This window comes from Methylomonas sp. LWB (assembly GCF_001856095.1).
In the GTDB taxonomy this organism is placed as follows: Bacteria; Pseudomonadota; Gammaproteobacteria; order Methylococcales; family Methylomonadaceae; genus Methylomonas; species Methylomonas koyamae_A.
Genome location: NZ_MKMC01000024.1, coordinates 1 through 43,711 on the forward strand (window position 1 = coordinate 1; position 43,711 = coordinate 43,711).

At 56.9% G+C, this 43,711-nt stretch carries 42 protein-coding genes and 2 pseudogenes; 26 read left to right on the forward strand and 18 right to left on the reverse strand.

Going from position 1 to position 43,711, the window contains the following annotated elements:
• Window positions 1-129: 129 nt before the first annotated feature.
• Both tnpB and BJL95_RS12655 read right to left on the reverse strand, forming a co-directional pair.
• The gene (gene tnpB / locus BJL95_RS12650) at window positions 130-480 is read right to left on the reverse strand and encodes an IS66 family insertion sequence element accessory protein TnpB (protein ID WP_064031840.1); all 351 of its coding nucleotides are present in this window, start codon (window positions 478-480) and stop codon (window positions 130-132) included.
• Window positions 456-863, reverse strand: a complete 408-nt coding sequence (locus BJL95_RS12655; RefSeq protein ID WP_254786668.1) for a transposase — start codon at window positions 861-863, stop codon at window positions 456-458. The genes tnpB and BJL95_RS12655 overlap by 25 nt, the downstream gene beginning before the upstream one ends.
• 1,153 nt (window positions 864-2,016) lie before the next feature.
• Between BJL95_RS12655 and BJL95_RS12665 the strand changes: the two genes are divergently transcribed.
• On the forward strand, window positions 2,017-2,637 hold the full coding sequence (locus BJL95_RS12665; RefSeq protein ID WP_064024640.1) for a hypothetical protein: 621 nt from the start codon (window positions 2,017-2,019) through the stop codon (window positions 2,635-2,637).
• A 69-nt stretch (window positions 2,638-2,706) separates the two neighbouring features.
• Window positions 2,707-2,856 (forward strand): annotated as a pseudogene (locus BJL95_RS25745) (transposase); the annotation flags it as partial.
• Window positions 2,857-2,987: 131 nt separating this feature from the next.
• On the opposite strand, the gene BJL95_RS12675 reads toward BJL95_RS25745, so the two are convergent.
• The 9 genes from BJL95_RS12675 to BJL95_RS12695 form a co-directional block, all read right to left on the reverse strand.
• Complete coding sequence (locus tag BJL95_RS12675; protein WP_139306252.1) at window positions 2,988-3,434, reverse strand: abscisic acid-deficient protein Aba4 family protein; 447 nt, start codon at window positions 3,432-3,434, stop codon at window positions 2,988-2,990.
• Between the two features lie 123 nt (window positions 3,435-3,557).
• Entirely contained in the window at window positions 3,558-3,998 is a 441-nt protein-coding gene (locus BJL95_RS23950; protein ID WP_082885316.1) for an SRPBCC domain-containing protein, read from the reverse strand.
• A gap of 148 nt (window positions 3,999-4,146) precedes the next feature.
• A complete protein-coding gene (locus BJL95_RS24655; RefSeq protein WP_139306253.1) occupies window positions 4,147-4,455 on the reverse strand; it encodes a hypothetical protein in 309 nt (102 codons plus the stop codon).
• A gap of 162 nt (window positions 4,456-4,617) precedes the next feature.
• The gene (locus tag BJL95_RS24660; RefSeq protein ID WP_139306254.1) at window positions 4,618-5,262 is read right to left on the reverse strand and encodes a hypothetical protein; all 645 of its coding nucleotides are present in this window, start codon (window positions 5,260-5,262) and stop codon (window positions 4,618-4,620) included.
• Window positions 5,259-5,588 carry a hypothetical protein gene (locus BJL95_RS24665; protein WP_139306255.1) on the reverse strand — a complete coding sequence of 110 codons (330 nt, stop codon included), beginning with the start codon at window positions 5,586-5,588 and terminating at the stop codon, window positions 5,259-5,261. The genes BJL95_RS24660 and BJL95_RS24665 overlap by 4 nt, the downstream gene beginning before the upstream one ends.
• A gap of 503 nt (window positions 5,589-6,091) precedes the next feature.
• Window positions 6,092-6,520, reverse strand: a complete 429-nt coding sequence (locus tag BJL95_RS12685; RefSeq protein WP_368086604.1) for a TfoX/Sxy family protein — start codon at window positions 6,518-6,520, stop codon at window positions 6,092-6,094.
• A gap of 29 nt (window positions 6,521-6,549) precedes the next feature.
• Window positions 6,550-7,329 (reverse strand): hypothetical protein, encoded by a 780-nt coding sequence (locus BJL95_RS24675; protein ID WP_139306256.1) that lies wholly within the window; start codon window positions 7,327-7,329, stop codon window positions 6,550-6,552.
• Window positions 7,330-7,538: 209 nt separating this feature from the next.
• Window positions 7,539-7,841, reverse strand: coding sequence for a hypothetical protein (locus BJL95_RS24680; protein ID WP_139306257.1), 303 nt, complete (start codon window positions 7,839-7,841; stop codon window positions 7,539-7,541).
• A gap of 410 nt (window positions 7,842-8,251) precedes the next feature.
• On the reverse strand, window positions 8,252-9,016 hold the full coding sequence (locus BJL95_RS12695) for a TIR domain-containing protein (protein WP_071158479.1): 765 nt from the start codon (window positions 9,014-9,016) through the stop codon (window positions 8,252-8,254).
• Window positions 9,017-9,166: 150 nt separating this feature from the next.
• Between BJL95_RS12695 and BJL95_RS12700 the strand changes: the two genes are divergently transcribed.
• A complete protein-coding gene (locus BJL95_RS12700; RefSeq protein ID WP_071158481.1) occupies window positions 9,167-10,180 on the forward strand; it encodes an integron integrase in 1,014 nt (337 codons plus the stop codon).
• Window positions 10,181-10,509: 329 nt separating this feature from the next.
• Here BJL95_RS12700 and BJL95_RS12705 read toward each other — a convergent pair whose 3' ends face one another.
• Window positions 10,510-11,100 (reverse strand): Uma2 family endonuclease, encoded by a 591-nt coding sequence (locus tag BJL95_RS12705; RefSeq protein WP_071158483.1) that lies wholly within the window; start codon window positions 11,098-11,100, stop codon window positions 10,510-10,512.
• 230 nt (window positions 11,101-11,330) lie between these two features.
• On the opposite strand from BJL95_RS12705, the gene rep reads away from it, so the two are divergent.
• The 3 genes from rep (at window position 11,331) to BJL95_RS12720 (ending at window position 13,937) form a co-directional block, all read left to right on the forward strand.
• Window positions 11,331-13,382 (forward strand): DNA helicase Rep, encoded by a 2,052-nt coding sequence (gene rep / locus BJL95_RS12710; RefSeq protein WP_071158485.1) that lies wholly within the window; start codon window positions 11,331-11,333, stop codon window positions 13,380-13,382.
• Window positions 13,383-13,452: 70 nt separating this feature from the next.
• Window positions 13,453-13,671 (forward strand): ribbon-helix-helix protein, CopG family, encoded by a 219-nt coding sequence (locus BJL95_RS12715; RefSeq protein WP_064024659.1) that lies wholly within the window; start codon window positions 13,453-13,455, stop codon window positions 13,669-13,671.
• Complete coding sequence (locus tag BJL95_RS12720; RefSeq protein WP_082885312.1) at window positions 13,671-13,937, forward strand: hypothetical protein; 267 nt, start codon at window positions 13,671-13,673, stop codon at window positions 13,935-13,937. The genes BJL95_RS12715 and BJL95_RS12720 overlap by 1 nt, the downstream gene beginning before the upstream one ends.
• Before the next feature lie 46 nt (window positions 13,938-13,983).
• On the opposite strand, the gene BJL95_RS12725 is transcribed toward BJL95_RS12720, so the two are convergent.
• On the reverse strand, window positions 13,984-15,330 hold the full coding sequence (locus BJL95_RS12725) for a DegQ family serine endoprotease (RefSeq protein WP_064024691.1): 1,347 nt from the start codon (window positions 15,328-15,330) through the stop codon (window positions 13,984-13,986).
• 146 nt (window positions 15,331-15,476) lie between these two features.
• Here BJL95_RS12725 and BJL95_RS12730 point away from each other — a divergent pair, with 146 nt between their 5' ends.
• The gene (locus BJL95_RS12730) at window positions 15,477-16,826 is read left to right on the forward strand and encodes a cyclic nucleotide-binding domain-containing protein (RefSeq protein WP_071158487.1); all 1,350 of its coding nucleotides are present in this window, start codon (window positions 15,477-15,479) and stop codon (window positions 16,824-16,826) included.
• A 51-nt stretch (window positions 16,827-16,877) separates the two neighbouring features.
• On the opposite strand, the gene rpmG is transcribed toward BJL95_RS12730, so the two are convergent.
• Complete coding sequence (rpmG, locus tag BJL95_RS12735) at window positions 16,878-17,033, reverse strand: 50S ribosomal protein L33 (protein WP_064024665.1); 156 nt, start codon at window positions 17,031-17,033, stop codon at window positions 16,878-16,880.
• A gap of 11 nt (window positions 17,034-17,044) precedes the next feature.
• A complete protein-coding gene (gene rpmB, locus BJL95_RS12740; RefSeq protein WP_064024667.1) occupies window positions 17,045-17,281 on the reverse strand; it encodes a 50S ribosomal protein L28 in 237 nt (78 codons plus the stop codon).
• Window positions 17,282-17,420: 139 nt separating this feature from the next.
• On the opposite strand from rpmB, the gene gshB reads away from it, so the two are divergent.
• The 18 genes from gshB to BJL95_RS12830 all read left to right on the forward strand — a co-directional run bounded on the left by gshB (window position 17,421) and on the right by BJL95_RS12830 (window position 40,700).
• The gene (gene gshB, locus BJL95_RS12745) at window positions 17,421-18,371 is read left to right on the forward strand and encodes a glutathione synthase (RefSeq protein ID WP_064024669.1); all 951 of its coding nucleotides are present in this window, start codon (window positions 17,421-17,423) and stop codon (window positions 18,369-18,371) included.
• A 1-nt stretch (window position 18,372) separates the two neighbouring features.
• The gene (locus BJL95_RS12750) at window positions 18,373-19,266 is read left to right on the forward strand and encodes an energy transducer TonB (protein WP_064024670.1); all 894 of its coding nucleotides are present in this window, start codon (window positions 18,373-18,375) and stop codon (window positions 19,264-19,266) included.
• 15 nt (window positions 19,267-19,281) lie between these two features.
• On the forward strand, window positions 19,282-19,848 hold the full coding sequence (locus BJL95_RS12755; protein ID WP_064024672.1) for a YqgE/AlgH family protein: 567 nt from the start codon (window positions 19,282-19,284) through the stop codon (window positions 19,846-19,848).
• Window positions 19,841-20,287, forward strand: a complete 447-nt coding sequence (gene ruvX, locus BJL95_RS12760) for a Holliday junction resolvase RuvX (RefSeq protein WP_071158489.1) — start codon at window positions 19,841-19,843, stop codon at window positions 20,285-20,287. Before BJL95_RS12755 ends, ruvX begins: the two co-directional genes overlap by 8 nt.
• A 73-nt stretch (window positions 20,288-20,360) precedes the next feature.
• Window positions 20,361-20,882: a bifunctional pyr operon transcriptional regulator/uracil phosphoribosyltransferase PyrR gene (pyrR, locus tag BJL95_RS12765; protein WP_064024676.1), complete on the forward strand. Its 522-nt coding sequence runs from the start codon at window positions 20,361-20,363 to the stop codon at window positions 20,880-20,882.
• Window positions 20,879-21,844 carry an aspartate carbamoyltransferase catalytic subunit gene (locus BJL95_RS12770; protein ID WP_071158491.1) on the forward strand — a complete coding sequence of 322 codons (966 nt, stop codon included), beginning with the start codon at window positions 20,879-20,881 and terminating at the stop codon, window positions 21,842-21,844. Before pyrR ends, BJL95_RS12770 begins: the two co-directional genes overlap by 4 nt.
• Window positions 21,841-23,121, forward strand: a complete 1,281-nt coding sequence (locus BJL95_RS12775) for a dihydroorotase (protein WP_071158493.1) — start codon at window positions 21,841-21,843, stop codon at window positions 23,119-23,121. The genes BJL95_RS12770 and BJL95_RS12775 overlap by 4 nt, the downstream gene beginning before the upstream one ends.
• A gap of 62 nt (window positions 23,122-23,183) precedes the next feature.
• Window positions 23,184-23,876, forward strand: a complete 693-nt coding sequence (locus tag BJL95_RS12780; RefSeq protein WP_071158495.1) for a TIGR00730 family Rossman fold protein — start codon at window positions 23,184-23,186, stop codon at window positions 23,874-23,876.
• 55 nt (window positions 23,877-23,931) lie between these two features.
• Complete coding sequence (locus BJL95_RS12785; RefSeq protein ID WP_071158497.1) at window positions 23,932-24,918, forward strand: MoxR family ATPase; 987 nt, start codon at window positions 23,932-23,934, stop codon at window positions 24,916-24,918.
• On the forward strand, window positions 24,918-25,841 hold the full coding sequence (locus BJL95_RS12790) for a DUF58 domain-containing protein (RefSeq protein ID WP_071158499.1): 924 nt from the start codon (window positions 24,918-24,920) through the stop codon (window positions 25,839-25,841). The genes BJL95_RS12785 and BJL95_RS12790 overlap by 1 nt, the downstream gene beginning before the upstream one ends.
• Complete coding sequence (locus BJL95_RS12795) at window positions 25,838-29,989, forward strand: EAL domain-containing protein (protein ID WP_071158501.1); 4,152 nt, start codon at window positions 25,838-25,840, stop codon at window positions 29,987-29,989. Before BJL95_RS12790 ends, BJL95_RS12795 begins: the two co-directional genes overlap by 4 nt.
• 2 nt (window positions 29,990-29,991) lie before the next feature.
• Window positions 29,992-30,456 (forward strand): DUF4381 domain-containing protein, encoded by a 465-nt coding sequence (locus BJL95_RS12800; RefSeq protein WP_083386002.1) that lies wholly within the window; start codon window positions 29,992-29,994, stop codon window positions 30,454-30,456.
• The gene (locus BJL95_RS12805; protein WP_071158502.1) at window positions 30,453-31,439 is read left to right on the forward strand and encodes a VWA domain-containing protein; all 987 of its coding nucleotides are present in this window, start codon (window positions 30,453-30,455) and stop codon (window positions 31,437-31,439) included. The genes BJL95_RS12800 and BJL95_RS12805 overlap by 4 nt, the downstream gene beginning before the upstream one ends.
• Window positions 31,440-31,453: 14 nt before the next feature.
• Complete coding sequence (locus BJL95_RS12810; RefSeq protein ID WP_254786792.1) at window positions 31,454-33,289, forward strand: VWA domain-containing protein; 1,836 nt, start codon at window positions 31,454-31,456, stop codon at window positions 33,287-33,289.
• Window positions 33,290-33,344: 55 nt separating this feature from the next.
• A complete protein-coding gene (locus tag BJL95_RS12815) occupies window positions 33,345-34,637 on the forward strand; it encodes a hemolysin family protein (protein WP_071158504.1) in 1,293 nt (430 codons plus the stop codon).
• A 98-nt stretch (window positions 34,638-34,735) separates the two neighbouring features.
• A complete protein-coding gene (locus BJL95_RS12820) occupies window positions 34,736-35,869 on the forward strand; it encodes an efflux RND transporter periplasmic adaptor subunit (RefSeq protein ID WP_071158506.1) in 1,134 nt (377 codons plus the stop codon).
• Between the two features lie 3 nt (window positions 35,870-35,872).
• Window positions 35,873-38,998, forward strand: coding sequence for an efflux RND transporter permease subunit (locus BJL95_RS12825; RefSeq protein WP_071158508.1), 3,126 nt, complete (start codon window positions 35,873-35,875; stop codon window positions 38,996-38,998).
• 16 nt (window positions 38,999-39,014) lie between these two features.
• Window positions 39,015-40,700: a BatD family protein gene (locus tag BJL95_RS12830; protein WP_071158510.1), complete on the forward strand. Its 1,686-nt coding sequence runs from the start codon at window positions 39,015-39,017 to the stop codon at window positions 40,698-40,700.
• Window positions 40,701-40,714: 14 nt separating this feature from the next.
• On the opposite strand, the gene nudE is transcribed toward BJL95_RS12830, so the two are convergent.
• A complete protein-coding gene (gene nudE / locus BJL95_RS12835; RefSeq protein ID WP_071158511.1) occupies window positions 40,715-41,269 on the reverse strand; it encodes an ADP compounds hydrolase NudE in 555 nt (184 codons plus the stop codon).
• Window positions 41,270-41,333: 64 nt separating this feature from the next.
• Window positions 41,334-42,653, reverse strand: a complete 1,320-nt coding sequence (locus tag BJL95_RS12840) for a type VI secretion system contractile sheath large subunit (RefSeq protein WP_071158513.1) — start codon at window positions 42,651-42,653, stop codon at window positions 41,334-41,336.
• A 189-nt stretch (window positions 42,654-42,842) separates the two neighbouring features.
• Here BJL95_RS12840 and yrfG point away from each other — a divergent pair, with 189 nt between their 5' ends.
• Window positions 42,843-43,502: a GMP/IMP nucleotidase gene (gene yrfG / locus BJL95_RS12845; protein WP_064025454.1), complete on the forward strand. Its 660-nt coding sequence runs from the start codon at window positions 42,843-42,845 to the stop codon at window positions 43,500-43,502.
• Here yrfG and BJL95_RS12850 read toward each other — a convergent pair.
• Window positions 43,447-43,711 (reverse strand): annotated as a pseudogene (locus BJL95_RS12850) (RNA helicase); the annotation flags it as partial. The gene yrfG and the pseudogene BJL95_RS12850 overlap by 56 nt on opposite strands.

Here is a 43,711-nt window from a genome sequence, read left to right on the forward strand (position 1 = left end):
CGCTCGACCGTCACCAACCGCAGTTGACTCGCCAGCCGTTGCTGCTCGGCCAGCAAGGCTTGGTAGTCTTCGGTGGACAGCGTGATGGTGGGCGTCATGCCGTTATTTTACCGGCTTTACATCCGCGTTTCAGCCTACTTGGGTATAGGTTCGTGCCGGATGCGGCCGCATCGCGGCCAAGTCAATACCGGCTAACAACCAGTGGAGTTGCTCGACCGTCAACGTCACAACTGCTGCCTCTTTCGGCCAGTGAAAACGGTCGGCTTCCAGCCGCTTGAGCATCAACCAAAAACCGGTGCGGTCCCACAACAGCAGTTTGATCCGATCCCGCCGGCGATTGCTGAACACGTAGATGGCCGGCTCGAACGGATTCAAGCCTAATGCCTGCTCAACCAGCAGCGCTAAACCATTGATGGCCTTGCGGCCGTCGACCGGCTCGCGGTGCAGGTAGACCTTCAATCCTGCGTCGAAACGAAACATGGCAGCTCGGCCAACGCCTTCAAAATCACCGGCAGGTCGCTCAGCTCGACAGGCTGTAACGCGAGTTTAACGCCGTTGGGCAACTCCGCACTGAGCGCTGACTCAGCCGGTTTCTCTGCGCTCAGCGACTGAACGGGCACAAAAGCCGGCAACGTTAATGGACTGTTCGGATTCGGATGTCCTGTTTCTCGGTAATGCCCCATCCACTTGCGCAGCAGATTGGCATTGATACCGTATTGCAGAGCGATCTTGGCAACCGATGTGCCCGAATGCAAGCAAACTTTCACTAGCTCCCGCTTGGCTTCCGGATCATAAAGGCAACGGCCGTCTCGCCCGTGCCCCACGATTAATGGCCGCGATAATCGCGTGTTATGCTCCTTCATAGGTGTCCACCTGATTATAAGTGGACACTATCTTCGTTCCTTTCGAGCTGTTTATACAGATGCTGTTAAAGGACCGCTTACGATCAAGGCATGTTGCCAATCGAAGTTTTCGACCATAGTGAAAGGCAAACCGCGTTCCTGGATATTTCGGGCGTTCTTGGCGGGATCAAAAGTCAATCTCATCAGGTTATTGTATAGACAAAATCATGATAAGCCCATCATGACTCATCCCACTTTCATGAATTTACGATGCTGACCTTAGAAAGGCTAACAACAAGATGCCATCGATACTCTGGGCAAGTTTTTTTCTCTGGCTCGTGACAGACAAAATGCCATGGAGGTATACGCCGAAGCGTTGCAAGTCCAAGGTCTACTCGCTCTGAACGTATTAGACGACAGGCATGATGCGTCACACATTAGAGTGGTATTGAAACTGGGATTAGGACGGCCAGTTTTAGCCAAGACGGATAGGATCGGTGTACTTTCCCATCTCCCATCATTTGGCTCAAAATTGGTTCTATCTGGCAAGCTTGAGCGCAAACAACGGCGCCAAGTGCCATATATAAAATAAGCGATTGTAATAAAAGGTGTTTTCTTGTGGCTCACGATTGATTTTTGGGCCAAGCTTACCAGTCAAAATCGGCGAGACCCCCAGAAATTGCGGCATAAAATCGGCTTGAACGCACTCCCATGAGCCCCGACCGTACATAAACCCAAGCCGAAGGCACATAAAAATCGCTAGAAGTTGCCTTCCGGCCTTTGGAAGGTGCCTGCGGCTGGCTTGAGCGTGCCTTCCGGTGTTTCGGATGCGCCTTCCTGGGTTGCGAAGGTGCCTTCCGGACATTTTTATGTGCCTTCGGGTTGGATTTATGCGTCTTCCAAGCCTTTGGGAACGCCTTCGCGGCCGTCGGAAACCCGCCCGGATGCTTCGGAAATGACCACAAGGCGATTGCTCATGCCTTCGCCCGGTTTTATCGGCCAATAGTGCGACATTTTACCGCACTTGTAGAAGCGGAGAGCTTACCTATAATTCGTCGCGACCTATTTCTAGTGTTAGAAATCCCGTCGATGGATCATTTCCGCCATGCCGGCTTTCGGATTCGCCGATTCCCGCATGGCTTTAATCGCTTTGTTTTAAAAAGGAGAGCATCCCATGGCTAAATCGGATTATTTTCCGCGTCCCGATGGCGAGTTATTGATGTGGCATGATCGATTTATCTTGAATCTTGCCAGTTTGAAAACGCAGCTGGGCTTATCCGATGAGGATATTGCCGGCTGTGGTAGCGATAATAAGGAACTGCACGGTAAAGTGGCCGCCGCCAATATTGCCGCGGCTGCCTCTCATCATGCCACCGCAGAGAAACAGGCTTACCGCAATCAATTGGAAGATAAGGTAAGAGCTTTGGCTCGGCGTATCAAATCTCATCCCAGTTACACGGATGCGCTCGGCAATCTGCTGGGTATCGTCGGTGCGGAAATCAGTACGGATTTATCGGATGCCAAACCGATTTTGAAGGCGGTCGATCAGACCGGCGGTATTGTGGTGTTGAGTTTTCAAAAGTCCAAAAGCGACGGCATCAATATTTATTCGCAGCGCGACAACGATAGCGAGTTTTTGTTTTTAGCGCGCGATACGCTAACCCGCTATGTCGATAACCGTCCGCTGTTGATTGCCGGCAAGCCGGAGTTACGGCGTTATACGGCGGTTTATGTGGTCAAGGATGTCGAAGTCGGCCAATTCAGCGACGAGCTAGTCGTCAGTTGCGCGCCGTAATCGGATAACCCAAGTCTTACCGAGCGGCCTGATCGGCAAAGCCTTGGCGTACCGGGCACGCATTGGGCAGCGCTCACCGTCTATCGCGAAGAAGGGCGGCCGGACTTCGACAACAATGCCGTCGAACGCGCCATTCGCCCCTTCCGGATTGGCCGCGGCAATTGGATTTTCGCCGATACCGTTAACGGCGCCAAGGCCAGCGCCAACCGGTACAGCCTGGAACCTTGCCGCTATCCGAGACATATTTTTAAAGGACTGCGCAAGGCTCGAACGCTTGCGGAGATCGAACGACGAATGCCATGGGCCGCCGAATCCTACTAATTATCTAGCCGAACTAAGTGGGGTAGACCTCACTGCGCCCGCGCCCGCTTTGCGCTGAGTAGCGCTCGACTTGCCAGGTAAAGCAATAGTCCGAGCGGGCCAAACAGGAACGTGGTGGGTAGGGCGATAACAAGCGGAAGGCGGGAATTGCCTTCGGACGAGGCGTCGTCGACCAACCACCTGCCGACGAGAAGGTCGAAGGCGAGAAAGTGCGTCCAAGCGCCGAGCATCTTGCCAGGGGCGGCGAACAGAATCTGCACGGCCTCAAGCGACTGAAATCCTCCGCCGGGCGTTGAGCCCCAGTACCGAGCGAGAAACGCGACATAAGCCATGCAGAGCAAGAGTGGTGCTACTCGACCGCTGACGAACAAGATGTTCTCGCGAGTTCGGCCGGCCGGTAGTGGAGCCGCGACCGCAAGGCCCAACCAGGCCGCCATGGCGGCAATGCTCACGATGGAAAAGGCGCTCTCGGGCAAGGTGATGTCCCCTATTTGGCCGCATGCGCGGCGGGTTTGTGTGGGGTCTAAAGCTAACCGGGCGCGGCACGGAAAACTGAAAAATAAAGCCGTCGTAAAACCGAGCTCCGGTCGAGCGTCATGTTATGCATTGGGGCCTTTGCCGAGCACACGTGTCAGACGATCAATATTCTGCTCGTTTGCGGAGCCAACCCTTTGCTTGACGGCTTGAGCTGTTTCGGCGTCTTCGAATACTTGTTCCCAAGTCAAGTGCGTACCTTCGCTGACAGGAACGAGTTGCACGGTAAGCTTGAAGTTTGGAGGGCAATCATGATGGATCACGATTTTGGTATCAGGTACAAGTTCCTCGAAGAAACTGTCATTGGGATAGTTGTTCCCATCAGGGCCGTGCATGATGAACTTCCAGCGACCACCTTCAGTGAACTCAAAAATTTCAAAGGTGTTGGAAAAACCTTCAGGCCCCCACCATAAAGCCAACAAATCAGCTGATGAAAAAGCGCGGTATATTTCCTTGGGCGTGTATGGCAAGTTTCTGGAAGTGCGCATTGTTCTATCTTCACTCATAACCATGACTCCGAGGTAACTTGGGTTATTACTGCATAACGTCTTAATTCACCGGCCTACTCAACTTTTCGCGCAAGCGGGCATTTGAGTGGTTCTTCGATTGCGGTTGGTTTTTATTTTGAAACAACATGCTGGTTAGTATTGAATTTCAAGCAACGCTGATGGCGCCAGGAATGAAGCGTATTAACCGGGCGCAATATCTAACTTTTTTTGTTTGACCTGGCGCTAGAGTAAAACGAACGGAATTTTTACCACATTCGCGCAAAATCCATGGATAGGATGCAGCGACTTCGTAATCTCCGGGAGGTAAATCATAGACATATTTCCCCCAAGGTTTGCGTTCTATATTTCCGTTGATCGTAATCGTAGCAGTGAGTGCTTTATAGAAGAACGCAAAAGGGTTGTGCGTAACTGTTACCTCAATACTACTTTTTGCATTTGAAGCGGCTGTGGTCATAAATATTCCTGGCCTAACGCTTAAATTAAGGTGTGCCGTGAGGCGTCCCGCTTGAATGAGGGGTTGGACGGCGATTTCACTTTTGCAACGGGCTACTGGGATTAGCTTGTGTTCGCACAATTCAAACCAACATTCCTCCGATTATGCTATCGCTAATAGTATCTACGCGGGATTATTTGATGCTTTGAATCTTAGCATTCCAAATGCTGCGGCAATGCCACTGGCAAATAGTGCTAAAGCACTTGGTAGTGGCACTGGTGACGCCTCGACGTGAAAGCTATAGTAACCTCCTGACCAGTCATGCGACAGATACCCGTCGATTATAAGATGTGTGCCATCAAATGTGCCCACAAGACTTTCAGGAACGCCCCAATGCAAAGTTGTATTTGAGCACATATATCCCATTGCGGTTTCAAGAGCGCAAAAATTCCACTCAAAACCGGATATTTCTGTGCCAAACATGTTAAAAGGACCGATGCTATATATAGGACTGAAACCAGATACTTCAGGTGGAAGATCTAATGTTGGAAAATTTATACTAATGTTACGTAAAGTTAAAGGCTCATAACTTGGAGTACCGTCATACTTAGTATCGATATAGTAATCAGTTTGTAAGACCCGAACTAATCCACCAAAATTAGCATTAATTAGCTCTCTAGGCTCATCCCAATATGATGGGTTGTAAGTAAGTATACTTGATGATTCATTAATAATAAGGATGGTCGTTGTATCTGTTGCTGTATTTGCCCCTGCCGCCAGCAAGGGAAATGACATAAGCGTTGCAGTTGATAATAGTTTTTTAATCATAAGTTTTCTACTTTCCTATGTATTGTATTTATAAGGTACCAAAATATTAATGTGTAGGAACTTGTCGGTCCCTTACCTTTGTTAGGCTTCTTGGACTTACGCGCGACATTATCCGCTTTGAGAAGTGCCTCGCACTCACCAGACGATGGAACCGTGCGATCCGCATTAATGGTATGCCAGCCACCACGGTTCGGATCTGGGTAACCACATACCGTAAAGCGCACCGGATGATTCATCAGTCCTTCACGCTTTTGAACGGCATTCGTGCGCTCTTCATCCTCGATGATATCTACGATGGCTGATCGACCGAGAAATGGGCGTGACATAGTAGCTCCGGAAAATTTGAGGTGCCTAACGTAGAGCTAACCGGGCGCGACACAGAAAGCTGAGGAATAAAGCCGCATTATAACCGCGCTCCGATTGAGCGCCATGTTGGACGAAGCCGCTAACGCGGAGAATATCCCGATTGGCAGGTAGTTCATAAAATGTAACCTCACGCCCTCTTTAAGAGTGGACATTCCACAACGAATCATGAGGTTACTCGTCAATGACACCATCACCCGAATCCGATTTCAAGCCAAACTATCAAAGCCATCTTAAACACCTCAAGCTCAAAGGGTTGCAGCCCAAGACGATAGAGAGGCCTAACCGCCATCACGATCACTGCGGTCTGTTTTTTGAAAGCAACGTCATAAACAGACCGCAACCGCCCAAAACACCGAAAAGCTATTTTCTTATATTAAAGTGACCCACCGAACCCAGGGCTTGTCCAACAATCGGTTCAGATGGTGGCTTCGCGCGTTGCGCTCGCACCATCTAACCTTATTCGTTAGGCATTTTTCTTCTTGGGCTTGGGTTGGGGGAGCTCATTTGCCGTAACCTGAATTAACTGGCTTAGCCAGTCTCTGTCTTCCCACAAGTCTGCGGTAACTAAAAGGTGGGGTTTTGCTCCGGGATAAGGAGAGCCTTCAATTACCTGTGAAATAAACCCTCGGCCAGTACTCGTGGGTTTTAGAAACAGCTGATCGTCGCAGACTAGTGCGACGGGTTTCCCCGCCAAATACAAACAGTACTCCCCAAACATCTTTTTTGCGGATACTTGGCCTAGACTCGAGAGTTGGTCTAGGAGAAAGTCCATGGTTGTTTGAGAGGTCGTCATGCGGTTAATGCCTAACGTAAAGGTAAGGGGCGCGCCGCTCACTAAGCTTGAACGAAGCCGCAAAACCTTGATAAAAAAACAAACTTTCAAAACCGCCATAGGGCGGCGCGTCCCTTTTGACTGCGCTGTTAGGCCGATGCTGGAATGTTAGGCCTGCCCCTGCGCTTACTACCGCGCTTAAAGCCAAACAGTCCTATGATCCCACTGCCGAATAACCAGACCGCTCCCGGTACTGGAATCACGGCAGCAGGTAAAATTTGAATTGAATCGATAGAACCCCTTACATCAAAATAGTATCTCCAGTTAGGGCTTGCTTCATCTTCAAATCTCCACTGTATAAATCCATCATGTAAAATATTAGATTCAAGGCTGGGTGGATTAGTTAACATCTTATCTCCGCTCGCTAATGAATGTGTAAAAGAAAGTTGAAACTCTTCAAAGGCAAAATCATTCGAAGCAAATTCGGATGGATAGATGTCAATGATTCTAGTTTCATAGGTGTTGTTCGTTTTATAGATACTGTAAGAGGCGTCACTGGTTACGCGGTTATAATCGTGTTCAAATCCATCACGTCCCATCGCTCCAACTCCATCGGCTTTAATCGATACCGTATCATTGCCAATTGTTAAATTAACTGACATGATTGCATCGTAATAAGCTCCAAGACTTGGATCACTAAAACTATCATTAGTTTCAGTATTGTATGTTACGTGTGCTGACCATGCTGATCCTACAGTTGGTGTTTGTGATAAGTGACCTTTGCTTGATGAGAGGTCCTCATAATCAAACACGTCATAGAGGGTGCCACTGTATACCCATGTAACTGTTGATGCATAAGAATTGCTAAAGCAAAAACTGAATAACAATAATATATTGAGTTGTATTTGTTTGAGGCTAAATAGTTTCATAAAATTTTATGTTATTTGAATGGGGTAATCTAAATCAATATTAATAAGCAACTGAAAAAAATGGAGTCATGGGGTCTTGCGGTGACAAATCAAAATATAATTTTGCAAGACCTGATTTTTTCTTTGCTATGTAAACCAAAAAACTGTCAGTAACCACCAAAGCTGACAAAGGCAAATCTAAACTTTCAACCCTAGAACGCCCTAACGTATTAGCTAACCGGCGGGCCGCCGTTAGGCGGATCGTCCGGGTTGAGCGGTGGGTTAGCCATAGTCTTGCGTACTTTACGTCCTGCAAACCAACCTACCAAGGCGGATATAAGGCCAAAGACAATCCAACGGTAAATCGATGACCCCGCGTCATTTTCAACCTGTTGCACCTGCATTTTGGTCGTAAGCTTTTGATCGTGTAATGCAATGTCTTTCTCATTTGGGCAATATGCTTTCCAGCCATATTGTTTATCGAAGTACTTTGTGAGGATCCCATTGTCAACATACGCAAATGAAGCAAGCACACGGCTTCCGTACTCACGTTTCTCCGGTGATGTGTCAGCACCCTAATTACTGGAAAGTTCTGCACGTGATGCAGTGGCCATCAAGTTGTTAAGCTTGCCCATAGTGTGCGACACCCAAAACGCCATAGCAATCATGACTAAAAGCAGTGATACGCCAGATACAAGAGTCTTGATCCCCCTTCGCGTCTGGCCGCCAACAGTAAGGATGCGGACACCGTCATATACCAAAATAATCGAAAACACTACGAACGCGTCTTTCCAGATAAGACTCGTAATATCATCATTTTGATGTAGTAACTCCATTGCGTATGGCTAACGTAGAGCTAAGCCGACCGCTGGAGCGTAGAGAAAGCGGGTCGGCTTGAGCGTAATGTTAGATTTGAAACTTGAGCTATTCATCTATTATTGGATCATTTCATTACTGGTCTGAATACAATTAAAGGATCATCCTTTTTAACCAACGAGTCATTCTCGGCTAGGAATGTTGTCACTATGCCGTTCCTGTGCGCTCGAAAGACTATATATGTTTTACATGATTCCAATATAAACATCGCATCTCCTTTTGAGATACTATCACCTTTCCTGCAATAAGGGCTTTCTTCGGGACTTGGGCCTCTGTAAAACATCCCACTAAAAGGAGCTAGCACTACAAAATCCTTATTGTGTATATTTTGCCCTGGCTCTTCAACAATATAGTCGTGTAGTGGGCGCTGTAGAACATTTCTCGAAACTTTTCCTCTAGCAAATCTATTCCGAATTTCAAGTGCCTCATTAATTGACTTTAGGAGCGTTCTGGCACCTTGGAGGAGATTTGTTGAATTAATGCAGTGATATTCTGCGAGAAGGCTAGGAATCTCGCATTCATCGATTCTCACGGGAATGACGAAAATACTGTTTTCGGGTCGCTTGGACTGTTGCTCCAAAGCAAACTTAAACTCTTTCTGTACTATTCCAGTTTTTGAAACTGAAGCACTAGACAAAAAGGCGACAAATACAGCGGACTTTTCTATTTCAGACTTAATTGTGGAATCCCAGTTTTGGCCGCCGACCAAATCGTACTTATCCATCCAGACATCAACTCCACTAGCATTGAGCAACTGATAGACATCGTCTACTTTGTCTTCATTTTCTTTGGCATAGGAAAGGAATACGCGATTGGAAATGTCGGCCAACATTATTTCAATCCTTTCTTGGGCTTAGTCATGTATTTTGCTTGAAAATGAAATCTAACGTAATGTATACGACATCGCTTGTCCTATAATCCTTTTTTCATGATAGCAAGTTATTGTTTGTGAACGAAATGGCTCGGACAAACGGGACATGTTATGGAAACAAATACGACATCGGCACCGCCAAAAAAACGACTGGATCAGGTACGCGATAAAATTCGTTTCAAGCACTACAGTCTGAGTACCGAGGATACCTACGTCTCCTGGATTAAGCAATTTATTTTGTTTAACGGCAAGCGTCATCCGACAGAGATGGGCGCGGCCGAAGTCGAACGGTTCTTGACCTATCTGGCAACCGAGCGGCATGTCTCCAGCTCCACGCAAAATCAGGCTTTGTCGGCCATTCTGTTTTTGTATCGCGACGTGCTGGCGGTGCAATTGCCTTGGTTGGACGGTTTCGAGCGCTCGAAAAAGCCGCGCAGATTGCCGGTGGTGTTGACGACGGCCGAAGTGCAGCAACTGCTCAAACACGCGGAATCAGCGCCGCAGCCCATAGGCCTCCTCATTCGCTTGCTTTACGGCACCGGCATGCGATTGATGGAAGCGGTTCGTTTGCGGGTCAAGGATGTGGAGTTATCCCGCAAGGAGATTGTGGTTCGCGACGGCAAGGGCGGCAAAGACCGCGTAACGATGTTGCCGGATAGTTTGTTGGAGCCGATGCGGACGCAACTGGCGCTGCGCAAGTCTTGGCACGACGAGGATTTGCGCTTGGGGAAAGTCGATGTCTGGTTGCCCGACGCGCTGGCGGTCAAATATCCCAACGCGGCAAGGGAATGGGGCTGGCAATACGTGTTTGCAGCGGCAAATTATTCCGTCGATCCGCGTTCCAAAGTCGAACGCCGCCACCATGTCGATGAAAAGCAGGTGCAGCGCTATGTCAAAAAAGCGGCCGCGGCGGCGGGCGTCGTCAAGCCGACTTCGCCGCATACCCTGCGCCATTCTTTTGCGACCCATATATTGCAAGCCGGCTACGACATCCGTACCGTGCAGGAGTTGCTCGGCCACAGCGATGTCTCCACAACCGTAACTATTCAGCGCGAAGTAAAAACGCCCTCTCCCGACGGAGCGGGGGGGGGTGAATACCTTGATGTCAGCTATGCCGTTCGCTGAGCGGAGTCGAAGCGAAATCGCTGGCTTCGGCTCCGCTCAGCCAGCGGCTTACATTGACTGTAACCGCTTAACTTGACGCCATTGGTAACCACCTTCCCCCAAACGGCCTCTGAATAGTTACCCACGACCATGATATACACCCATGTACTGAACAAAGGCGGTAAAGGCGTGACCAGTCCGCTGGATTTAATTAAATAAGCACCAAACCGAGCAACAAGCCAGCAGAAATCCATCGGCGCCAGGTCTTGCAAAACCCGCGTAAGCCGACAGGCGTTTCTCCGCATGATAGTAACCGATGGCGCTAGCACCGCCGCTGAAACACGACTAGCTTAACCCACCTGATTTTCGCCGTCCTCGCATACCTTGTCATAAACCTCGCGCAAGCTGAGCTGGCAATCGATACTTTCCAACGACACGCTCGCGTCCAACCCCAGCGACTCGCTCATTATCCAGACTTCGCCTTGGCGCAGATAGCGTTCGATGCCGGGCTGATCCTGGGTGACCAGCAGATATTCGCGCAAACTGGCGATTTTTCGATAATGGGCAAACTTTGCACCGCGGTCGTAGGCCTCGGTGGACGGTGACAACACTTCGATCAGCAGCGTGGGATTGAGCAAGGTATCCAACTGGGTGTCTTCGAACTCCGGTTTGCCGCAAACCACGGCGATGTTCGGGTAATGATAGCTGCGGGCCTTGGAGGCCTTGACCCGCATGTCGTTGACATAGGCTTCGCAGGGGCGGTTTTTCAGTTGTCTTCGTAACTCTCCAGCGATATTGATGGTTATCAAATTATGCTCGCGGCTGGCACCGGTCATGGCATGGATTTGCCCGTCGTGGAATTCGCTTTTAATCGCGGCGCTGCGTTCCAGGCTTAAGTATTCTTCGGCGGTGTAGCGGGTTTGTTTAACCACGGCGGACATGAATCACCTCGACAAATCATCGCAATTAAGGGAGCAGACCAAATGACGGTGCTGCAAATGGCGGGAAGCTCGATAGGCGTTCAATTCTACGGAAAAACTAAAATAGCAGGCAACTTCCTGCTTTCCTTTTTACAGGGGGTTCTTGGAAAGCCGCGCCCCAAATGCTCTCGGCACAAACTCCGCCAGCCTGAGATAATAAGCGCTTCGTTGTTTCGCTGTATTTGCCGTCCGTGTCCCCCAAACTCAATCCGCAACAACTCGCCGCCGTCAAAACCATCGATCATCCGCTGCTGGTGTTGGCTGGTGCCGGCAGCGGCAAGACCCGGGTGATTACCGAGAAAATCGCCTATCTGGTCCGGCAAGGCACCCCGGCCCGGCATATCGCGGCGGTGACCTTCACCAACAAGGCGGCGCGGGAGATGAAGAGCCGGGTGTCCAAGTTGCTGGACGACAAGCAAAGCCGGGGACTTAGGGTTTCGACCTTTCACTCGCTGGGCCTGGACATACTGCGCGCCGAGTACAAGACGCTGGAGTATAAATCCAGCATCAGCCTGTTCGACGAACAAGACCGGCTGAGCTTGCTGAAAAATCTGGTCAGCCACGGCATCAAGGATTGCGAAGAGGATCAGATCGATCAATACAACTGGCAGATCGGCCAATGGAAGAACGCCTTCGTTACGCCCAAGCAGGCCTTGCATTTACCGGACGCGGCGCTGCATCCGCCGGCCAGGCTGTACGAGGCCTACACCCGCAGCCTGAAAGCCTACAACGCGGTCGATTTCGACGACTTGATTCTGTTGCCGGTGTTGCTGTTTCAACAGCATGCGGCGGTGCTGGAAAAATGGCAGAACCGGATTCGTTATTTGCTGGTGGACGAGTATCAGGACACTAACATCACTCAGTACCAGTTGGTGAAACTGTTGTCGGGCAATCTGGGCCGCTTTACCGTGGTCGGCGACGACGACCAGTCGATTTACGCCTGGCGCGGGGCGCAACCTGAGAACTTAAGCCAGCTGCAGAAGGATTTCGGCCGCTTGCAGGTGATTAAACTGGAACAGAATTACCGCTCGGCGGGACGGATCTTGAAGGTCGCCAACCATCTAATCGCCAACAACCCTCATGCCTTCGAGAAGAAATTGTGGAGCGAGCTGGGATTCGGCGACCCGCTGCGGGTGCTGAGCCATAAGAACGACATCGCCGAGGCCAAGCAGATCGTCGCCGAGATCGTCCACCACCGCTTCAAGACCGGAGGCTCGTACGGCGATTACGCGATTCTGTATCGCGGCAATCACCAATCGCGGCTGTTCGAGAAGGAATTGCGCGAGAACAACGTGCCCTACTTCATCAGCGGTAGCGCCTCGTTTTTTTCTCACGCCGAGATCAAGGACGTGTTGGCCTATCTGCGCTTGTTGGTCAATCCCGGTGACGACGCGGCATTTTTGCGGGTGATCAACACCCCACGCCGCGAGATCGGCCCGACTACGCTGGAAAAACTCGGCGCTTACGCCAACGAACGGCATATCAGTCTGTTCGACGCCTGCGGCGAGTTCGGCTTGCAACAGCGGATCTCCGAAAAGTCGACGCAACGTTTGCACAAGTTTTGCGAGCTGATTACCGACACTGCCCGCGAGGTCGAAACCGGCGACACCTTCAAGACCATCCACCGTCTGATCGACCAGATTCATTACCAATCCTGGTTGCAGGAAAATAGCAAAACGCCGGCGGCGGCCGAACGGCGGATGAAAAACGTGCTGGAACTGGTCGAATGGCTGGAGCGCATCGCCGTAAAAGACGGGTCTAGCGACGATGGCAATGCCGGAGCTAGCGCGACGCATGCAGCGGGCGCCGGCAAGTCGTTGGCCGAAGTCATCGCCAAGGTGATGCTGCTGGACATCCTAGACCGCAACCAGGAAGAGCAGGCCGGCGATCAAGTCAGTCTGATGACGCTGCACGCCGCCAAGGGTCTGGAGTTTCCGCATGTGTTCATGATCGGCATGGAGGAAAACCTGCTGCCGCATCAAAACAGCATCGAGACCGACAACATCGAGGAAGAACGCCGACTGGCCTATGTGGGTATCACCCGCGCCCAACGGACCTTAACCTTCAGTTATTGCACCCATCGCAAGCGCTACGGCGAAATGGCCGAATGCGAACCCAGCCGGTTTTTGGCGGAATTGCCGGAAGAGGATTTGGAGTGGGCCAACAAGAAACAGTTGGCACCGGAAGAAAGCAAACAGCGCGGCAAGGCCAATTTGGCCAATTTGAAGGCGATGCTGAGTTGATTTGCATTGTATTTACAGTAATTTCGCAGTAGTCTTTTGTGTCGACGGTTTCACTTTTAGGAGCATTGACATGCCACGCTTTACGATAGATCTTTCCGCCGAGATCGACCAAAAACTCACCGAAATTTCGCGCAAGGAAGGCATCAGCAAAGCCGAAGCCATGCGCCGGGCTTTCGCGTTGCTGGCTGTTGCCGAGCAGGAGAAATCCAAGGGCAATTCATTGGGTATCGTGCGCGAAAATGCCGACAGTCATGAATTGCAAGCCATCGGCAGAATTGTGGGGGTCTGATGGCTGAAAAGCCGCAATCCCGGGACGTTGATATCAACGATGCTTTTCGGAGCGATAGCCAAGTCGGACTCGACGAGAGCGATAGGCTAAAATTGGCCCGCCAGGTGTTAATGGGCATGGCGGCGATTTGTATTGGGGTATTCGTTGGATACGCCAGTTATCCCGACAACAAAGCGTTGGCGGATATTTTTGAGCTGATAAAGATCGGTGCTTTGCCGTTAATTACGTTAATCGTGTCGTTCTATTTTCCGAATAGTGCGAAGTAGCTCGATGAAAGCCGGGGCAATCCAGTTTACCCCGGCTTTTTTCAATTTATTGCAGCACTACGAAAAACGCCTCGCCGCCGCGTTGCAGATTGACCAGCAGCGGCGCGTTCGGATTAACCACCTGTTTGATTTCGTCGAGATTGCGCACCCGGTAGCGGTTGGCGGTAACGATGATGTCGCCGGGGCGTAAGCCGGTTTTCCAGGCCTTGGAGTTTTGCTCGACTTTTTCGATCAGCACGCCTTCGACCTGATCCTTGGGCGTCACGCCCAGCGCCGCGCCGCTCAGCGTGGGGTGCAGTTTGTCGCCGGCCAATTGCGGACGCTTGGGTTTGCCTATCGTGGCTTGCAGATTCATCCGCTCTTCGCCGCGCACGACGTCCAGATTGGCGGTGTCGCCGATTTGCAGCAAGCCGACCGCGTTGCGGATTTGGGCACTGCCGCCCTTGACGTCCTGGCCGTTGATACCGACGATGATGTCGCCGGGTTCCAGACCGGCTTTCTCGGCCGGCGAACCGGCTTCGACCCGGCTGACCACGGCGCCGTGCTGGCTTTTCAACGAAAAGGCCTTGATCAGATCCGGCGTCAAATCCTGAGTGGTCACGCCGAGCAGACCGCGGCGGACTTCGCCGTGCTGAACCAGCGACTCCATTAAACGCATCGCCATGTTGGACGGAATCGCGAAACCAATGCCGACGTTACCGCCGCTGGGCGCCAGAATCGCGGTGTTCATACCGACGAATTCGCCGCGCAGATTGACTAGCGCGCCACCGGAGTTGCCGGGGTTGATCGAGGCGTCGGTTTGAATGAAATCTTCGTAACCTTCGATACCCAAATTGGAGCGGCCCAAGGCGCTGACGATGCCGGAGGTCACGGTTTGGCCGAGGCCGAACGGGTTGCCGATCGCCACGACGAAGTCGCCGACCTTGAGTTGGCCGGAGTCGGCGACTTTCAACGCGGTCAGATTGTCGGCCGGAATTTGAATAACCGCCACGTCGGCTTCCGGATCGGCGCCGAGCAGTTTGGCGTTCAATTGCCGGCCGTCCGCCAAGGTCACGGTGATCTTGTCGGCCTTGTCGATGACGTGGTTATTGGTCAGCACGTAACCTTGATCCTTATCGACGATGACGCCGGAACCCAGACTGTTTTTTTGTTGCTGGCGCGGATTGTTGGGTATGTTGAAGAAGCGCCGAAACACCGGATCGTTCATCAACGGATTTTCCTGCATCCGCACATTGGTGGAGGTGGAAATGTTCACCACGGCGGGCATGCTTTGTTCCAGCATCGGCGCCAACGACGGCAGCGGACTGCCATCCACTTGGCCGGGCAGCGCGGCCATGCCCCCGGTGCTTTGGAGACCTATCGCTATAATCAGTAACAATCGGGTAATCTTCATCATGGTTTCGGGTTTTAGGCGGTTAAAAATGCCAGCATGGACAAGCTGGATGACGAAATGTTTCTACAAGCCTATAAGTAATAATGTTCTATCATAATTCAAGTGCATCCGACGCAATCCCACCACTTTTTATCCGCAACTGACCCGTGGCTGTCGATATCCATTCCGCCGAAGGCCGGGTCATCCGGCAACTGATACCGCTGTCGACGCTGCCGTTCAACAAGTTCGAGGAGTTGTGCGGGCTGGTCGAGATCGAACAGGCCGAAGAGGGCGATTATTTGTTTCGCTACGGCGAGGATCGTAACGATCTGATTTATTTGATCGACGGCAGCGTCACACTACAGACTGACGAGTTGACGATAGAAACCATCAAGGCCGGCGGCACGTCGGCCCGCTTCGCGCTAGCGCACCAGATCCCACGAAAAGTCAATGCGCTCGCGGATAGCAGGATTCGATTTTTACGCTTGAGTGCTGATATGATCAGGGCTGCGCAAGAGCCGCCGTACGAAGAAACCGAGAGTTATATGATAGTTGACGATGTCGAGGAAAACGACGATTGGATGACGACGTTGTTGAAGTCCCCGGTATTTCGCGCGTTGCCTCCCGCCAATTTGCAAAAAATTTTGATGGGTTTGCAGGAGGTCCGCTTCAATCCCGGCGACGTCATTGTCAGGCAAGGCGATGTCGGCGACTATTACTACATCGTCAAGAAAGGCCAATGTCTGGTCAGCCGCAAGCCGGCGCCCAACGCCAAGGACATTAAATTGGCGCAGTTGGGCAATCAGGATACCTTCGGCGAGGATGCGCTGATTTCCGGCGAGCCTCGTAACGTTTCGATCACCGCGCTGACCGAGGTGTCGTTGTTGCGCCTGGCCAAGGAAGCCTTCATCACGCTGATCAAGACGCCCACGTTGAAGTACGTCGATTATTACGAGATGCAGGATCTGGTGGCCAAGGGCGCCGATTTGATCGACGTGCGCGAGCCGGACGAATATCGCCGAGGTCATTTGCCGCTCAGTATCAACGTGCCGTTTTACTCGCTGCGGATGCAGATCAAGACCTTGAATCGTCAACACCCCATCGTGGTGGTTTGCCAAAGCGGCCGCATGAGCGCCACCGCCGCGTTCATCCTGCTCCGGCACAAATTCAACGCTTTGATCCTGAACGGCGGTTTAGACCAGATCGATCCCGGTCAATTGAAAACGGCCTCGTCGTTTCCGATCGACGACGGCGTCGAAACCAGTAACTTCATCGACACCACCGGTAGCGAACCGCAACCGGTCAGCAGTTTGCCGGCGACGACCCAGGCATCGTTCGCCGAATCGTCGTCGCTGCAAGACGATACGGTCCGCATGCGCCGCTTGTTGCAGCAACTGAAGACCAAATACAATATTTTGGATGCCGAGAAAAAGGCTTTGGAGATGAAGTATCTGGCACTCGCCAAATACACTGAAGCGTTGAAGGCCGAACTGGCCGAATTGAAAAAACCGCGCTAGCCGGGCCGGCGATGCGATGGCATCCGGCCCAATCCAGCGGACGGAAAGCCTTTATTTGATTTTGGCTTCTTTGTACATCACATGCTTGCGAACGACGGGATCGTATTTTTTGATCTCCATTTTTTCGGGCATGGTTTTTTTGTTTTTGGTGGTGGTATAGAAATGGCCGGTGCCTTCGCTGGATACCAATTTGATTTTGTCGCGCATGGTCAGTCTCCTTAAACTTTTTCGCCGCGTTTGCGGATGTCGGCCAACACTGAGTCTATGCCGTTTTTATCGATGATGCGCATGCCTTTCGGCGACACTCTCAAGCGGACCCAACGGTTTTCGCTCTCGACCCAAAATCTGTGGTAATGCAGATTGGGCAGAAAACGTCTTTTGGTGTGGTTCATTGCGTGCGACACGTTATTGCCGCTCAGCGGGTTTTTACCTGTTACTTGGCATACTCTGGACATGACTACCTCAGTGCGAGCTTTTAATTCAAAATAGCCGCGCTTTATATCAAAAAAACTTAAGCCGGTAAACCACAGCGCGGAAAATAAATTTGATAGAATCGGACTTATTTTCTCCGGTTTTCCCCGCGAAAGGACAGCAATGGCTATCAAACTCGGCATGGTCATGGACCCCATAGACCAAATCAACATCAAGAAAGACACCAGTTTCGCCATGCTGTTGGAGGCCCAGGCGCGAGGCTGGGAATTGCATTATCTGGAGCTCGCCGATCTTTACCTCAGCAACGGCCATGCTTATGCCCGCAGCCGGCTGTTGAGGGTGGAACGCAATCCGAACGGATGGTTTGAGTTTACCGGCGAACAACGCATTGAATTGGCCGATCTCGATGCGATTATCATGCGCAAGGACCCGCCGTTCAATCAGGAATACATCTACGCGACCTACATGCTGGAACAGGCCGAGCGTCAGGGCGTTTACGTGGTCAATAAGCCGCAATCGCTACGCGACGCCAACGAAAAAATGTACACGGCCTGGTTCCCGCAATGCTGCACCGACACCTTGGTGGCTCGCGAACGGCAACGCATTCGCGAATTCCTGGCGGAGCACCGCGAAATCATTCTGAAGCCGCTGGACGGCATGGGCGGCGCGTCGATTTTCTACGTCCGCGAAGGCGATCCCAACCTGAGCGTGATTCTGGAAACGATGACCGACCACGGCAGCCGCTTCATCATGGCGCAAAAATACCTGCCGGAAGTCAGGGACGGCGACAAACGCATCTTGATGGTCAACGGCGAGCCGGTCCCTTATTGCTTGGCCCGCATCCCGGCCAGCGGCGAAAGCCGGGGCAATCTGGCGGCCGGCGGCCGAGGCGAAGGACGCGAATTGAGCGCCAGGGATCGCTGGATTGCCGAGCAAGTCGGCCCGGTGTTGCGCGAAAAAGGTCTGATTTTTGTCGGTCTGGACGTGATCGGCGACTATCTGACCGAAGTCAACGTTACCAGCCCGACCTGCGTTCAGGAATTGGACAAGCAATTCGGCATCAACATCAGCGCCCAGTTGATGGACCATATCGCCGCCAAGGTATCCGCCTGAAATGTCCGCACCGCCATTGACGCCAACGCCGTTATCGCAAAGCGACACGCTGCTCACCGCGCTATTCGTCGCGGCGATCATTCATGTCGCGGTCCTGCTCGGTGTCAATTTCACCGCGCCGCATCCGCCCAAGGCCGACAAATCGATCGAAATCACGGTCTCGCACGCGCCAGCCAAGCAGGCGCCCAAGGAAGCCAAATACTTGGCCGCCGATCACCAAATAGGCGCAGGCCGCGAAACCCGTAAGCCGGCGACGATTCCGCAAACTCTACCGAGAGCGGAACAAACCGAAAGTCAGCCGCGGCCTAAAGCTGCGCCCGTGCCGGCGGCACCGTCTCCCAAACCCGTCGTGCAAAAAGTCCTGACCCAGGCGCAAGCGCCGGTCAAGGTCGAATCGCGCCCCGAGCAGCCGGTCGAACCGGAACAGGTGGCCGAGCCGCTCGAAGACAAACCGAAATTGTCGGCCGAAGCCTTGCAACAGCAGATCGCCCAACTCGGCGAGCGTATCCGGGCCAGCCAGCTCAGCGCCGAAAACACCAAGATCAAGTCCGTCAACGCCATCAGCACGCATAAATATTTGGCGGCGCAATACGTCAAGGATTGGGAGGACAAGGTTGAGCGTACCGGCAATCTGAATTATCCTGAGGCTGCGCGTAAAGCCGGTTCCCAGCAAATGCTGACCATGGATGTCGGCATCAACGCCGACGGCAGTATTTACAGCATGCGCATCGTCCGGTCTTCCGGCAACCCGGCCTTGGACGACGCCGCCAAGCGGATTGTCAAGATGAGCGCGCCGTTTGCCGAATTGCCCGAGGAATTGATGCGCGAAGTGAACGTTTTGGTAATAACCAGAGTCTGGAAATTTTCAGACGAAACCGGGATGACCGCCCGCTAGCCCAACAGTATTCCCATGACAGACGCGACTTATCTGAATAACCAATTTCTGATCGCCATGCCCAGTTTGGCCGATCCGCACTTTTTTCATACCGTGACCTACCTATGCCAGCATAACGACGAAGGCGCGCTGGGTATCGTCATCAATCGACCGACCGGTATGAAATTGCGCGACATCTTCGAACAAATGGGCATCGATTGCGACCTGAACGACGTGCTGGAAACGCCGGTCTTCGCCGGCGGACCGGTGCAGCAGGAACGCGGCTTCGTCATCCACGGTTTTTGCGAACAGCACTGGGATTCCAGCATTCCGACCGCTGAAAACATTACGTTGACCAGCTCGCGCGACATCCTCGAAGCCATTGCCAAGGGCAAGGGGCCTAGGGATTATCTGATCGCTCTCGGTTACGCCGGCTGGGGTAGCGGCCAACTGGAAAAAGAGATTGTCGAAAACGCTTGGCTGAATACCCCGTCCGGCGAAACGATCCTGTATCACACGCCGATCAGCCAGCGCTGGAATGCCGCCGCCAGCCAACTTGGCATCGACATCAATCGCCTGACCACGCCGGCCGGCCATGGTTAACCGCGACCCCTTGGCCGCCAAACTGAGTAGCGATACGTATCTGGGTTTCGATTTCGGCAACAAGAAAATCGGCGTCTCGGTCGGCCATGCCGACACCGGCATCGCCAGTCCGCTGATCACGTTGCGCTCGATTCAGCAAGTGCCGGATTGGCAAGCCATCGGCAAATTGATTGTCGAATGGCAACCGGTCGGCCTGGTGGTCGGCATTTCCCGGCAACAAGACGGCAGCGACAACGTCATCACCCCCCGTATGCGGAAATTTTGCCGGCAATTGCACGGCCGCTACCAACTGCCGGTGCATCAGATCGACGAAACCCTGACCACGTTCGCCGCCAAGCAAATGCTGTACGACGATCTGCATGTCAGCGCTGCTAAACTATGGGCCGTGCAGGACCAATTGGCCGCTCAAATCATTCTGCAGAGCTGGTTCGACCGCTAGTCGAGGCCGCTTCGGCCCGGTTTTTTCTTCGCTGGTTTTTCCTATAATAATTACAATCCAACCGCCAACCGCCATGTCAACCGCTACTTTAAACATTGATGTATTACTCGACGCGCTGGAGTTGGCGATACGCCAGCAAATCGCCGAACGCAAGCTGCACAACCCGCTGCTGATCGGGATTCATAGCGGCGGCGCCTGGGTCGCCAATCACATGCATCGCCGCTTGGGCGGCAGCGAGCCGTTGGGCTTGTTGGACATCACCTTTTACCGAGACGATTTTTCGCAAATCGGCATGCATCCCAAGATCAAAACCAGCCAATTGCCGCCGCATCTGGAAGGCCGCGACATTATTTTGATCGACGACGTGTTCTATACCGGTCGCACCGCGCGGGCCGCGCTGAACGAAATTTTCGACTACGGCCGGCCCAACCAAGTGGTGTTGGCAGTGTTGATAGAACGCGACGGTCGGCAGATACCGCTGCAACCGGATTGCAGGGGTATCCGCATCGATTTGTCCGGCAATCAGCGCATCAAACTGACCGGCCCGGAACCCTTGGGCATCGAAATTCAAACCCCTAGCGGAGTACCTGCATGACCAAGCATTTGCAGCTCAACGAGCAGGGTAAGCTCAAGCATTTTCTATCCATTGAAGGTCTGAGCCGCGAACTGTTGACCGAGATCCTCGACACCGCCGAATCCTTCGCCGGCATGTCGGAGCATCAGGTCAAAAAAGTGCCGCTGCTACGCGGCAAAACCATCGTCAATCTGTTTTTCGAAAACAGCACTCGTACCCGCGCCACCTTCGAACTGGCCGCCGCCCGGCTGTCGGCCGACGTGATGAATATGAACATCGCCACTTCGTCAACGGCCAAGGGCGAAAGCCTGCTGGACACGATACATAACCTGGAGGCAATGCACGTCGACATGTTCGTGGTCCGCCATGCCTTGAGCGGCGCAGCGCATTTCATCGCGCAGCATGTCGCGCCGCATATCAGCGTGATTAATGCCGGCGACGGTCAACATGCCCATCCGACCCAGGCGATGCTGGATATGTACACGATCCGCCAATATAAACAGCGTTTCGAAGGACTGAAGGTCGCCATCGTCGGCGACATTCTGCATTCGCGGGTAGCCCGCTCGCAAATCGTCGCGCTGAATACCTTGGGTGTTGCCGAAGTCAGGGTCATCGCTCCAAAAACCTTGTTGCCGGCTCAGGTCGCCAGCATGGGCGTCGTCGCCGTACACGACATGGACGAAGGTTTGAGCGATGTCGATGTGGTCATCATGCTCAGATTGCAAAAAGAGCGGATGAATTCGGCCTTTTTGCCGAGCGAAAGCGAATTTTTTCGCTGCTTCGGCTTGACCGAGGCCAGGCTGCAACGCGCCAAGCCGGATGCCGTCGTGATGCATCCCGGCCCGATCAATCGCGGCGTGGAGATTGCCTCCAGCGTCGCCGACGGTCCCCAGTCGGTGATTCTGCAACAGGTTAGTAACGGTATTTCGGTGAGAATGGCGATTATGTCGATGACGATGTCCGGTCAGGGAGGAACGGCGTGAGCAAAATATTGATCAAGAACGGTCGGGTGATCGACTCGGCCAATCGAATCGACGCCCAAGCCGATCTGGCGATCGCCGACGGTAAAATCGTCGGTTTAGTCGGCGACGACTTCAGTGCGGATCAAATCATCGACGCCGCCAACCAAATCGTTTGCCCCGGCTTCGTCGATATGAGCGTGCGGCTGCGCGAGCCGGGCCAAACCCAAAAAGGCAATATCCTCGGCGAATCGCGCGCCGCGCTGGCCGCCGGCGTCACCTCGTTGTGCCTGCCGCCGGATACCCAACCGGTCATCGATACGCCGGCCGTCGTCGAATTCATCAAGGACAAGGCCGAAAAAGCCGAATACCCGCAAATCCACCCGGTCGCCGCCTTGACGCAACGCCTGGCCGGTAGCGAACTGAGCACGATGTTCGCACTGAAACAGGCGGGCTGCATCGCGGTCGGCAACGCCAGCGCGCCGCTCGCCAACCTGTTGATCCTGCGCCGGGCCATGGAATACGCCGGCAGTCACGGTCTGCTGTTGATGTATCGCGCCAACGAAGCCTCGCTGAGCGGCAAGGGATGTGCCCATGAAGGCGCGGTCGCCAGCCGTTACGGTCTGCCGGGCATTCCGGAAGCGGCCGAGTCGATTGCGTTGGCCCAGTGCCTGGAACTCGCCGAGCTGACCGGTTGCCGCGTGCATATCAGTCAAGTCAGCTGCCGACAGTCGGTGATTAAAATTCAGCAGGCGAAAAAATACGGGCTGAACGTCACCGCCGACGTCGCGGTACACCAACTGCACCTAACCGAGAACGACATTACGCCGTTCGACAGCAATTACCACGTGATTCCGCCGCTACGCAACGATATCGACCGCCAATATCTGCGCGACGGTCTCGCCAACGGTACGCTAGACGCGATTTGTTCCGACCACCAGCCCCACGATCTGGACGCCAAACTCGGCGCGTTTCCGGAAACCGAGCCCGGCGTCGCCGCGTTGGAGACGCTGCTGCCGTTGACCTTGGCCTACGCCCGCCAACATGGCTTGAGTCTGGCGCGCGCCATCGCCAGTCTCACCGAGAAGCCGGCGGGTATATTGAGCCTGAACGCCGGCTCGCTGACACCGGGGCGCCCCGCCGACGTTTGCGTGTTCGATCCCGAGTACCTTTGGCGGGTCGAACGTGGCCAATGGCTGAGCGCCGGTTGCAATACGCCCTATTGGGGACAAACCTTGACCGGCCGGGTCACGCACACCCTGCTCGGCGGTAGATTGGCGTATCGATTGCCACCCGGATGATGCCAGCTCGCCTCCGCTAACCCCATTTTGCGCCGCCACGCGGCATCTTTCAGGAAATACCCATGGTTTGTATCAAAAACAGGAATAGCTCGCCGAGCATCATCGACGACTTGAAAGGCGATCAGTCTTGGCGCATTTTCCGGATCATTAGCGAATTCACCGAAGGCTTCGACGAACTGTCGGATCTGTGCGACGCGGTTTCCATTTTCGGCTCGGCGCGGCTGGAGCCGGAACACTTTTATTACCAAAAGACCGTCGAATTGGCCGAGCTGCTCAGCCAACATGGTTTCGCGATCATCAGCGGCGGCGGGCCGGGCATCATGGAAGCCGCCAACAAGGGTGCGCTGGCCCAGGGCCAGACTTCCATCGGTCTGAACATCGAGTTGCCTATGGAGCAAAAGCCCAACCCCTACCAAAGCCTGTCGCTGAATTTTCGCTATTTTTTCGTCCGCAAGGTCATGTTCGTCCGCTATTCGATGGGTTACGTGTGCATGCCCGGCGGTTTCGGTACGTTGGACGAGTTCTTCGAAGCGTTGACGCTGATGCAAACTCACAAGATCTATCCGTTGCCGCTGGTCTTGTTCGGCGGCGATTTCTGGAACGGATTGGTGGATTGGATGAAATGCAAGATGCTGGAATACGGTACGATTTCCGAGGAGGACCTGTCGTTGATCACGATCACCGACGATCCCCGCCAAGTCGTCGACATCATGATCGCCCATCGGGAATGGAAAGACCAACAGCGGCGCAATTAAACTTTCCGGGCCGCCATCTGTCACAACCTTGCTTTAAACCAGGATTTTATTCGACATGACCGAGACCAGTCTCAGTACCAGCCAAGCCGCCCTCCAACAACTGCAAGCCCACATCAACACCCAAATCATCGGCCAGGCCGTTCTGGTGGAGCGGATGCTGATCGCGCTGCTGGCCGACGGCCACTTGCTGGTCGAGGGCGCGCCGGGATTGGCTAAAACCCGTGCCATCAATGTGTTGGGTCAGGGCCTGGAAGCCGATTTCCATCGGGTGCAATTCACGCCAGACCTGCTGCCGGCCGATTTGACCGGCACCGAAATTTACCGTCCGCAACAAGGTAGCTTCGAATTTCAAAAAGGTCCGCTGTTTCACAACCTGATATTGGCAGACGAAATCAATCGGGCGCCGGCCAAGGTGCAGGCGGCGCTTTTGGAAGCGATGGCGGAACGCCAGATCACGGTCGGCAAGGCCAGCTACCCGCTACCGCCCTTGTTCATGGTCATGGCCACCCAAAACCCGATCGAACAAGAAGGCACCTACCCGTTGCCGGAAGCCCAGCTCGACCGTTTCCTGCTGCACGTCAAAATCGATTATCCCAGCCCGAGTCACGAGCAGGCGATTCTGCACCTGGCCCGAGCCGAGGCGCGCGGCGATCTGGCGCATAAGACCGCGGCGCCGACCAAGGTCGGCCAACAAACTTTGTTCGCGGCGCGCGCCGAGGTGCTGGATTTGTACATGGCCGAAAGTCTGGAGCAGTATTTGCTGCAAATCGTGCTGGCAACCCGCAATCCGGGCGCGTACGGCCAGGACTTGGCCGGCTGGATACAATACGGCGCCAGCCCGCGCGCCAGCATCGCGTTGGACCGGTGCGCCCGGGCCAAGGCCTGGCTGCAACAACGCGATTTCGTCGATCCCGGCGACATCCAGGACCTGGCCTACGACGTGCTGCGCCATCGTTTGATTCTGTCCTACGAAGCGGAAGCGGAAGGCATCAGTCCGGACCACGTCATCAAAGAGTTGATCGCCCGTATCGCGGTACCCTGATGAACCAGTTCCAAATCGCCGGCAACGAACGCATCGCGGTCGACTTAAAGACGCTGCTCGATTTGGCCAAACCGGCCGCCGCGTTGAAACTGGGCAGCGGCACGATTCGCGCCAGCCAGGGCGGACATTATCTGTCGCGCTTCAAGGGGCGCGGCATGGCCTTCGATGAAACCCGTTTGTACCAACCCGGCGACGACGTGCGCCGCATCGATTGGCGGGTGACCGCCCGCACCGACAAACCGCACAGCAAAATCTATCGCGAAGAGCGCGAGCGGCCGATGTTTATTGCCGTTGATTATCGCAACAGCATGCAATTCGCGACCCGAGGCGTATTCAAGGCGGTGCAGGCCGCCCGACTGGCGGCGCTGCTGGCTTGGGCGGCCTGGCATCAGGGCGACCGGATCGGCGGGCAGATTTTCGCCGAACACGGCTGCCAGGAATTCAAGCCGCAAAACGGCAAGGCCGCTGTGTTGCGTTTCCTGAACGCGCTGGTTCGGCCGGATTTTGCCGGCGACCCGGTGACCGGTTTGGACCAGCCGTTGGCGCGTTTGCTGCACCACGCCCGCCCCGGCAGTCGGGTCTATATCCTCAGCGATTTTCGCGGACTGAACGCCGCCGCCGAAAATCATTTGGCTTATCTGGCTCGCCACTGCGACATCGTATTGGTGCAAATTTTCGATCCGTTCGAGCTTGCCTTGCCGGCGAGCGGCAGATTCCGATTGGTGGACCGCTGGCGCGAACTGATCGTCGACGCCGCCGACCGTCGGCAAGCTGAGGCGCATCGCCAACGCTTCGAGCAACGCCAAACCTTGCTGCAGCGCTTGAGCAAGCAATTGCGTTTGTCGTGGCTGCAATGCAGTACTCAGCAGCTTCCGCGGCAGGCCTTGGGACCGACCTTGCCCGCACCCGGAGGCCGGGCATGAACGCGATGCCGCCGATGTTTAACATCGTAGACAATGGGTTCGGCCAGGTCGGCCGCGAAAGCCGAAGCCTGCCGCCCGCCGGCATCAAATCCATGTTTTGGTTGGCCGCCGCGATGTTCGCCAGCGGCTGGGCCGGCTTGAATATCGTGATTCCGCCGGGCTATGCCAGTCCGCTGTGGCCGCCGGCCGGTATCGCGCTGGCCGCGTTGCTGATCTGGGGCCGCCGCTTGTGGCCCGGCGTCTGGTTAGGCGCGACCGCGACCCAGTTTCTGGCGATCGCCGACTTTACCGAACACTATTCGCTGGTTTCGGCGCTGACCGCGTTGGTGATAGGCGGCGGCAGCACCTTGCAGGTGTTGGCCGCCTGCTATTTATCCGCGAAATACCTGGAACCCGGACTGCCGAAATTGGACAGCCCGCGCTCGATACTCGGATTCTTTGTGCTGACCGCGCCGCTGGCCTGCTTGATCGCCCCGAGCGTCGGCGTTGCCGCGCTATTCGCCGCGCAATTCATGCCACCCGAGCAGTTGGGAAGCGCTTGGCGTAACTGGTGGATAGGCGACTGTCTCGGCGTTACCGTCGTCACGCCGCTGTTGTTGTGCTGGTTCGGGATGCCTCGCGAACTCTGGCGGCCGCGCGGGATCAGCGTCGCGCTGCCGTTGTTGGCCGCGTTGTTGGCTTTGGTGCTGGTTTTCGTCCAGGTGTTTCGAGCCGAGCAGGCTCGCATCCAGGTGGCATTCGATAACCGTGCCGGCGAGATCGAGCGCTTGTTGACCGAGTACGCCGCCAATGTACTCGACAATACCCTGGCCCTGCGCGATGTGTTCGTGGCGTCCGAGGAGGTGACCCGCCGCGAGTTCGCGGTGTTCGCCCAAGGCATCTTGTTGCGCCATCCGGAGATTCAGGCCCTGGAATGGCTGCCGCTGGTCAAAGCGGCACGGTTGGCCGCCTTCGAAACGTCGGTGCGCGCGGAAGGTTACCGCGAGTTTCGAGTGACTGAGCGCCGGCCCGACGGCTCGCTGGCGCCGGCCGAATTACGTCCGGAATATTGTCCGGTTGCGTTTATCGAACCCATGCCGGGGAATCAGGCCGCCTTCGGCCTGGATTCCTGCGCCAATTCGGCTAGTAAAGCCTCCAAGGATTACGCTCGCGAAACCGGCAAGATTAGCGCCTCGCCGCTTTTGAATCTGATCCAGGACGCCGCCGGTTTGCCGGGCTTACTGGTGTCGGCGCCGCTGATCAAGCAAGCGTCGAGCATGGATGCGCCGGTATTCGAAGGCTATATATCGGCGGTGCTGCTACCGACCAAAATGGTCGACATCGTCACCCAAGGCCTGAGTCTGGACGAATTCGGTTTAAAAATCGAAGATCTCAGCGCGCCGGAAACCTTGGCGGTGTTGTTCGCCAAACCCATAGACAGCCTGTCCGGCAAATACGCTCTGAAAGAGTGGCACCATCGCTTTGCGTTCGCCGACCGAACTTGGCAAATCACGGTTAGTCCAGGTAGCGGCTTCGTGGCAGCGCAAGGCTCGTCGCTGCCCTGGATTACCTTGATCGGCGGTTTATGCTTCGCCAGTTTGCTGAACGTGTTGCTACTGATCGTCAGCGGCCGCACCGCTCACGTCGAAGCCTTGATCGAGGAACGCACCGACGAATTGGAAAACGCCGTCGCCGAATTGCAGTCGGCCGCGGCCAAGGCCCGAGAATCGGAAGTGAAGTTGCGCACCATCGTCGATTCCGAGCCGGACTGCGTGAAACTGCTGGATACCGCCGGCCGTTTGTTGCAGATCAATCCGGCCGGTTTGGACATGATAGGCGCCGAGAGTCTGGAACAGGCCCAAGCGCTGGATTTGGCTGAATTGATCGTTCCCAAGTACCGCGCCGCTTTCGAAAGCTTGAGTCAACGGGTGTTCGCCGGCGCATCGGGAACCTTGGAATTCGAAATTATCGGTCTGAAGGGCCGCCACCGCTGGCTGGACACTCATTCGGTGCCGATGCGCGACGCCGAGGGCCGGATCACCGCGCTGCTGGGCTTGACCCGCGACATTACCGAGCGCAAGCGCGCCGAGGAACATCTGCGGCTGGCGGCCCGGGTGTTCAGCGATGCCCATGAAGGTATTCTGATTACCGACGCCAACGCCAATATCATCGACGTCAATCCAACCTTTTGCGACATTACCGGCTATAGCCGCGCCGAAGTCCTCGGACAAAATCCGAGGTTTTTGCAAAGCGGCAAACACCCGACCGATTTCTACGCCGACATCTGGCGAACCCTGCGACTCAACTCCTATTGGCGCGGCGAGTTGTGGAACCGGAAGAAAAACGGCGAACTCTATGCCGAACATCTGACGATCTCGGCCTTGTGCGACGCCGACGGCCATACCAGCCACTACATCGGCCTGTTCTCGGACGTGACCCACGCCAAGCAGCAACAGCAATTGCTGGAGTTGATCGCCCATTACGATCCGTTGACCGGCCTGCCCAACCGGATTTTGTTCGCCGACCGGCTGAACCGAGCCATCGCCCACGCCAAGCGCGAACCGTCGCTGCTGGCGATCTGCTTCCTGGATTTGGACGGTTTCAAGCCGGTCAACGACCAGTTCGGCCACGACGCCGGCGATCGGGTGTTGGTCGAAATTGCCGAACGCATCAAGGGCGGCATCCGCGAGGAAGACAGCGTGTCCCGCCACGGCGGCGACGAATTTGCATTATTGTTGGGCGGCATCGAGTCGGTCGAACAATGCGAACAAGCGATATTACGCATCCACCGGGCGATCTCGCAACCCATCCTGATCGACGACCAGCCGGTCGAGGTCGGCGCCAGCACCGGATTCACGGTGTTTCCACTGGACGACGCCGACCCGGATACCTTGTTGCGCCATGCCGACCAAGCCATGTATCAGGCCAAAATGGCCGGCAAGAACTGCTTCCGCCTGTTCGATACCAACCGCGACCAGCAAATCATTCACCGCAATCTGCGCCTCAAGGAAATCGAGGAAGCGTTTGGCGCCGGCCAGTTTTGCCTGTACTACCAACCCAAGGTCAACATTCAAACCGGTCGGGTGACCGGCGCGGAGGCCTTGCTGCGCTGGCGGCATCCCGAGCAAGGCTTGGTGCCGCCGTTGAGCTTTCTTCCCGCCATCGCCTCCACCGAACTGGAAATCCGGATCGGCAATTGGGTGATCGCCGAGGCTTGCCGACAACTCGCCGACTGGCAAGCGCAAGGCTTGAACTTGGAAGTCAGCGTCAACGTTTCGTCCTACCATCTGTTGTGGCCCGGTCTGTACGAGCACATCGAGGCGACGCTGGCCCAATATCCGGCGGTCGACTCGACCTATCTGCAACTGGAGATCCTGGAAAGCACCGCGCTGGACGATTTGACCGCGGTCAACCGTACCGTCAGGCATTGCCGCGAGGAGTTGGGTATCAGCATCGCGCTCGACGATTTCGGCACCGGTTACTCGTCGCTGACCCATTTGCGGCACTTGTCGGTGGATACCGTCAAAATCGACCAAAGCTTCGTCCGCGACATGCTGGACGATCCGGACGATTATGCGATCATCGAGAGCGTCATTGGGTTGAGTCAGGCGTTCCGGCGCCGGGTTATCGCCGAGGGGGTCGAAAACCCGGATCACGGTACCGTCCTGTTGTTGATGGGTTGTCAATTGCTGCAAGGCTACGCCATCGCCAGGCCGATGCCGGCCGCCGATCTGCCGGCCTGGATCGCCGCCTACCGCCCGTATTCGGAATGGCGGCATTACGCCAATGCCGGTTTGGCGCCGGATCGGGCGCTGGTCGAGATCCGCAAATTCGACACCCGCCACTGGCTGGCGCATCTGCGAGACAGTTTGAATGCGGAATCCGGTGCCGACCGGCATTGGCCGATATTGAATCCGCGTAAATGCCATTTGGGCCGTTGGTTGAAACAGGCCAAGGCAGGGAACAAACACAGTCAGGCCTGGTTGAACCAAATAGAGGTCCTGCACCAGGAACGTCATCGCTTGGCCAGCGACTTAAAACATCGCTACGATGCCGGCGAAATCGCGGTCGCTCGCAATGGGTTCGAGCAAGTGCGGGCCGTTCACGATGCGCTGTACGCGCTACTGGTCGCCGAACCCGAACCCGAACCGGACACCGAGGACGCTTGATCATGGATGGCTTGCAACTCAAGGATATACATTTGCCTAGCCCGGTCGGCTATTGGCCGCCGGCACCGGGTTGGTGGCTGCTGGCAATAGTGCTGCCGGCGCTAGTTTGGGCGAGTTTCCGGTGGTACCGGCGCCCGCGCCGCCGCGCCGTCGTTAAAACCGCGCAAGCGATGTTGACGGCGATTCGCGACGATGCCGGAATGGACGATCGCCAAAAGCTGGCCGCCCTGTCGGCGCTGTTGCGGCGGGTGGCGATCAGCCGCGATGGGCGCGAAGCGGTCGCCGGATTGCACGGCGACGCTTGGCTACGCTATCTGGACGTGAGTCTGGCCGACCGGCCGTTCAGCGAGGGCGAAGGCCGCTGCTTGGCCGACGGGCCTTACCGGCCGTCGGCGCCGGTCGACGACATTGTCGCCGTCGCCGCGCTATGCGAGCGCTGGCTGAAACAACGAGCGAAATCCTCATGATCGAATGGCAATGGCCCTGGCTGCTGGTTTTGCTACCGCTACCGCTGCTGATCAGAATCGCGTTGCCGGCCCGGCCCATGGATAGACAGGCGGCGCTAAAAGTACCGTTTCTCGACGAGTTCGGCGGCGGCGACGCCCGCATCGTCAGTGCGCGTAGCCCTTGGGCGCTACGCATCGCGGCAATGGCCTGGCTGTGTTTGATTTTGGCCGCCGCCCGGCCGTTGTGGCTAGGCGAACCCTTGGAACAGGCCGTCAGCGGCCGCGATTTGATGCTGGCCGTCGACGTATCCGGCAGCATGCAAGAAGAAGATTTTTTTATCGGTAAACGCCGGGTCGACCGACTGACCGCGATCAAGCAGGTGGCGGGCGAATTCATCCGGCGCCGGGCCGGGGATCGGCTCGGATTGATCTTGTTCGGCACTCAGGCCTATTTACACGTGCCGCTGACCTTCGACCGCAAAACCGTGCAGATCTTGCTGGACGAAGCCTTCATCGGGATTACCGAGGACGATCCGAAAACCTCCATCGGCGATGCGATTGGCTTGGCCGTCAAGCGCCTGGAACAACAGCGAGACGACAGCCGGGTCTTGATTTTACTGACCGACGGCGCCAATACCGCCGGCGAACTGACGCCGTTGAAAGCCGCCGAAATCGCGGCCGAACACCATTTGAAAATTTACACGATAGGCATAGGCGCCGACGAAATGGTGGTGCGTAGCCTGTTTGGCAACCGCCGGGTCAATCCGTCCGCCGACTTGGACGAAACGACGCTGACCGCGATCGCAGAGGCAACCGGCGGCCGCTATTTTCGGGCGCGCGATACCGAAGAGCTGGATCGCATTTACCGGTTGTTGGACCAGTTGGAACCGGTCGAAAAGGACAAGCAATATTTCCGGCCGCGCCGGGAACTCTACCATTGGCCGTTGGGATTGGCGCTGTTACTGAGCGCCGGCTTGGCGACCGGTTATTTGCGGCGCGGCTGACGGAGACTTGAGCGATGATCGATTGGTCTAACTTTCATTTTCTACGTCCCTGGTGGTTGTACGCTTTATTGCCGGCCGCGATCTTGCTGGGACTGCTTTGGAAGCGCCGCTTGGGGCGCGGGGCATGGCGGGCGTTTTGCGATGCCGAGTTACTGCCGTTCATCTTGCAAGACCAGCCGGCGACCGGCCGGAATTACCGTTTGCCGCTGGCCGCAGCGGTTGTGTCGCTGACCGTGGTCGCGCTGGCCGGCCCAACCTGGCAACGTTTGCCGGGTCCGGCCTTCCGCAACGAATCGGCGCTGGTCATCGCGTTGGATTTGTCGCGATCGATGGATGCGACCGACATCAAACCCAGCCGCATCGCCAAGGCTCGCTATAAAATCGCCGATCTGCTCAAGCAGCGCAAGGACGGTCAGACCGCGTTGCTGGTCTACGGCGGCGATGCGTTTACCGTGACGCCGCTGACCAACGACGTCGCGACCATCGATAGCCAATTGACCGCGTTGACCACCGACATCATGCCTAGTTCCGGCACCAACGCCGGCGTCGCCATTCGCAAGGCCGCCGAATTGTTACAACAGGCCGGCCTCGCCCAAGGCCATATCCTGCTGGTCTGCGACGGCGTCGATAGCGACAGCGCCGCGCTGGCGGAACAATGGTTGGGTCGCTATCGCCTGTCGGTGCTGGGCATCGGCACCGGCGACGGCGCGCCGATTCCGGTCGGCGGGGGCGGATTCCTAAAGGACGCCGATGGCAATATCGTCGTCGCCAAGCTCGATGCCGGCGCGCTGCAAGCCTTGGCCGACGCCGGCCGAGGCCTGTATCGACCGGTCGGCGCCGGCGATGAAGACGTCGAGGCATTGAGCAAGCTGTTCAATAATCCGAACACTACCGAGCCGCTGACCGGCACCGAATTGATGTTGCAGCAATGGGACGAAACCGGCCCCTGGTTGGTTTTGCTGCTGCTGCCTTGGGCTGCCTGGCAGTTTCGCAAGGGCTTGTTATTTTGGGCGGCCTTGGCGCTATTGCCGGCCTGGCCGGATGACGCCCACGCCCTGGACTGGCAAAGTTTGTGGCGCACGCCGGATCAACAGGGCCGGCAAGCTTTCGACAGCGAACAATACGACGCGGCGGCGAGCCGTTTCGAAAACCCGGAATGGCGCGCGGCGGCCCAATTTAGGGCGGGTCAATATCGGGAAGCCGCCGAAACCTTGAAATCGGCCACCAGCGCCGACGGCCATTACAACCGGGGGAACGCGTTGGCTCGGGCCGGCGATTTGTCCGCGGCGCTGGAAGCCTATCAACAGGCACTGAAATTGCAGCCGGATCATGCGGATGCCCGCTACAACAAAGAATTGATAGAGAAGCAATTGGCCCAACAACAACAACCGGAAAACTCGTCCGATTCCAAGCAAGACTCCACGCAAGCGCAACCCGGCGCTCAAAACCGGCAACAGCCGGGGTCGAAGCAGGATGATGCCGGCCAATCGCCGCGTCCCGACCAACAAGGTCAGCCATCCGACCCGGCGGCGGGTAACGAGAAGCGCCAGTCCGACACCCAATCGGCGCAAGCCGACGATCAACAGCGCGACGACCCGAGCGAAAAGTCGCGGGAAGCCTCGCCGCAATCCGCCGACTCGGCCAAGCCGCCCGAATCGACCGAGCCGGGTCGGGAGCTTACTCAACCGACCGCCCAGCCGGATCAAGCCGGCGAACGCGACGAAACCGAGCGGGCCAACGCCCAGTTGCTGAAACGCATCCCGGACGAACCGACCGGCCTGCTCAAGCGCAAATTCAAATACCAGTACGGTCAACGCAACCCGGCGCCTCGCGACGCGCCGGGTTGGTGAGCGCCGTGCCCTCCCGTCACTAGGATCGTGCGACGCTCGGAATGAAACCATAACGATGGACATAGGACTGATCCTGTTATTAATTGTCGTCAACGGCCTGTTCGCGATGTCGGAAATGGCCTTGGTATCGGCGCGCAAGGCCAGGCTGCGCAAACTGGCCGCCGAGAAACGGGCCGGCGCCGAAGCGGCGTTGAAACTGCACGACGAACCGTCACGGTTTTTGTCCACGGTGCAGGTCGGCATCACCGGCGTCGGCATCTTGAACGGCGCGCTCGGCGAGGACGCCTTGACCGCGCCGATCGCCGGCTATTTACAACAGTTTCCGCTATTGGCGGACTATGCCGACTCGATCGCGCTGTTGGCGACGGTCGCGGTGATTACCTATTTCTCGGTGGTCGTCGGTGAGTTGTTGCCCAAGCGCCTGGCCTTGCTGAGGCCGGAAGCCGTCGCCGCGCGGGTGGCGCGGCCGATGAACCTGATCGCGCTGTTGGCCAGTCCGCTGGTTTGGTTGCTGTCGTCTTCCAGCAATCTATTGCTGAAACTGCTGCGGGCCGATCGGACCCCGGAAGCCGCCGTCACCGATGAAGAGATCAAGTTGTTGATGGAAATCGGCGCGGAATCCGGCGTGTTTCATGCTGAAGAGCGCCACTTGGTCGGCAACGTGTTGCAACTGGATGCCCAACAAGTCGGCGCGGTGATGACGCCACGTCAACGGATCTACGCCATCGACCTAACCGACGACTTAGCCGTCACCCGCGCCAAGCTGGCCGATTGCCCGTATTCGCGCGCCGTCGTCTGCCGGGGCGGCCTGGACGAGGTGATCGGCATCCTGCAACGTAGCGAACTATTGAAGGCGGCGATGAGCGGGCTCGCCTTCGACTTGGTTTCCGGATTGCACGCGCCGATCTACGTTCCGGAATCGCTGACGCTGACCCAGTTGTTGAAGCGCTTTCGCGAAACGCGTAGCGATCTGGCGCTGATCGTCGACGAATACGGCGACATCGAAGGCCTGGCGACGCTGAGCGACGTGTTGAAAGCCATCGTCGGCGACTTGCCCAATCCCGAGCTCAATCTGGACAGCGAAGCGGCGCAACGCGCGGACGGTTCCTGGCTGATCGACGGCCGCTTGGCGATACAACGCATGAAAACCCTGACAGGCATCGATATGCCGCTGCCCGGCGAAAACGACGGCGATTACCACACCGTCGGCGGGTTCATCCTTTATTATCTGGAAGACCTGCCCAAGGTCGCCGATGCCTTCGAATACGAACGTTGGCGTTTTGAAGTGGTCGATATCGACGGCACGCGCATCGATAAGGTGCTGATCGCCGAGGTGTCGCGGCCATGACGCCCTCCACACACCGCCGGCCCAAGTCCGGCACCGACTCACTCGGTGGAACCGCCGGATGGCGGGTCGCTACCCGATCAATTACCAGGAATAGGTCAATGCCCATCAATCCTCGTTTCTCTCGTTACGCCCGTCTGTTGAACGCCGCGCTGTTGGCTTTGGCCTTGGTCCCGGCCGCGCGAGCCGAGTCCGGCCCACCGGTGACCGCCACGCCGGCGCTGTTGAAGCTGTTGAAAATCGCCGAAATCAAACCCGTCACGGTCAGCGAGTCGCTGAGATTGTCGGCGCGGGTGGAACTGGACCAGCATCGGGTTGCCAAGATCGGCGCCACCGTGACCGGCCGGGTCACCGAAATCAATGCGATGCTGGGACAAGTCGTCACCAAGGGCGAGCGCTTGGCCTCGCTGAACAGCACCGAACTCAGCCAAGCTCAATCCGAATATCTCAAAGCCAGCTCGCAAGTCAATTTGCGACGCTTGACCGTGCAACGCGCCGAGCGCTTGCACGACAGCGGGGTGCTGGCGGAAGCCGAGTTGCTGGAACGGCGCGGCGTGCTGACCGAAGCCGAAGTCGATCTACGGGCGGCGACCGACCGCCTGCGGGTGCTGGGCATGAGCGACGGCGATTTGAAACGCTTGGCCCAGCAACGGGCCATCGATTCGTTTTCGCCGGTGACTTCCAGTATCGCCGGCGTCGTCATCGAGCGTAACGTCGCGGTTGGACAGGTCGTGCAGCCGGCCGACAGCCTGTACACGGTGGCCGACTTGTCGCATTTATGGTTGGTGGCCGAAATCCCGGAGCAGCAGGCGTACTGGGCTAGGCAAGGCGATCAAGTTCAAGCCGAGGTGCCGGCCCTGCCGGGCCGGGAAGTCAGCGGCAAGTTGATTTACGTGGCCGATTTGGTCGATCCCGATACCCGCACCGTCACCGTGCGCATGGCCTTGGCCAATCCGGAACGCTTGTTCAAGCCGCAAATGCTGGCTACCTTGAAAATCAGCAAGCCGGACACCCAATCCCTGGTGGTGCCGAGCCGGGCCGTGGTCCGCGAGACCGATCGGGATTACGTATTCGTGCGTCTGGCCGACGATCGCTTCGAACTGCGGCCGGTGCAACTGGGCGCCGAACAGGCGCAGCAACGGCCGTTGTTGTCCGGTCTGAACGCCGGCGAGCATATCGTCGTCGACGGGGCTTTTCATTTGAACAACGAGCGCTTGCGTAGCGCGTTGGAGTAAACCATGGTCAACGGACTGATCGAAGTCGCGCTGCGACAACGGATTTTGGTGGCGGTACTGGCGGTGGCGCTGATCGGCTTCGGTGCCAGGGCGATGCAAAAGCTGTCGGTGGACGCGTTTCCCGACGTAACCAATATCCAGGTGCAAATCGCCACCGATGCCACCGGCCGTTCCCCCGACGAAGTCGAGCGTTTAGTGACGGTGCCGCTGGAAATCGCGATGGCCGGCTTGCCGGGTTTGGAAGAGATGCGTTCGCTGAACAAAAACGGCTTGTCGCTGATCACGCTGATTTTCAGCGACAGCACCGAAGTGTATTTCGCCAGGCAATTGGTGATGGAGCGGCTGATCGAGGTCAAGCAGCAAATGCCGGACGGCGTCAATCCGGTGTTGGGTCCGGTGTCCACGGGGCTGGGTGAGGTCTATCAATACACGCTGGACCGCGACGACGACGGGGAACGGCCTTTGTCCGTGGATGAATTGCAGTTACGTCGGGAGACTCAGGATTGGGTGGTGCGGCCCTTGTTGCGCGGCATTCCCGGTGTCGCCGAAATCAATTCCCAGGGCGGTTACGTCAAGCAATATCAGGTATTGGTCAATCCGGATCGTCTGCACCATTACCGGATCAAGCTAAACGACGTTTTCGACGCACTGGCCCGTAACAACGCCAACAGCGGCGGCGGCGTATTGCCGCATTATGCCGAACAATATCTGATTCGCGGCGTCGGTCTGATCAACGATGTCGACGACATCGGCGGGATTGTGCTGAAGGAAGACAACAGCGTGCCGGTCCACATGCACGACGTCGCCGACATCAAGATTGGCCACGAAGTCCGGGTCGGCGCGGTGATCAAAAATGGTTACACCGAGGCGGTCGGCGGCATCGTGATGATGCTGCGCGGCGGCAACGCCAAGGAAGTGGTCGGCCGGATCAAGGAGCGCGTCGCCGAAATCAACGCCAAGGGCATGCTGCCGCACGGTCTGAAAATCGTGTCGTACTACGACCGTAGCGATTTGGTGGACGCCGCGCTGCACACGGTCACCAAGGTGTTGATGGAAGGCATCGTGCTGGTCGTCATCGTCTTGTTCCTGTTTCTCGGCGATGTGCGTTCCAGCTTGATTGTCGTCGCCACGTTGATCGTGACGCCGCTGGTCACCTTCATCGCGATGAACAAACTCGGCTTGTCCGCCAATCTGATGTCGCTGGGCGGCTTGGCCATCGCGATCGGATTGATGGTGGACGGTTCGGTGGTGGTGGTGGAAAACGCGTTTCGGCTGCTCGGCGAGCGCAAGGGCCGCGCCACCAGCCGGGTCAGGGTCGTCGAAGCCGCCACGCACGAAGTGGCGACGCCGGTATTGTTCGGGGTCGGCATCATCATCCTGGTATTTCTGCCGCTGATGACCTTGCAAGGCATGGAGGGCAAGATGTTCGCGCCGTTGGCGTACACGATCGCGATCGCGCTGTTGGTATCGCTGATCGTGTCGTTGACGCTGTCGCCGGTGTTGTGCGCGTTTTTTCTGGAAGGTCACGACGGCGAGCACGACACGCGTTTGATTGCGTTCTGCAAGCGCCAATATTTGCGTATCCTGAATCTGGCCTTGGTCAACCGGCTCAAGGTCGTGGCCGTCGCGCTGGCGATTTTCGGGGCGACGCTGGCCTTGTTGCCCTTCCTCGGTACGTCGTTCATTCCGGAAATGAAGGAAGGTTCCATAGTTCCGGCGATAACGCGCATGCCGAACATATCATTGGATGAGAGTATCGATATGGAAATGCAGGCAATGAAAATTGTCTCTACGGTTCCCGGCGTTAATATGGTTGTCACGAATATAGGTCGTGGGGAGAGTCCGGCAGACCCTCAAGGCCAAAACGACTCAACACCTATCGCGACACTGGAGCCCAGGGAAAAATGGCCGGCCAACTGGACTCAAGAAACGATAGCCGATGAAATACAACAAAAACTGATGGCGAGTTTGCCGGGCGTTCAAGTAGTCATGGCGCAACCGATATCCGACCGAGTCGACGAAATGGTCACCGGCGTACGTTCCGACGTGGCGGTCAAGGTGTTCGGCGACGATCTGGCCGAACTGAAACGGCTGGCCGATGCGATCGCGGTCGCGGCCGGCGGCGTCGCCGGCGCCCGCGACATTCGGGTCGAACGGATGACAGGCCAGCAATATCTGAATATCACGATCGATCGCCAGGCCATCGCCCGTCACGGCCTGAATGCGTCCGACATTCACGACGTGATCGAAACCGCGATCGCCGGCAAGGTCGCCACCGAAATATATCAAGGCGAGCGGCGCTTCTCGGCGGCGGTGCGCTTGCCGGAGAATTTCCGCAACGATATCGCCGCGATCGACAATCTGATGTTGACCGCGCCCAACGGCGCTCGCGTCCGGCTGGGCGACGTCACCGAGATCAGCTTGAACGACGGCCCGGCGCAAGTCAGCCGGGAAATGGGCAAGCGCCGCATCGTGGTCGGCATCAACGTTCGCGACCGGGATTTGGGTGGTTTCGTCGCCGAGTTGCAGCAAACCATTTCGGCCAAGATCGCGTTGCCGGAAGGCTATTATCTGCAGTGGGGCGGTCAATTCCAGAACATGGAGCGGGCCTTGGGCCATTTGCAGTTGATCATTCCGATCACGATCGCGGCGATTTTCTTTTTGTTGTTCATGCTGTTCCAGTCGTTGCGTTTTGCCGCGCTGATCATCCTGGTGTTGCCGTTCGCGTCGATCGGCGGGATCATCACCCTGTTCGCGACCGGCGAATATTTGTCGGTGCCGGCCTCGGTCGGTTTTATCGCCCTATGGGGTATCGCGGTATTGAACGGCGTGGTATTGATTTCCTACATTCGCGGTTTACGCGCCAGCGGCATGACCCAAGCGCATGCGATCCGCCAGGGCTGCGAGCAACGTTTCCGGCCGGTGATGATGACGGCGACCGTGGCCTTGCTGGGTCTAGTGCCGTTTCTATTCGCCACCGGGCCCGGTTCGGAAGTCCAAAAACCGCTGGCCATCGTCGTGATCGGCGGCCTGATCAGCTCGACGCTGTTGACGCTGGTGGTGTTGCCGGCCTTGTACGGCTGGTTCGACGACCGTAGCGACAGCCGCAAACCTTTTTCGATGCATTAATTTCCGGAAGCCTACGATGTTGACTCGCCTAGGCCGGCGCGCCGGCTTATTTTTTTTGTTGATGCTGATCGCCACGCTGTCGCGGGCCGCCGACATCCAGGTGTCGGTCAGCCGCAACCCGGTGGCGATGAACGAATCGTTTCAAATCGTGTTCAGCGCCGAGGATGAACCCGACGGCGAGCCGGACTTCGGGCCGTTGCGCGACCATTTCGAGATTCTCAACCAGCAGCGCAGTTCCAGTTCCTCCTGGGTCAACGGCAAAAGCAGCCGCAATGAGCAGTGGATATTGAACGCGATGGCCAAGCAGGCCGGCGAGTTGTTGATTCCGCCGATCCGGTTCGGCGCCGACAGTAGCCGGCCGCTGAAAATTGTCGTGTCCGCTTCCACGGTCGATCCCCAGCAGGATGGCGATCTGTTTCTGGAGGTGACGGCGACGCCGGAAAAGCCCTACGTGCAATCGCAGGTCATCTATACCTTGAAACTGTTCCGGCGCGTGCAAATTACCCAGGCCAGCCTCGGCGAGCCGGAGATCAAGGACGCGCTGGTCGAAAAATTAGGCGAGGACGACAGTTACACGACGCAGGTCGACGGCGTCGAGTATTGGGTGACCGAACGCAAATACGCGATTTTTCCGCAGCAGAGCGGCTTGTTTACGATTGCGCCACTGACGCTGAACGCCGAAGTCGTGGCCGGCGGCCGGCCGCGTTTCAACGGCTTCTTCAATCGGCCCAGTACCGAAACCCGCCGGGTCACCTCCAAGCCGGTCACATTGAACGTGTTGCCGGTGCCGGCCGGGTTCGCGGGCAACTGGTTGAGCGCCGAACATCTGGAATTGCGCGAGCAATGGTCCGATCCCGGTCGGCACGCCAAGGTTGGCGAGCCGCTGACCCGCACGATCACACTGACCGCTCGGGGCGCCACGGTCGGTCAGTTGCCGGAATTGACCGATAAGGCCGCGATCGACGGCGTTAAGAGCTATCCCGACCAGCCCCTGTTGAAGGAAGACAAGCTGACCGACGGCCTGACCGCGCTACGCGAGGAGAAAGTCGCGTTGATTCCGTCCAAACCCGGCCGCTACACCTTGCCGCCCCTGGAAATTCCCTGGTTCAACACCCGTACCGGCAAAATCGAGAGCGCTCGGCTACCGGCCGCGACGATCATTGCCGAAGCCGGTGCCGGCGAGACCGCGCCAACCGGCTCGCAACCCCAGACCGGCGCGGACGCAACCATGCCGATGACGCGTGTCGAAACGGTGGTCGCCTCGGATAGCGAGTTACGCTTTTGGCGGGCGGCGACGGTCGTCTGCGCGCTAGGTTGGCTGGCTACCGGAATTTGGGCATGGCGCCGTCGAGCCGGTGCGGTGGCGGAAAACCGCGTCAAACCGGTGCCGGCCGGCGAGTCGTCGCTGGAGCGCAACTTGAAGCGGGCGTGCTGGGAAAACAATCCGCAAGCCGCCAAGCAGTGCTTGCTGCAATGGGGTCGTCAGCGCTTCGGTACCGACAGCCTGTCCGGGCTGGCCGACCAATGTAGTGCGATGCTGGCCGAGGAAATCGAGGCCTTGAACCGATTGCTCTATTCCGGTGGGGAAGCCGATTGGCAGGGGCGTGCGCTTTGGGAGGCTTTCATCGCGGAATCGCCGGCCGCGCCGGTTCAGTCCGGGGTGGACGACGGGCTGGAGCCGTTGTTTAAAATCCGCGACTAGGCCTGATGCCGGCCTCAATCGCGTCGGCGCAAATGATCGCGCGCCAGGTATAACGCGGCGATCGAACGGGCCTCGCTACACTCGCCGCTGGCCAGCAAGCTGTCGATCCGCGCCAGCGGCCACGGTACCACTTGCAGTTCTTCCGGCTCGTCGCCGACCAGTTTTTCCGGATAAAGTTGCTCGGCCAGGATGATGTCTATCGTGTGCTCCAGATAGGCTGGCGCCAGGGAAACCTGATGGAGATGCCGTAAACTGGCCGCGCCGTAACCGATTTCTTCCTTCAATTCCCTATTGGCGGCGCTGAGCATGTCCTCGCCGTCGTCCAGCTTGCCCTTGGGCAGCCCCAATTCGTAGCGGTGCAAACCAGCGGCGTATTCCCGGACCAACAGTACCGTGTCGATATCCAACATCGGCACGATCAGCACCGCGCCGCAGCCGGTGCCGCCGCGCGCCAGGCGTTCGTAACGGCGGCGGGCGCCGTTGCTGAATTCCAGCTCCAGCGCTTCGACGCGGAACTGGCTGGTCTGAGCGACCACGGTCTTGTTGAGAATTTTCGGTCGGTTCGGCATGGCTGTGGGTCGGCGTAAGGTCTTGAGTCACTATAACCCAGACCCGCCGACCGCCGGCAAGAATTTAGCCGGCGTCCGCCAGCGCGACGATGGCCGGCAGGCGGACGCCGGGGCGCTGGCGGAAACCCAATACCGGCGTGATGCCGCTTGTCAGCAAGGTTTGAATTTGACTCTCGCTCAACACGGTTTCCGCGCCGGCCTGCAACACGGTTTCGCCTTGTTCGCTGTAGGCAAACACCGGTATCTCCGGGAAAGCCAAGTCTTCCGGTTCCGGGTTGGCCTTTAACAAGGCCTGCGCGCACAAAAACGCCGGATTGCCCCAAAGCAGCTCTTCGACCGCCGGCGGTAGAGCGCACTCCTCGAACGCCAGACTTTCCAGCGGATCGCGTTTGGCGCCGTAGGGCAAGCGCATCAAATAGCGCGGATAAGCCAGTACGACGCGGTCGGTGGCGATGTCCAGGCTAGGCGCGTGGCGGGTCAGCGCGGCTTCGGCCCAGTCTGCCGCGATGCCGCCGATCGCGCATCCGTCCAGGCTCGCCGCCAGATCGGCGTAAGCGGCTAGCAGTGCCCGATCCGCGTCGCCCAGGCCGAAGCGGTGATCGATCAACACCATGGACGAACGGTCGTCCTCGCGGCGGCGGGCATGTTCGACGATAGCCGCGGCGGTTGCCGCGTCGAACGCCACTGGATCGGCATCGACCAAAAACAGCCGATGTTCGCCTTCGGCCGCCGCGCCGACCAAATTCCGAGTAGCGCGCCACAAGGCTTCCATGTCCTGAAAGGCCGGGGCGTGCAAGACGCCGCGCAGATATTGGCCGACCACGGCGTCGATCAAGTCGGCCAGGGCGGTGTGTTCCGGTAGGGTAGCCCGACTGACGTGCGGCGCTACCAAGCCGTCTAACCAGCCGGTGAGCTTATCGGTCGGCACCGACGCGGCTTCCGAGGATCGGCCGAGCAGACGCCGTAAGGTTTCGTCGTCGCTTTCGCCGCCGGTCGGCGCGGTCGCTGGCGGCGGGGTTACGGCCGGCGCGATCGGCAGATACTGGCGGATTGCCGCCGAGGCCAACTCGGCGGTTGCCGGATTGTTCAAGCGAGTTTTCAGTTCGCTCAAGTCGGCGAGTAGCGCTATCCGTTTCAGCCAGCGGTCGGGATGAAAATCGTCCAGCTCGGCAAACGGCAACGTCTGGCCGCCGGTAACCGTCACCGTCGGCGCCAATTCCGCCAAAACCTGGTCGAAATTGTCGAGGTCAATCGCAATGGGACGCCCGGCGCCGGATCGGCCGGAGTAGCGCCCGAGCAGATAAATGCAACGGCCGTCGCCATCCTCGATGCGGCGCGATGTTGGCCGGTTCCAGCCCAGATTGAATTCGATACGGCCGGTCATGTGGTTGCTCCTAGTACTGGTTATTGGATTTTGGCCCGACGGGCCGTCACGGATGGGTGCGGTCTATAAGTCTGGACCAATTCGGCGAATTCGTCCGCTCGAGGTCGCGAAGATGGTCAGGCGCGACGGATTTAGTTAACATCGCGGCCGGCTCGGGGGCTTCCCGGCGCAACTAAAAGTTGAGAGACGATGCTGGATTGGCGAGAAATCGATACCGTGCTATTGGACATGGACGGCACGCTACTGGACCTGAACTTCGATAATCATTTCTGGCAGGAATTCGTGCCGTTACGCTACGCCGAATTGCACGGCTTAACGCTGGAGGCTGCCAAAGTGGCATTGGCGCCCCGATTTAAAGCGATGGAAGGCAAACTGGAATGGTATTGCCTGGACTACTGGAGCGAGGAGTTGAACTTGAATATCGCCGGATTGAAACAGGAGTTGGCGGGTTTGATTGCCGTGCATCCGCATGTCGTCGAGTTTTTGGAAGCGGCGCGCGGCCGAGGCGTGTACTTATTGCTTGTGACCAACGCCCATCGCGACAGTTTGAGTCTGAAAATGGAAAAGACCTGTTTGCACCGTTTTTTCGATCGTATCGTCAGTTCGCACGATGTCGGGTTGGCCAAGGAACAATGCGGATTCTGGCAGCGACTGCAGGATCAGCATGTCTTCGAAAAGCAGCGGACCTTGCTGGTCGACGATAGTTTGGCGGTGTTGCGTTCGGCGGCGGCGTTCGGGATTGCTCATCTGGTCTCGATCAGCAAGCCGGATAGCCGCCGGCCGATTCGCGAGATTACGGAGTTTCCGGCTGTGGAAGATTTTCGGGCGCTGATGCCGGGGCTGTTGTAGCGGGCTGGCCGTGCTCGCGGTGCGGACGCGGCCGGCGGTCGCGTTCCGGTTTATCGCCGCGCGGCGGCCGCTTGCCGTGGGCCGGCACGCGTTCGCGCGGCTCGCGCCGTTCCGGCTTGATCACGTCTTCGATCAGCAATTCCTGGTCGATGGCCCTAACCGGCACTTTTTCGCCGATGTAATCTTCGATGTCGGGCATCGAATAGGCA

Coding starts and splice junctions, on each gene's coding strand:
- tnpB (WP_064031840.1), bottom strand. CDS start 480: ATGTTTCGTTTCGACGCAGGATTGAAGGTCTACCTGCACCGCGAGCCG.
- BJL95_RS12655 (WP_254786668.1), bottom strand. CDS start 863: ATGAAGGAGCATAACACGCGATTATCGCGGCCATTAATCGTGGGGCAC.
- BJL95_RS12665 (WP_064024640.1), top strand. CDS start 2,017: ATGGCTAAATCGGATTATTTTCCGCGTCCCGATGGCGAGTTATTGATG.
- BJL95_RS23950 (WP_082885316.1), bottom strand. CDS start 3,998: ATGAGTGAAGATAGAACAATGCGCACTTCCAGAAACTTGCCATACACG.
- BJL95_RS24655 (WP_139306253.1), bottom strand. CDS start 4,455: ATGACCACAGCCGCTTCAAATGCAAAAAGTAGTATTGAGGTAACAGTT.
- BJL95_RS24660 (WP_139306254.1), bottom strand. CDS start 5,262: ATGATTAAAAAACTATTATCAACTGCAACGCTTATGTCATTTCCCTTG.
- BJL95_RS24665 (WP_139306255.1), bottom strand. CDS start 5,588: ATGTCACGCCCATTTCTCGGTCGATCAGCCATCGTAGATATCATCGAG.
- BJL95_RS12685 (WP_368086604.1), bottom strand. CDS start 6,520: ATGGCGGTTTTGAAAGTTTGTTTTTTTATCAAGGTTTTGCGGCTTCGT.
- BJL95_RS24675 (WP_139306256.1), bottom strand. CDS start 7,329: ATGAAACTATTTAGCCTCAAACAAATACAACTCAATATATTATTGTTA.
- BJL95_RS12695 (WP_071158479.1), bottom strand. CDS start 9,016: ATGTTGGCCGACATTTCCAATCGCGTATTCCTTTCCTATGCCAAAGAA.
- BJL95_RS12700 (WP_071158481.1), top strand. CDS start 9,167: ATGGAAACAAATACGACATCGGCACCGCCAAAAAAACGACTGGATCAG.
- BJL95_RS12705 (WP_071158483.1), bottom strand. CDS start 11,100: ATGTCCGCCGTGGTTAAACAAACCCGCTACACCGCCGAAGAATACTTA.
- BJL95_RS12715 (WP_064024659.1), top strand. CDS start 13,453: ATGCCACGCTTTACGATAGATCTTTCCGCCGAGATCGACCAAAAACTC.
- BJL95_RS12720 (WP_082885312.1), top strand. CDS start 13,671: ATGGCTGAAAAGCCGCAATCCCGGGACGTTGATATCAACGATGCTTTT.
- BJL95_RS12725 (WP_064024691.1), bottom strand. CDS start 15,330: ATGAAGATTACCCGATTGTTACTGATTATAGCGATAGGTCTCCAAAGC.
- rpmG (WP_064024665.1), bottom strand. CDS start 17,033: ATGCGCGACAAAATCAAATTGGTATCCAGCGAAGGCACCGGCCATTTC.
- rpmB (WP_064024667.1), bottom strand. CDS start 17,281: ATGTCCAGAGTATGCCAAGTAACAGGTAAAAACCCGCTGAGCGGCAAT.
- gshB (WP_064024669.1), top strand. CDS start 17,421: ATGGCTATCAAACTCGGCATGGTCATGGACCCCATAGACCAAATCAAC.
- BJL95_RS12750 (WP_064024670.1), top strand. CDS start 18,373: ATGTCCGCACCGCCATTGACGCCAACGCCGTTATCGCAAAGCGACACG.
- BJL95_RS12755 (WP_064024672.1), top strand. CDS start 19,282: ATGACAGACGCGACTTATCTGAATAACCAATTTCTGATCGCCATGCCC.
- ruvX (WP_071158489.1), top strand. CDS start 19,841: ATGGTTAACCGCGACCCCTTGGCCGCCAAACTGAGTAGCGATACGTAT.
- pyrR (WP_064024676.1), top strand. CDS start 20,361: ATGTCAACCGCTACTTTAAACATTGATGTATTACTCGACGCGCTGGAG.
- BJL95_RS12770 (WP_071158491.1), top strand. CDS start 20,879: ATGACCAAGCATTTGCAGCTCAACGAGCAGGGTAAGCTCAAGCATTTT.
- BJL95_RS12780 (WP_071158495.1), top strand. CDS start 23,184: ATGGTTTGTATCAAAAACAGGAATAGCTCGCCGAGCATCATCGACGAC.
- BJL95_RS12785 (WP_071158497.1), top strand. CDS start 23,932: ATGACCGAGACCAGTCTCAGTACCAGCCAAGCCGCCCTCCAACAACTG.
- BJL95_RS12790 (WP_071158499.1), top strand. CDS start 24,918: ATGAACCAGTTCCAAATCGCCGGCAACGAACGCATCGCGGTCGACTTA.
- BJL95_RS12795 (WP_071158501.1), top strand. CDS start 25,838: ATGAACGCGATGCCGCCGATGTTTAACATCGTAGACAATGGGTTCGGC.
- BJL95_RS12800 (WP_083386002.1), top strand. CDS start 29,992: ATGGATGGCTTGCAACTCAAGGATATACATTTGCCTAGCCCGGTCGGC.
- BJL95_RS12805 (WP_071158502.1), top strand. CDS start 30,453: ATGATCGAATGGCAATGGCCCTGGCTGCTGGTTTTGCTACCGCTACCG.
- BJL95_RS12810 (WP_254786792.1), top strand. CDS start 31,454: ATGATCGATTGGTCTAACTTTCATTTTCTACGTCCCTGGTGGTTGTAC.
- BJL95_RS12815 (WP_071158504.1), top strand. CDS start 33,345: ATGGACATAGGACTGATCCTGTTATTAATTGTCGTCAACGGCCTGTTC.
- BJL95_RS12820 (WP_071158506.1), top strand. CDS start 34,736: ATGCCCATCAATCCTCGTTTCTCTCGTTACGCCCGTCTGTTGAACGCC.
- BJL95_RS12825 (WP_071158508.1), top strand. CDS start 35,873: ATGGTCAACGGACTGATCGAAGTCGCGCTGCGACAACGGATTTTGGTG.
- BJL95_RS12830 (WP_071158510.1), top strand. CDS start 39,015: ATGTTGACTCGCCTAGGCCGGCGCGCCGGCTTATTTTTTTTGTTGATG.
- nudE (WP_071158511.1), bottom strand. CDS start 41,269: ATGCCGAACCGACCGAAAATTCTCAACAAGACCGTGGTCGCTCAGACC.
- BJL95_RS12840 (WP_071158513.1), bottom strand. CDS start 42,653: ATGACCGGCCGTATCGAATTCAATCTGGGCTGGAACCGGCCAACATCG.
- yrfG (WP_064025454.1), top strand. CDS start 42,843: ATGCTGGATTGGCGAGAAATCGATACCGTGCTATTGGACATGGACGGC.